The organism is Micromonospora sp. D93, assembly GCF_018070365.1.
In the GTDB taxonomy this organism is placed as follows: Bacteria; Actinomycetota; Actinomycetes; order Mycobacteriales; family Micromonosporaceae; genus Micromonospora; species Micromonospora ureilytica.
Genome location: NZ_JAGPXW010000020.1, coordinates 57672 through 114565, shown reverse-complemented (window position 1 = coordinate 114565; position 56894 = coordinate 57672). Strand labels below are relative to the sequence as shown.

Annotated in this window: 53 protein-coding genes and 2 pseudogenes (2 of these 55 cut by a window edge); 19 read left to right on the top strand and 36 right to left on the bottom strand. The window is 72.7% G+C overall.

Features of this window, described 5'->3' with window-relative positions; all coding sequences use genetic code 11:
* Nucleotides 1-507, bottom strand: the 5' portion of a protein-coding gene (locus KBX71_RS21905; protein ID WP_210819818.1) for a TetR/AcrR family transcriptional regulator. It extends 75 nt beyond the left edge of the window; 507 of the gene's 582 nt are visible here — the first part of the coding sequence; it begins with the start codon at nt 505-507; the stop codon falls past the left edge of the window.
* Between the two features lie 220 nt (nt 508-727).
* Here KBX71_RS21905 and KBX71_RS21900 point away from each other — a divergent pair, with 220 nt between their 5' ends.
* The 4 genes from KBX71_RS21900 to KBX71_RS21885 all read left to right on the top strand — a co-directional run bounded on the left by KBX71_RS21900 (nt 728) and on the right by KBX71_RS21885 (nt 4296).
* Nucleotides 728-2194 carry an MFS transporter gene (locus KBX71_RS21900; RefSeq protein WP_210819817.1) on the top strand — a complete coding sequence of 489 codons (1467 nt, stop codon included), beginning with the start codon at nt 728-730 and terminating at the stop codon, nt 2192-2194.
* A 105-nt stretch (nt 2195-2299) separates the two neighbouring features.
* Entirely contained in the window at nt 2300-3286 is a 987-nt protein-coding gene (locus tag KBX71_RS21895; protein ID WP_210819816.1) for an SEC-C domain-containing protein, read from the top strand.
* Between the two features lie 78 nt (nt 3287-3364).
* Nucleotides 3365-3820, top strand: a complete 456-nt coding sequence (locus tag KBX71_RS21890) for a nitroreductase family deazaflavin-dependent oxidoreductase (protein ID WP_307847229.1) — start codon at nt 3365-3367, stop codon at nt 3818-3820.
* A 68-nt stretch (nt 3821-3888) separates the two neighbouring features.
* On the top strand, nt 3889-4296 hold the full coding sequence (locus KBX71_RS21885; RefSeq protein ID WP_210819814.1) for a hypothetical protein: 408 nt from the start codon (nt 3889-3891) through the stop codon (nt 4294-4296).
* Nucleotides 4297-4458: 162 nt separating this feature from the next.
* On the opposite strand, the gene KBX71_RS21880 is transcribed toward KBX71_RS21885, so the two are convergent.
* The gene (locus tag KBX71_RS21880) at nt 4459-4722 is read right to left on the bottom strand and encodes a DUF6244 family protein (protein ID WP_030489032.1); all 264 of its coding nucleotides are present in this window, start codon (nt 4720-4722) and stop codon (nt 4459-4461) included.
* Nucleotides 4723-4963: 241 nt separating this feature from the next.
* On the bottom strand, nt 4964-5209 hold the full coding sequence (locus tag KBX71_RS21875) for a winged helix-turn-helix domain-containing protein (RefSeq protein WP_210819813.1): 246 nt from the start codon (nt 5207-5209) through the stop codon (nt 4964-4966).
* Nucleotides 5210-5473: 264 nt separating this feature from the next.
* Here KBX71_RS21875 and KBX71_RS21870 point away from each other — a divergent pair, with 264 nt between their 5' ends.
* Both KBX71_RS21870 and KBX71_RS21865 read left to right on the top strand, forming a co-directional pair.
* Complete coding sequence (locus KBX71_RS21870; RefSeq protein ID WP_210819812.1) at nt 5474-5839, top strand: hypothetical protein; 366 nt, start codon at nt 5474-5476, stop codon at nt 5837-5839.
* Nucleotides 5833-6306, top strand: a complete 474-nt coding sequence (locus KBX71_RS21865; protein ID WP_210819811.1) for a hypothetical protein — start codon at nt 5833-5835, stop codon at nt 6304-6306. Before KBX71_RS21870 ends, KBX71_RS21865 begins: the two co-directional genes overlap by 7 nt.
* 40 nt (nt 6307-6346) lie before the next feature.
* On the opposite strand, the gene KBX71_RS33890 is transcribed toward KBX71_RS21865, so the two are convergent.
* The 3 genes from KBX71_RS33890 to KBX71_RS21850 all read right to left on the bottom strand — a co-directional run bounded on the left by KBX71_RS33890 (nt 6347) and on the right by KBX71_RS21850 (nt 12644).
* Nucleotides 6347-7315: a hypothetical protein gene (locus KBX71_RS33890; protein ID WP_247683878.1), complete on the bottom strand. Its 969-nt coding sequence runs from the start codon at nt 7313-7315 to the stop codon at nt 6347-6349.
* A 2-nt stretch (nt 7316-7317) separates the two neighbouring features.
* Nucleotides 7318-9852: an FtsK/SpoIIIE domain-containing protein gene (locus KBX71_RS21855; protein ID WP_210819810.1), complete on the bottom strand. Its 2535-nt coding sequence runs from the start codon at nt 9850-9852 to the stop codon at nt 7318-7320.
* Nucleotides 9853-9950: 98 nt separating this feature from the next.
* Nucleotides 9951-12644: a hypothetical protein gene (locus KBX71_RS21850; protein WP_307847227.1), complete on the bottom strand. Its 2694-nt coding sequence runs from the start codon at nt 12642-12644 to the stop codon at nt 9951-9953.
* A gap of 145 nt (nt 12645-12789) precedes the next feature.
* On the opposite strand from KBX71_RS21850, the gene KBX71_RS21845 reads away from it, so the two are divergent.
* Nucleotides 12790-14322 (top strand): M1 family metallopeptidase, encoded by a 1533-nt coding sequence (locus KBX71_RS21845; RefSeq protein WP_210819809.1) that lies wholly within the window; start codon nt 12790-12792, stop codon nt 14320-14322.
* A 134-nt stretch (nt 14323-14456) separates the two neighbouring features.
* On the opposite strand, the pseudogene KBX71_RS33885 reads toward KBX71_RS21845, so the two are convergent.
* The 4 genes and pseudogenes from KBX71_RS33885 to gltB form a co-directional block, all read right to left on the bottom strand.
* A pseudogene (locus tag KBX71_RS33885) lies at nt 14457-14638 on the bottom strand (hypothetical protein); the annotation flags it as partial.
* Between the two features lie 281 nt (nt 14639-14919).
* Complete coding sequence (locus KBX71_RS21840; protein ID WP_210819808.1) at nt 14920-16317, bottom strand: MFS transporter; 1398 nt, start codon at nt 16315-16317, stop codon at nt 14920-14922.
* A gap of 174 nt (nt 16318-16491) precedes the next feature.
* On the bottom strand, nt 16492-18027 hold the full coding sequence (locus KBX71_RS21835; protein ID WP_210819807.1) for a glutamate synthase subunit beta: 1536 nt from the start codon (nt 18025-18027) through the stop codon (nt 16492-16494).
* A complete protein-coding gene (gene gltB, locus KBX71_RS21830) occupies nt 18020-22723 on the bottom strand; it encodes a glutamate synthase large subunit (protein ID WP_210819806.1) in 4704 nt (1567 codons plus the stop codon). Before gltB ends, KBX71_RS21835 begins: the two co-directional genes overlap by 8 nt.
* Nucleotides 22724-22868: 145 nt before the next feature.
* Here gltB and KBX71_RS21825 point away from each other — a divergent pair, with 145 nt between their 5' ends.
* Nucleotides 22869-23714, top strand: a complete 846-nt coding sequence (locus KBX71_RS21825; RefSeq protein ID WP_210819805.1) for a GNAT family N-acetyltransferase — start codon at nt 22869-22871, stop codon at nt 23712-23714.
* A gap of 18 nt (nt 23715-23732) precedes the next feature.
* Here the strand turns inward: KBX71_RS21825 and KBX71_RS21820 are convergent, their stop codons facing one another.
* Together KBX71_RS21820 and lgt are read right to left on the bottom strand one after the other, a co-directional pair.
* Complete coding sequence (locus KBX71_RS21820) at nt 23733-24920, bottom strand: NAD(P)/FAD-dependent oxidoreductase (protein ID WP_210819804.1); 1188 nt, start codon at nt 24918-24920, stop codon at nt 23733-23735.
* A gap of 15 nt (nt 24921-24935) precedes the next feature.
* Entirely contained in the window at nt 24936-26117 is a 1182-nt protein-coding gene (gene lgt / locus KBX71_RS21815) for a prolipoprotein diacylglyceryl transferase (protein WP_210819803.1), read from the bottom strand.
* Between the two features lie 102 nt (nt 26118-26219).
* Here lgt and KBX71_RS21810 point away from each other — a divergent pair, with 102 nt between their 5' ends.
* Nucleotides 26220-26789, top strand: a complete 570-nt coding sequence (locus KBX71_RS21810) for an NUDIX hydrolase (protein WP_210819802.1) — start codon at nt 26220-26222, stop codon at nt 26787-26789.
* Nucleotides 26790-26849: 60 nt separating this feature from the next.
* On the opposite strand, the gene trpA is transcribed toward KBX71_RS21810, so the two are convergent.
* The 3 genes from trpA to trpC are packed head-to-tail and all read right to left on the bottom strand — an operon-like array spanning nt 26850 to nt 29735.
* Nucleotides 26850-27653 carry a tryptophan synthase subunit alpha gene (trpA, locus tag KBX71_RS21805; protein WP_196925418.1) on the bottom strand — a complete coding sequence of 268 codons (804 nt, stop codon included), beginning with the start codon at nt 27651-27653 and terminating at the stop codon, nt 26850-26852.
* A gap of 1 nt (nt 27654) precedes the next feature.
* Nucleotides 27655-28893: a tryptophan synthase subunit beta gene (gene trpB / locus KBX71_RS21800; protein ID WP_196925417.1), complete on the bottom strand. Its 1239-nt coding sequence runs from the start codon at nt 28891-28893 to the stop codon at nt 27655-27657.
* 38 nt (nt 28894-28931) lie between these two features.
* Entirely contained in the window at nt 28932-29735 is an 804-nt protein-coding gene (trpC, locus tag KBX71_RS21795) for an indole-3-glycerol phosphate synthase TrpC (RefSeq protein WP_210819828.1), read from the bottom strand.
* 488 nt (nt 29736-30223) lie between these two features.
* Here trpC and KBX71_RS21790 point away from each other — a divergent pair, with 488 nt between their 5' ends.
* Complete coding sequence (locus KBX71_RS21790; protein WP_210819827.1) at nt 30224-30493, top strand: hypothetical protein; 270 nt, start codon at nt 30224-30226, stop codon at nt 30491-30493.
* A gap of 44 nt (nt 30494-30537) precedes the next feature.
* Here KBX71_RS21790 and KBX71_RS21785 read toward each other — a convergent pair whose 3' ends face one another.
* The 4 genes and pseudogenes from KBX71_RS21785 to KBX71_RS33875 all read right to left on the bottom strand — a co-directional run.
* A complete protein-coding gene (locus tag KBX71_RS21785) occupies nt 30538-31128 on the bottom strand; it encodes a Trp biosynthesis-associated membrane protein (protein ID WP_210819801.1) in 591 nt (196 codons plus the stop codon).
* On the bottom strand, nt 31125-32678 hold the full coding sequence (locus KBX71_RS21780) for an anthranilate synthase component I (protein WP_210819800.1): 1554 nt from the start codon (nt 32676-32678) through the stop codon (nt 31125-31127). Before KBX71_RS21780 ends, KBX71_RS21785 begins: the two co-directional genes overlap by 4 nt.
* The gene (gene hisI / locus KBX71_RS33880) at nt 32675-33109 is read right to left on the bottom strand and encodes a phosphoribosyl-AMP cyclohydrolase (protein ID WP_307847231.1); all 435 of its coding nucleotides are present in this window, start codon (nt 33107-33109) and stop codon (nt 32675-32677) included. The genes KBX71_RS21780 and hisI overlap by 4 nt, the downstream gene beginning before the upstream one ends.
* 207 nt (nt 33110-33316) lie before the next feature.
* Nucleotides 33317-33601 (bottom strand): annotated as a pseudogene (locus KBX71_RS33875) (phosphoribosyl-AMP cyclohydrolase); the annotation flags it as partial.
* A 596-nt stretch (nt 33602-34197) separates the two neighbouring features.
* On the opposite strand from KBX71_RS33875, the gene KBX71_RS21770 reads away from it, so the two are divergent.
* The 3 genes from KBX71_RS21770 to KBX71_RS21760 all read left to right on the top strand — a co-directional run bounded on the left by KBX71_RS21770 (nt 34198) and on the right by KBX71_RS21760 (nt 36398).
* Complete coding sequence (locus KBX71_RS21770; protein ID WP_210819798.1) at nt 34198-34953, top strand: ABC transporter ATP-binding protein; 756 nt, start codon at nt 34198-34200, stop codon at nt 34951-34953.
* Complete coding sequence (locus KBX71_RS21765) at nt 34950-35705, top strand: ABC transporter permease (RefSeq protein ID WP_124820402.1); 756 nt, start codon at nt 34950-34952, stop codon at nt 35703-35705. Before KBX71_RS21770 ends, KBX71_RS21765 begins: the two co-directional genes overlap by 4 nt.
* 96 nt (nt 35706-35801) lie before the next feature.
* Nucleotides 35802-36398 carry a TetR family transcriptional regulator gene (locus KBX71_RS21760; protein WP_124820401.1) on the top strand — a complete coding sequence of 199 codons (597 nt, stop codon included), beginning with the start codon at nt 35802-35804 and terminating at the stop codon, nt 36396-36398.
* 133 nt (nt 36399-36531) lie between these two features.
* On the opposite strand, the gene KBX71_RS21755 is transcribed toward KBX71_RS21760, so the two are convergent.
* From KBX71_RS21755 to KBX71_RS21745, 3 genes are all read right to left on the bottom strand, one after another.
* Nucleotides 36532-37281 (bottom strand): DUF2470 domain-containing protein, encoded by a 750-nt coding sequence (locus tag KBX71_RS21755; protein WP_210819797.1) that lies wholly within the window; start codon nt 37279-37281, stop codon nt 36532-36534.
* Between the two features lie 84 nt (nt 37282-37365).
* Nucleotides 37366-39153 (bottom strand): ABC transporter ATP-binding protein, encoded by a 1788-nt coding sequence (locus KBX71_RS21750; RefSeq protein WP_374102623.1) that lies wholly within the window; start codon nt 39151-39153, stop codon nt 37366-37368.
* Between the two features lie 55 nt (nt 39154-39208).
* Complete coding sequence (locus KBX71_RS21745; RefSeq protein ID WP_210819796.1) at nt 39209-41092, bottom strand: ABC transporter ATP-binding protein; 1884 nt, start codon at nt 41090-41092, stop codon at nt 39209-39211.
* Nucleotides 41093-41264: 172 nt separating this feature from the next.
* Between KBX71_RS21745 and KBX71_RS21740 the strand changes: the two genes are divergently transcribed.
* From KBX71_RS21740 to KBX71_RS21730, 3 genes are all read left to right on the top strand, one after another.
* Entirely contained in the window at nt 41265-41894 is a 630-nt protein-coding gene (locus KBX71_RS21740) for a TIGR03085 family metal-binding protein (protein ID WP_210819795.1), read from the top strand.
* A 198-nt stretch (nt 41895-42092) separates the two neighbouring features.
* On the top strand, nt 42093-42968 hold the full coding sequence (locus tag KBX71_RS21735) for a terpene synthase (protein WP_307847225.1): 876 nt from the start codon (nt 42093-42095) through the stop codon (nt 42966-42968).
* 137 nt (nt 42969-43105) lie between these two features.
* Complete coding sequence (locus tag KBX71_RS21730; protein ID WP_210819793.1) at nt 43106-44932, top strand: long-chain fatty acid--CoA ligase; 1827 nt, start codon at nt 43106-43108, stop codon at nt 44930-44932.
* A gap of 63 nt (nt 44933-44995) precedes the next feature.
* Here KBX71_RS21730 and KBX71_RS21725 read toward each other — a convergent pair whose 3' ends face one another.
* The gene (locus tag KBX71_RS21725) at nt 44996-46453 is read right to left on the bottom strand and encodes a PLP-dependent aminotransferase family protein (protein ID WP_210819792.1); all 1458 of its coding nucleotides are present in this window, start codon (nt 46451-46453) and stop codon (nt 44996-44998) included.
* A 59-nt stretch (nt 46454-46512) separates the two neighbouring features.
* Here KBX71_RS21725 and KBX71_RS21720 point away from each other — a divergent pair, with 59 nt between their 5' ends.
* Nucleotides 46513-47184 (top strand): YitT family protein, encoded by a 672-nt coding sequence (locus tag KBX71_RS21720; RefSeq protein WP_210819791.1) that lies wholly within the window; start codon nt 46513-46515, stop codon nt 47182-47184.
* A 101-nt stretch (nt 47185-47285) separates the two neighbouring features.
* A complete protein-coding gene (locus KBX71_RS21715; protein WP_210819790.1) occupies nt 47286-47747 on the top strand; it encodes a hypothetical protein in 462 nt (153 codons plus the stop codon).
* Nucleotides 47748-47752: 5 nt separating this feature from the next.
* Here KBX71_RS21715 and hisF read toward each other — a convergent pair whose 3' ends face one another.
* The 12 genes from hisF to hisD all read right to left on the bottom strand — a co-directional run bounded on the left by hisF (nt 47753) and on the right by hisD (nt 55905).
* On the bottom strand, nt 47753-48520 hold the full coding sequence (hisF, locus tag KBX71_RS21710; protein ID WP_124823221.1) for an imidazole glycerol phosphate synthase subunit HisF: 768 nt from the start codon (nt 48518-48520) through the stop codon (nt 47753-47755).
* Nucleotides 48521-48593: 73 nt separating this feature from the next.
* A complete protein-coding gene (locus tag KBX71_RS21705) occupies nt 48594-49589 on the bottom strand; it encodes an NADP-dependent oxidoreductase (RefSeq protein WP_210819789.1) in 996 nt (331 codons plus the stop codon).
* A gap of 46 nt (nt 49590-49635) precedes the next feature.
* Nucleotides 49636-50067 (bottom strand): organic hydroperoxide resistance protein, encoded by a 432-nt coding sequence (locus KBX71_RS21700; protein WP_247683874.1) that lies wholly within the window; start codon nt 50065-50067, stop codon nt 49636-49638.
* A 5-nt stretch (nt 50068-50072) separates the two neighbouring features.
* Nucleotides 50073-50519 carry a MarR family winged helix-turn-helix transcriptional regulator gene (locus KBX71_RS21695; protein ID WP_124823223.1) on the bottom strand — a complete coding sequence of 149 codons (447 nt, stop codon included), beginning with the start codon at nt 50517-50519 and terminating at the stop codon, nt 50073-50075.
* Between the two features lie 80 nt (nt 50520-50599).
* Complete coding sequence (locus KBX71_RS21690) at nt 50600-50989, bottom strand: RidA family protein (RefSeq protein WP_210819787.1); 390 nt, start codon at nt 50987-50989, stop codon at nt 50600-50602.
* Nucleotides 50986-51711, bottom strand: coding sequence for a bifunctional 1-(5-phosphoribosyl)-5-((5-phosphoribosylamino)methylideneamino)imidazole-4-carboxamide isomerase/phosphoribosylanthranilate isomerase PriA (gene priA / locus KBX71_RS21685; RefSeq protein ID WP_091407754.1), 726 nt, complete (start codon nt 51709-51711; stop codon nt 50986-50988). The genes KBX71_RS21690 and priA overlap by 4 nt, the downstream gene beginning before the upstream one ends.
* Before the next feature lie 14 nt (nt 51712-51725).
* The gene (locus KBX71_RS21680) at nt 51726-52049 is read right to left on the bottom strand and encodes a hypothetical protein (protein ID WP_124823225.1); all 324 of its coding nucleotides are present in this window, start codon (nt 52047-52049) and stop codon (nt 51726-51728) included.
* 36 nt (nt 52050-52085) lie between these two features.
* Complete coding sequence (hisH, locus tag KBX71_RS21675; RefSeq protein ID WP_124823226.1) at nt 52086-52718, bottom strand: imidazole glycerol phosphate synthase subunit HisH; 633 nt, start codon at nt 52716-52718, stop codon at nt 52086-52088.
* Between the two features lie 13 nt (nt 52719-52731).
* On the bottom strand, nt 52732-52890 hold the full coding sequence (locus KBX71_RS21670; RefSeq protein ID WP_167493179.1) for a hypothetical protein: 159 nt from the start codon (nt 52888-52890) through the stop codon (nt 52732-52734).
* 11 nt (nt 52891-52901) lie between these two features.
* Nucleotides 52902-53513 carry an imidazoleglycerol-phosphate dehydratase HisB gene (hisB, locus tag KBX71_RS21665; RefSeq protein ID WP_030334475.1) on the bottom strand — a complete coding sequence of 204 codons (612 nt, stop codon included), beginning with the start codon at nt 53511-53513 and terminating at the stop codon, nt 52902-52904.
* Complete coding sequence (locus KBX71_RS21660; RefSeq protein ID WP_210819786.1) at nt 53510-54583, bottom strand: histidinol-phosphate transaminase; 1074 nt, start codon at nt 54581-54583, stop codon at nt 53510-53512. Before KBX71_RS21660 ends, hisB begins: the two co-directional genes overlap by 4 nt.
* On the bottom strand, nt 54580-55905 hold the full coding sequence (gene hisD / locus KBX71_RS21655; protein ID WP_210819785.1) for a histidinol dehydrogenase: 1326 nt from the start codon (nt 55903-55905) through the stop codon (nt 54580-54582). Before hisD ends, KBX71_RS21660 begins: the two co-directional genes overlap by 4 nt.
* A 106-nt stretch (nt 55906-56011) precedes the next feature.
* Here hisD and KBX71_RS21650 point away from each other — a divergent pair, with 106 nt between their 5' ends.
* Nucleotides 56012-56716, top strand: a complete 705-nt coding sequence (locus tag KBX71_RS21650; protein WP_210819784.1) for an LON peptidase substrate-binding domain-containing protein — start codon at nt 56012-56014, stop codon at nt 56714-56716.
* Here the strand turns inward: KBX71_RS21650 and KBX71_RS21645 are convergent.
* On the bottom strand, nt 56631-56894 hold the 3' end of the coding sequence (locus tag KBX71_RS21645; protein ID WP_210819783.1) for a DUF2567 domain-containing protein. The gene runs 567 nt beyond the window's last position; the window shows 264 of its 831 coding nt (coding positions 568-831); the start codon falls outside the window, past its right edge; its stop codon occupies nt 56631-56633. The two genes, KBX71_RS21650 and KBX71_RS21645, sit on opposite strands and share 86 nt — an antisense overlap.

The following is a 56894-nucleotide window of genomic DNA, read 5'->3' as shown; positions in this document are numbered from 1 at the left end:
GAACTGGGCCATGGTGAGGCCACTGATCAGCCGCACCACGTCGTCGAAGCCGATGTCGTCACGGACCACACCGGCGCCCTGTGCGCGACGCATCAGCGGCTCACCGGCGGAGAAGATCTCCGTGCGGCAGCTGGCGAAGATCTCGGAGTCGTGCAGCAACTGCTCGGCGAGCGCCCGCTTGGTGGCGACGTACGCGACGAAGCGGTGCAGCCAGGCGACGAACGCGTCCCAGGGTGGCAGCTCGGCCAGCCCCTCGGCGGAGTGGCAGAGAGCCCGGACCTCCTCGACGTACACGGCCTCGAACAGGTGCCGGCGGTTCGGGAAGTTGCGGTAGAGCGTGCCGATGCCGACTCCGGCCCGGCGAGCCACGTCCTCCAGGGAGGCGGCAGCGCCGTGCTCGGCGAACGCCTCGCGGGCCGCCGCGATCAGGGCGTCGTAGTTACGCCGCGCGTCGGCCCGCTTGGGCCGCTGGGCGAAGACCTCGGGCGCCTGCCCCGCACCGGTCATGACGTGCGTCACCTCACCCTGGTTGCATCCGGAGGGAACCCTCCGCTAGCTTAGTGGAGGCACCCCTCCGGAATCCCGGAGGCCTGCCTCCGGTTACCTTACCTCGGGACCCGCCCGATCGCCGCCTGGCCACCCCGATCGCCCGGACCCCGACAGACCACCCCGTTCCAGACGACGGGTGCAAGCCTCATTCCCGTACGTACTCAGGGAGTTTTCTCTCGTGGCAGTGACCTCCCGACGCAGCTCGCGTCGGCTCACCTTCACCGTGCTCGCGGCCGGCGCCGGGTTCTTCGCGATGCTCCAGTCGCTGATCACCCCGGTGCTGCCGACCATCCAGCAGGACCTGCACACCTCCCAGAACACAGTGACCTGGGTCCTGACCGCCTACCTGCTCAGCGCGTCGATCTTCACGCCGATCCTCGGACGCGTCGGCGACATGATCGGCAAGGAGCGGATGCTCGTCGTCTCGCTCGCCGCCCTCGCCCTCGGCTGCCTGCTGGCCGCCATCGCGCCGAACATCGGAGTCCTCATCCTCGCCCGGGTCGTCCAGGGCATCGGCGGAGCGGTCTTCCCGCTGTCGTTCGGCATCATCCGCGACGAGTTCCCGGCCGCGCGGGTCTCCACCGCCGTGGCCGCCATCTCGGCGATCGTCGCCGTCGGCGGCGGCCTGGGCATCGTGCTGGCCGGCCCGATCGTCAGCACGCTGGACTACCGCTGGCTGTTCTGGATCCCCATGGTCGTGGTCGGGCTGACCGCCGTGGCCGCGCACCTGTTCGTGCCCGAGTCGCCGGTCCGTACCCCCGGTCGCATCGACTGGCGCGCCACACTGCTGCTCTCCGGCTGGCTCGTCGCGTTGCTGCTGCCGATCAGCCAGGGCGCGGCGTGGGGCTGGACCTCCGCCCGGGTGCTCGGGCTGCTGGCGCTCGCCGTGGTGCTGCTGGTCGGCTGGCTGGTCACCGAGGTGCGCTCGCCCAACCCGCTCATCGACATGCGGATGATGCGCCTGCCCGGCGTCTGGACCACCAACCTGGTCGCCCTGCTCTACGGCGCATCGATGTTCTCCGTGTACGCGTTCCTCCCCCAGTTCCTGCAGACCCCGACTGCCGCCGGATACGGCTTCGGGGCGAGCATCAGTCAGGCCGGTCTGCTCATGCTGCCGATGCTCGTCGCGATGTTCGTCGCCGGCATCGTCGCCGGGCGGCTCCAGGCCGTCTTCAGCGCCAAGGCGCAGCTCACCACCGGTGCCACCCTCAACGTGGCCGCCGCCGCCATGCTCGCCACCGCGCACGACACCCGCTGGGAGGTCGCCATCGCCGGCGGCGTGGTCGGCCTCGGCATCGGCCTGGCCTTCGCGTCGATGGCCAACCTGATCGTCGGCAGCGTGCCGGCCAGCCAGACCGGCGTGGCGACCGGCATGAACGCCAACATCCGCACCATCGGCGGCGCGATCGGCGCGGCCGTGGTCAGCGGCGTGATCACTGCGCACCCGCAGGCCAACGGCCTACCCCGGGAGGCCGGCTTCACGATGGGGTTTCTCGTCCTCACCGCGATCGCCCTGGCCGCCGCGCTCGCGGCCCTCGCCGTCCCGTCCGCCCGGCGGGCGTCGGCCGGTCGCCGGCCGTCCGCCACGACGATCGTCGAGTCGGAGCTAGCCGGCGAGTTCGCCACCATGCCAGCGACCCGCTGAGGGAACGTGTCGAAGCCCGGGCGGTTCGCCGCTCGGGCTTCGGCATATCCAGGAGTACGCTGGCCGCTCCCCCACCCACCGTCCGTCGTCTTTCAGGATGCGCCCATGTCCGAGTTGCTGACCGCCGACCGCATCGAAGAGATCGGCGCCCTGGGCGCCGAGAGCCCCGACCCGGCCGCGCTCGTCGCCGAACTGGTGGGCGCCGTCGACGAGGGGCGGGTCGCGGACCCCGACGACATCGGGTACGCCCTACTGGTCGCCGTGGACATCCTGGAACAGGCCGGCGACCTGGCCGACGCGCTCGCCCTGGCCACCCGCGCCGTCGCCGAGCAGCCGGACGACAACGCGTACCCGCGAGCGGTGCGCGGCGGCCTGCTGCTGCGCCTCGGGCGTACCGACGAGGGCATGGCCGAGCTGACCGCCCTGCGTCCGCTGCTGGAGACCGACCACAGGGCCACGTACCTGATCGACGAGCTGGCCGAATCCGGCCACCCCGAGATGGCGCTGGAATGGCTCACCGGGGCACTCGACGCGATCCTGGAACGCACCCGCAGCCAGCAGCACGAATCCGAGGACGCCCAGGACGAGGCCGCGGCCATGATCTACGGCCTGGCCCAGCAGCGGCACGACCTGCGCGAAGAGCAGGGCCTACAGCACGACGAGTACGACACCCTCGCCGACCGGCTGCGCGCCGCGAGCACCCACGCGCTCGACGCCCTCGACGACGGCCCCGCGACGGTGCTGTTCTGGCCGCAGGCGGAGTTCACCGCGCTGCTGCTGCGCTGGCCCACCCTCGTCGACAGGTACCCCGCCACCTGGGACGAACACCGCGCCCAGATCGAACGCGCCCTCGTCGAGGCATCTGGGCTGGGCGGCGCCGACCTGGGCGTGGTCGTCGGCACGGTCGCCGGGCTGGCGGCCTTCGCCGAACCCACCGGAAGCGACCCCACCAGCGAGGAAACCCTCGACGAGTACGCCGACAGCCTCGACGAGGCCGGCGTGACCGCCTGGCCACCCGGCCGCAACGACACCTGCTGGTGCGCGTCCGGCGCCAAGTACAAGAAGTGCTGCCTCCCGCGCTCGCGCGGCTGATTGTTCCGGGCGCTCTGACCCCGACGTATGGTCGACGCGTCCGTTCGACCGTCCGGGCTCGACGATGGAGGCGATGGCGTGACCACACACGAGCGGAACGAGACGGTCGAGGACAGCCCGGTCGGCTGGGTCGCCAGCCACATCCGGCGCTACGTGCGGACCGACGGCGCCGACGGTGGCACCTTCCACGGCGTACCCTCGCTGCTGCTCACCACCCGCGGACGCCGATCGGGCCAACTGCGCCGCACGGCCCTGATGTACGGACGCGACGGCGACAACCATCTGCTGGTGGCGTCCAACGGCGGCGCGGCCACGCACCCCGCCTGGTACCTGAACCTCACCGCCGACCCGACGGTTGAGATCCAGGTCGGCGCCGAGCGGATCGTCGGCCGGGCCCGGACCGCGACCGGCGAGGAGCGCGCTCGGCTGTGGCCGGTGATGACGAAGGTCTTCCCGACGTACGCGCGCTACGCGAAGGAAACCGAGCGCGAGATCCCGGTCGTCGTCATCGAACGCGAACCCGCCGTCGATTGATATCCCTCAGTGCCGGGGAGGGCTATGGTGACGCCAGGTAAGCACCCACTCCGGCAAGGAGAACCGTCGTGCGCCGCATCACCACCACCATCGCACTACTCGGCCTGTCACTCTCCATCGTGCTGGCGCCGACGCCGGCCAGCGCGGCAAGCAGCGTCGAAGTCACCGCCGCGACCCTTGTCGCGCGCGGCGTCGCCGTCGACCTGACCCTCACCGTGGTCTGTCAGGCCGGCATGTCCGGCACCTCGAACCTCACCCTTCGGCAGCGGTCGGGCGACCGGGTTGCGCACGGAACGGGCTGGGCGCCGCTCCGCTGTTCGGGTGAGACCCAGGTCGTGACGGGGCGGGTGTTCGCGGATGCGGGCGGCTTCGCGTTCAACAAGGGCGTGGCGCTCGCCAGCGGACACTTCGAACTGTGCGAGCAGGAGAATTGCGATTTCCTGGACTTCAACAACACGGTCCGCGTCACCCGCTGAACCGATCGAGGGCGCTAGTCAGGAAAGCGGATGACCGGAAGGTCACCGCCATCGACGTACGCCCTGACCTCGCTGGTCAGCACCGAGGCATCGTGCTCCAGCACAGCCATCACGGCGGCGGCGAGGTCAACCCGACCGGTAACGAGGCGCCAGTACCAGTGGTCAGTTTCCCAGCGCTCGGACCTTGGCGATCGTCTCCTGCACGTGCTGCTTGGCCGGGTCGCCACCCTGGGACGCCTGCGCGAGCGCCTGGCGGTACGAATCGATCATGCCGACCAGCGGACCGGCGGCTACGCCTTCCAACGCACCGGCGACGAGTGCTCGCGCCTCGGCTGCGTCCTGTGCTGCCGCCGCGGTCTTGGCTTTCGCCTCGTCCAGCTTCTGCGACGCCGCCGCCAACCTCGCGATGATCTGTGCAGCGCTCACGCGCACCTCCCCGTGATGGACCATCGCCCCCACCACCGCACCGGCGGAGACCACATGGGAGCGTACGAGATCCGCGCACCCAGCACGACCGGTCGCTCGCTCCCGCGTCACCTCCGGGGGGTCGCCCCACGCGAGCGGACCCCGACTGGATCCGGATGGCGACCTAGATCTTGGACAGTTTCCGTTACGAGCTAACGGAAACTGTCCAAGATCTAGGTTGTTCTATGGGATCAGGGGCCGTTCAGCGTTCGGCGACGAACACACCGACGCCACCGACCCCTTCTACCAAACCCTCGATCTTCAGCGCGTTGATGGCCTGGCGAACAACGATGGCCGAGACGTCATGCTGACGGCACAGCTCGGAGGTCGAGGGCAGCTTGTCGCCCGGCGCGAGTTCGCCGGACCTGATCTGAGCGCGGATGCCGTCGGCGATCAGCGCCCACTTCGCTTTGGCGGGCATTGGTGTCTCCCAGGTCTGCCCTGCCATTCGATCACGAGGAACTTTGTATAGCAAGCAATGTGTGGTCGATGCTTGCGCTTACATGACCTGTTATATACGCTCTCCCCTGGCCGGCTCCCAGGTCTGCAACCCGGAGCTGGTTCGTTCCCACCGCGAAGGAAGCGCCCGGTCGGGGACCTGCTCGCCGGCCTGCACGCTGCGCGGCTCGACGCGCACCGGGCCGCCGCGCTGGCCGCTCGTGTCCGCTGGCGGTTGGGGGCGACCGAGGATCGGCTGCGACGTACCCGGGAAGTGGCAGACGTGGTCGCGGCCCGGCAGCTCGCGGCGGCGATCACCCGGTTGGACCTGGTCGTCGCCCGGCTCGCGGTCGGGGGATGCCGGATCGATCGTTCGGTGGCGGCACTGACCGGAGAGCCGCCGGCCCAGCCCTCGCCGGCCCAGCCCACCAGCGACGACAACGACGCCGACCACCACAGCCGGGCCAGCCACGACAACGAGGCCGACCACGACAGCGACAGGGTCGGCGACGCCGGCAGCGCCGAGGTGATCGCTCGCGGTTCCCGGGCGGCGAGTGCTCTGGTCACCAGGCGGCATCGACTGACCGGGCCACGCACGCACCGGAGGGCACTCACGATGATCAGGGAGCGACGATGGTGACGGACCCGCAGGCGGCGCTGCGCGGCCTGCTGACCGGGCGGCTGCGTGGCCACGAACGGCGGCTGGGCCGGTTCGCCGAGTCGGACTGGCTGCGGTACGCGGACCTGCTCGCCGGTGCGCTGTTGGTGGCGGTACGGCGGCGGTTCGTCGCGGGGCAGGATCGCGCGCCGGTGATCCGCTTCGTGGCGTCCGCTCGGGAACGCTACGACACGACCGGGCACGACGTCGACCCGGTGCTGGCCGAGGCGCTGGTGTGGGCGGCGCTCGGTGAGCGTCCGCCCGTGCCCCACGACGCGGCGGCGATCGTCGCGCGGACGGTGTTGCTGCTCGGCCTGCTCGAAGACGAGGGTCTCACCGACCGCGAACTCGACGAAATCCTCGTGGTCGCCGCAGGCGCTGCCGACGACTCTGCGCACGACGCGGATCGGCAACCGGCAGGCGCACCGGCCGAATCCGACCGGCGGTGAGCGCGACAGAGCGGAAGATCGAGCCAGCCACCCCGAACTGTCAGCGCAGGCCGCGGACCAGCAGCAGGTAGGCGCAGTAGGCCATCGGCACCAGCAGGAAGCAGATCAGGAACCCGAGCGGCAGGTACCGCGGCGGGGTGCCGGCGACCATCGCGGGCCGCCCCCACCGGCCCAGCACCAGGTACCCGCCGAAGAACGCCACCGCCGGCAACCCCGCGCAGATCCACGCGCCGAGGGTGAAGCCGTCGACCAGACCGACCCCGGAGGCGAGCACCAGGATCAGCACGAGCACCCCGGCGGCAGCCCCGCACGCTGCGTAGACGGCGACCGCGCGGGCCAGCGGCGACAACGTCGGCAGCAGCACCGGCCGCTGGGCCAGCAGCTCCGCCTGCTGCCCGTGCCGGTCGGCCTCGTCGGCCATCCGCCGGGCCAGCTCCAGCTCCACCACCGGGTCGGCCGCCGCCACGCGCTGCGCGGGCACCCCGCCGCCCGCCGGGCTCACCGCCGTCGGCAGCGCCAGCCGCGCCTCCCCTACCGGCAACTGGGGGTACGCCCCGACCCCCGCCCGCCCCGGCACGCCGGCTGCGCCGGCGGATCCTCCGTCCCCGGTTCCGGGCGCGGTGGGAGCGCCGGGAGCGAAGGGCGGGCCAAAGCCGGCACCGGAGGACGACCCGGAGCCGGCAGCGGGAGACGTGCCGGTGCCAGGAGCGGACGGCGAGCCAGCGCCGGACGGCGGGCCGGGCCAGGCAGCTGTCTCACCCGGCGTCCCCGCCCTCTGCCCCGCGCCTGGATCAGGGGCAGGGGCAGGGGCGGCGGATGGCTGGTCGATGCCGATGGCTCGGCCGAGCTGGTCGAGGCGCTGCCCCTGGGCGGTCAGCCGCTGCTGGAGGTAGTCGACGGCGGCGTGCAGGTCGCGGCGGCGCGCGGATTCGGCGGCGGCGTGTTGTTCCCCGGCGCGGTGCTGGTCGGAGAGTTGTCGGGCCAGCGCCGCGTACTCCTCGAAGGACACTGTCACCGCTCCCCGTCCGGGTCGTGCCCGTCGCCGACGAACGGGACGATCAGCCGGGTGCGCTGGTCGTGCCGGTCGATCAGCAGCGCCCGGTCGGGGCGGGGCGTGTAGGCCAGGTCGTGCACGCCTAGGTGCAGGGCCAGCTCGGCGCCGGGCACGTTGAGCGCGACCAGGCAGGCGACGTCGTCGCGGTTCTGGGTGCCGCCGAGGTCGTCGGCGAGTCGGCGGAGCCCTCGCCACCAGCCGAGCAGGTGCACCCCCTGCGCGGGCCCTTGGCGCAGGACGGTCCGCAGGTCGTCCAGGCCGGAGCGGAACGTGCCGGGGTCGGTGGCCCCGAGGACGGGCGCGGCGGCGTCCATGCCGAACACCACGAGGTATTCGCGGCCGGCGGGCTCGGCGGCCAGTGCGACGATCCGGTCGCGCAGCCCGGCCGCGTCGAGGCGTTGCACCGGGTGGCCGGCGGCCCGCAGCAGCGTTTCGGTGTCGTCGGCGACCGGGTCGGCGACGGTGACCAGGCAGGCCAGGTGGAACCGCGCGTCGCCGGGAGTGTGCTGGCGGGCCAGGCTGAGCGTCGCGGCGCGCAGCACGTCCGCGCCGGTCGGTGCGGTGCCCACCACGGCGAGGTGCCGGCCGGGGGTGGTGTCCATCAGGAACAGTGCTGTGGTGCCGTGCACGTCGACGGTTCGGCCGACCAGGGCCATCGGGCGTCGACCACCGGGGCGCAGGCCGCCGAAGGTGCTGTCGTCCTCGATCCGCGCCGCTTCGTACCCCTTGAAGACCGCTGGTGCCCGCGAGCCCGGCGGGCGGGCCTGCCACAGGTCGTGGCGCAACGCGGCGAGGTCCGCCGCGGCGGCGTGGGCGTCGGGGAAGCGCAGCACGGTGTCGGCGCCGACAGCGCCGGCCGCGGTGTTGACCACGGCGGAACCGATCGGCAGGGCCGCTGCGGCGTCGTTGAGCTGGTCGAGCACCCCACCACCGCCGGGCAGCGCCACCCGCAACGCGAACTGCCCGAAGATCGCCTCGGCCCGCCCGTAGAGGGCTTCGATGCCTGTCATGCTCTGGCTGGCGAGCACCAGGTGGATGCCGTACGAGCGGCCCTTGCGGGCCAACTCCTCCAGCAGGTCGACGGACTCGCGGGCCAACGCGTCGTTGCCGGCGAGCAGCACGTGGAACTCGTCGATGACCGTCACGATGCGCGGCAGCGAATTGTCAGGGGGCAGGTCGGCGAGCTTGGTGACGCCGTGCCGTTTGAGCGCTGTGGCCCGGCGCTGCGCCTCCCGGCGCAGTTCGCGCAGCACCGCGAGACCGTACTCACGGTCGGACTCGATGCCGACGGCACGGGCGTGCGGCAGCCAGGACGGGTCCCGACCGGTGGGCACGAACTCGGTGAAGCTCACGCCCTCCTTGAAGTCGAGCAGGTAGAGCTGCAACTCGGCCGGCGAGTAGCGGGCGGCCAGCCCGTAGAGGACGTCGAGGAGGAAGACGGTCTTGCCGGCGCCGGTGCGCCCGCCGACCAGCCAGTGCGGGGTGGCGTCGTCGAAGGCGAGCGTCAGCGCGGCACCGCTACCGGCCCGGCCGATCACCGTCCGCAGACCGTTGCCGGCGGACTCGGCCCAACGGCGTTCGGGCAGCAGGTCGGTGAAGGGCAGGGCGTCGGCGCGACGGGTGGCGGCGCCGAGGTGCTCGGCGAGCGCGCGTACCGAGGCGGGCGGCGGGTCGCCATCGAGCAGGACGGGCGCGGCGAGCCCGCTGCCGTCGGGGCTGAACGGGGCGCCGGGCGGGTCACCGACGTGCGCGTACCCCTGGTTGAGCCGCACCGCTGTGGTGCCGCCCAGCGGTGGCGGGGTCTCGCCGGGCAGCCGGGACGGGTGGCCGGCGAGCAGCACGCACACGGCGGCGGCCGGGCCGGCGTGGGTGAGCGCGGCGAGCCGGGCCAGCTCGCGTGGCGGCGGCGCGGCGGTGGCGACCACCACCAGCAGGCGTCGGGCGGCCGGCTGACCGTGCTGTGCGGCGCGGGCGTGCTGCTCGGCGGCGTCCAGCAGCGCGGCCACCTCGGCCTCGCCGGTGGCCGGCGGGTCGAGCACCCCGGCGTCGAGCAGTGGGCGCAGCGGGCCGAAGGTCGCGCCGAGCGCGGCGGTGTCGATGCCGGCGACGCGGACCTGACCGGGTGGCGCGGTGGCGACCAGCCGCAGCACGAGCGCCCGCAACAGCCCGGCGACCTGCGGGTCCCGGGCGTCGGTGTCCAGTGCCAGGTGGTGGCCGCCGCCGAGCGGGACCAGCACCGGAAAGCCGCCGTCCGCTGTGGACGCCTCGCCGATCCGCACCGCGGCCGGCGCGTCGGTCAGCGGCGTGACGCCCGGGGCGGGGGCGGCCAGGGTGCCGCCGAGGCGGGCGAGGCGGGCCACGAGGTCGTTGGCGCCGACCGGCGCGGCGGCGGTCGGCGCCGCACCCAGAACGCTGCGGGCATTGTCCAGATGCGCCCGGGCCGCCCGGTGGGAGTTGACCGCCTGCCCGTACGCCGACGCGAGCCTGCCCACCCTCTGCCCCCAACGCCGACGACCGCCTGGTCCCAGGAACCCTAACGGACACCTGTGGCACCCGGACAGTCCCGCGAGGACGTGTCACGCCGGACCGGTCAGGCGGGGCCGCACGCCGCCGGGCCGGGCACGTCCGCCACCCCGCAGCGGAACACCTCCACCGGCGCCCTCGCCACGTCGGGCACCTGCTCCACCCGCATCAGGGCCAGCCGCTTGTCGACCGGCTCCCCCGAGTCGGGCGTGAACCGGATCAGCCCGGACACCCCCGGGTAGCCCTGACCGGCGTTCTGCCGGAGCACCTCCGCGTGCACGCCCACCGGGTTGACCGAGTCCGGCTCCCAGCGTTGCCGGGGGTCGGCGTGGTGCAGCCGGGCGGCGAGGCTCTCCACCGCCCGGACCAGCATCATCGCCGCGTCGTAGGCGAGGCTGACCCGTTCGCCGACCTGCTCCTCGGAACCCGGCCGGCAGCGCGGCTGGTCGAGCAGGTCGTCGGCCTGGATCCAGGACAGGAAGCTGGCCCGGGCGGCGTCGCGCCGGTCCTCGGCGGCCCGCAGCGCCACGCAGGTGGCCAGGGCCGCCTTCGAGACGTACGTGACGGGCAGGTTGCCGGGCGCGGCGGCGCGCAGCCCCGGATTCGCCATGTAGCGGTTGGCCGAGTCGTCGGCGACGAGGTGTCGGGGCGGGTTGCCGCCGCACTCGCGCAGCGCCCGCAGGAAACCGTCGAACTCCGTCCATCGACCGGCGTAGAAGAGCAGCCCGGCGTAGCCGCACTCGTCGGTCAGCCGCTGCCCGGTGCGCCACTCGTCGAGGCGGGTGATCCGGGGGCCGAACTGTCGTCGGAGCCCGTCGACGAGGGTCCCCACGTAGAGGTCCTCGGTGAGCGAACTGCCCTCCAGCGTCGTGTAGAAGACGTGCGCCTCGTTGACCTTCAGCACCTGCTTGGCGTACGCGTCGACCAACTTCACCTGATCCTTGTTCGGGGCGGAGATCTGGAGGTAGAGGCGGGAGTTGGCGTCCATCTTGTCGGCGGAGAGGGTGGGCGCCAGCACCGGCAGCCCGACCTGGTTCAGCTCGCGCAGCGCGCGGGCGGTGCTGGTGCGGCTCTCCACCAGCCCGACCACCCCGAGCACCGTGGGGTCGTCCCGGGCCAACTCGGCAAGCATCGCCACGGCCTGGTCGGCGTAGACCATCTGCCGGCCGCCGTTGGCCACCACGATCCGCAGCAGCGCGGCGCCGTCGGCGCCAGCCGACTCCTTCAGCAACGCGTACTGGGCGGTGGCCATGCCTTCGAGCTCCTCGCGCTCGGAGACGTACGACTCCTCGTCCGCACGGGTGCGGTTGCCGGTGAGGGTGCCGAGGTAGACCAGGGTGAGGAAGGGCCGTCGTCGGTCGCTGCGCTGCCAGACCTCCTCGGCGGCGCGGTTCTGCGCGAAGATGCGCTGTTGGACGGTGCGCAGCCGGTCCTGGCCGGGGTCGTTGTTGAACACCTGGGCGGCGCTGTCGCTGTAGCCGACGCACTCGCCGCTGGCGGCCACCTCCACCGACACCTGACCGGTGAGCGAGGGGTGACAGCCCGGCCCCCACCGACTGGTCACCCAGAGGCCGAGCGACGCCACCAGCACCAGGCAGAGCGCCGCCGGCAGGAAGCGCCGCGACCACCACGGCGGGTCGGGCGCGGCGAACGGCCGCAGTCCGCCACGTGACGGCGGGCCGGTGTCGGTCTCGTCGGGACGCAGCGCCACCAGCCAGGTGGCCGGGCGGCGCAGCCGGCGCATCTCCGGCAGCGCCCCGGCCCACTCGTCGTACGCCTCGTCGGCCTCGGTCAACGGGTGCGGTTCGGGCAGGTCCGGTGGGGGTTGCCCGCCGGACGCGACGATCAGCAGCGGGTCGTTGCGGCCGGTCTCGGTGCGGACGTCGCCGATCAGGCGGACCAGTTCCCCGCCGACGTTGCCGGGGGCTACGTGATCGAGCAGCAGCGCCGGGTACGCGGTGCGCCGCCAGTCCGACGGACGCCACGGCCGACGCCGGTACGCCTGCCGAAGGTCCTCCAGGAACGCGTGCAGCAGCAGTTTGTTGACCTGGTCGGGTTGCTCCCCGTCGCGCCAGCCCGCGGTGAGGCGCTCGGCGAAGCCGAGGAAGGTGACCGACTGCCGGGGCGCCAGGTACTGCTGGCGCATGAACCAGTTGTAGTGCCGCCCGAGCACCGGCACCCGACCGGAGACGGCAGCCCGGAAGACGACCCCCGGCACGGCGCGACGGACCACCCAGAGCAGCACCTGCGAGACGATGCTGACGGCGTCACCGCCGGAGGGCGCCGCCTCCGGCGTACGCGGGCCCTTGCGGTCGCGCAACCGGCGGACCAGGGCAGCCCGGCTGTCGTCGGCGTCGACGCTCAGGCTGAGGCTCTGCTGCATCAGCCAGTCGGCGAGCGGATAGTGCCGGAAGCGCAGTCTGGCGGCGCCGAATGCCTCCAGGGAGAGCTGCCGGTGCAGCTCGCGCAGCAGCGCCGGCACGTCCCCGGCACCGGGCGGCACGTCGGCGTCCAGCACGGCGTGCGGGACGCGCCGTCGGGGGCCCTGGCCGAGGAACCGGCGCAGCGGCACCATCAGATCCGCGGTGTCGGAGCGGACCAGCCACAGCAGCGGCAGCCGGCGGTCACCGCGGCGGGGTCGCCGCAGCAGCCGGGCGAGCAGCGCGAACAACTCCAACCCGCCGGCCGGCAGCCGCTCCCTGCCTGCGGTTGACTGCCGTTGGCCGCTCAACTCCCGCCTGGGCAACTCCGATCGCCGCACGTGTCACCTCCGATCCACTCAGTGTGACCTTGCGGTGCAAGGCACGCCAGAGGCCGGCGGCCGGCCATGGGTGTGGCGGGCCAACGACGTTCACAGTTGTCGATTAGGTTGGCGTGGCGAACACCCGATGGAGGGAGTCCACCCCGTGCGACGAGTCCTCACGGCGGCCACCACCGCCCTGACCCTCACCACCGCCGGCACCATGCTCGCCGGCACCCCCGGCCAGGCCGCCCCGACGGCCTGGGGCCGTCCGGTCGTCTCCGCAGCGCCGCAACCCGGCGCGCCCGGACTGGGCGACAGTTACTTCCCCGACTACGGCAACGGCGGCTACGACGTCGAGCACTACGACGTCCGGCTGCGCTACGAACCGGCCACCGACCTGCTCACCGGCACCACCACCATCCTCGCCACCGCCACACAGGACCTCTCGACGTTCAATCTGGACTTCCTGCTCGACGTCGAGTCGGTCCGGGTCAACGGCTGGGCGGCGAGCACCAGCACCGCGGGGGTGCACGAGGTGGTGGTCACCCCGGCCCGCACGGTGACCCGGGGTCAGCAGCTCACCATCGTGGTGCGCTACTCCGGCGTCCCGTCGGAGGCCCTGGTCGACGGTTACACCGGCTGGACGCGTACCGACGACGGCGCGCTCGCCGTCAACGAGCCCGAGTCGGCGTGGTGGTGGTTCCCGAGCAACGACCACCCGCTGGACAAGGCCACCTACGACATCTCGGTGTCGGTGCCCACCGGCGTCGAGGTGATCAGCAACGGGGTGCAGCCACGGCCGCCGCTGGCCGAGGCCGGCAACCGCACCCGGTGGATCTGGCGGACCACCTCGCCCACGGCCACCTACCTGGCCTTCATGGCCATCGGCCAGTACGACATCGTCACCGACACCACCCCGAGCGGTCAGCCGGTGATCAACGCGTACAGCACCTCGCTTGGCGCGCTCGGGCCGGCCGCCCGGGCCAGCATCGAGCGGACCGCCGAGATCGTCGACTGGGAGAGCGGGATCTTCGGCCCGTACCCGTTCGAGGCGCAGGGTGGCGTGGCCGGGCCGGTGGACGGCATCAGCTTCGCCCTGGAGACGCAGACCCGACCGGTGTACGGGCCGGGCTTCTGGCGACGCGGCGCCAACACCTACGTGGTGACGCACGAGTTGGCCCACCAGTGGTTCGGCGACTCGGTCTCGGTGGCCGACTGGCGCAACATCTGGCTCAACGAGGGCTTCGCCTCGTACGCGGAGTGGCTCTGGTCGGAGGAGCAGGGCGAGGGCACCGCCCAGGAGGTCTTTGACTTCACCTACGCCAGCTACCCGGCCGACGACGGGTTCTGGCAGGTGCTGCCCGGCGACCCGGGTGCCGCTCGGGTCTTCGACAACGCCGTCTACGACCGGGGCGCGATGACCCTGCACCAGTTGCGGCTGGCCGTCGGCGACGACGCGTTCTTCGAGATCCTGCCGGCCTGGACGGCCGAGCGCCGGTACGGCAACGGCACCATCGAGCAGTTCCAGGCCCTGGCCGAGCGGATCTCCGGGCTGGACCTGGACGACCTGTTCACCACCTGGCTGTTCACCGCCGGCCGACCCGACGTGGCGACCACCGCCCGTAAGGCCGCCCCGCCGACCGAGCCGAAGTCCTGGGCGAAGATTCGCGAGGCCCACCACCTGATGTCGCACTGACCCGACGCCCGCGTCGATCATGGAGTTGTGGTGCCTCACAGATCGGGCACCGGTGAGCATTTCGCCCACCATAACTCCATGGTCGACGCGGCAGGGGTGTAGGAGCCCCGTCCGACGAGGCGGGCGGGTGGGGTTTACGGGGTCAGGGCCGGCTGGGCGTTTGTCGCCCCGGCCGTGCTCGCCTCGACGGCGCGGATGTGCCGGTAAGCGAACCAGAGCGGCTGGTAGGCCCCACCGCGAAGGACAGGTCGACGAGCGTCCAGAACCAGGGGATATCCCGTATCGGGCCGCAGATCAGCGCCAGCGGGATGATGCCCCGTCGGTCGGCAAGGCACCTTGATCAAGTGATGAAAAGTAGGTGTCAGGACCGTGTCTGACCTACTTTTCATCACTTGATCACTGCCCTGGCGGGTGTGCGTCCCGTCGTCCCGGTTGGCGAGGTGTGCTCGGGTCTCCCTTTCGGCGATGCGTAGGTGCAGGTGCCGGCACCTCGACCGACGCCCAGGTCAAGCGTCCGGCGTCCGGCATCCGGCATCCGGCGTCCGGCGTCCGGCATCCGGCATCCGGCATCCGGCATCCGGCATCCGGCACTGAACGTCAGCGGTTCGCCATCGGCCCGGCGGTGGCCAACTCCCTGAGCCGGACCCCGCCCGACCGGACCGCACCGGCTTCGGCGGGTGCGATGACACAGACCGCACCGGTGGGCCGAACGATGCGGGCGGCCCGGAACGCCGCTCGTCGTACCGGATGACGGGGTCGCGGAACGACGAGCGCGAGGGTCGCCACGCGGCCACGCTGCCGGTCCAGGGCGACGCCCGCCGCCGCCGTGGCGATCGCCGCCGCCGATCCGGCGAGGACGAGCGTCTGCCGGGGCCCGGCGTGTTCGGCGAGCCAGCCGAGCAGCGGGGCGCCGACCGCGGCGGACACCGAGCCGGTGACCGCCAGGGCGGCGAGCACCCGGCCCCGCATCGCGGCGTCGGTGTCGAGCTGGGCGCGGGTGCCGACGGTGGTGTCGATGACCACCGCGGCGGCGGCGATCGGCAGGATCACCGCGGCGAAGCTCCAGGCTCCCGGTGCGAGGCCGGCGACGATCTGCAACCCGCTGGCGAGCAGGCCCGCGACGACAAGCGTCCGGTAACCCAGGGATCGCCGCCGGGCCGCGACGAGCGCACCCACCACCGTCCCGACCGCGAACACTGTCGACAGCAGGCCGTACCCGGAGGCGCCGGCGTCCAGCGGCCCGTCGCTCATCGCGGCCATGGTCACCTGGTAGTTGCGGCCCAGGCTGCCGAGCACGAACGACAGGGCGAGGGCGAGGAGCAGCACCGGCTGCCCGCGCAGGTAGGCGAACCCGGCCCGGACGCCGCCCCGGGCCCGGCCGGCGTTCGACGCCGCGAGGCCGGGCACGGCTCCCGGGCGTACGGCGAACAACGCCACCACCACGGCGGCGAAGCTTGCCGCGTTGATGCCGAACAGCAGGGCGGGGCCGACGGCGGCGACCACCACGGCACCGAGGCTCATGCCGAGGATCCGGCCGGCGGAGTTGGTGAGCGAGCCGAGCGCCAGGGCGTTGCCCAGCGTCTCCCGGTCGACGAGGCTGGCGGCCCAGCGCCCCATCACCGGGCCTTCGATCGCCGAGACGGCACCGCTGGCCAGGGAAATCGCGAAGATCAGCGGCAGGCCGCCGACCCCGGTGAGGGCGACCGCCGCCAGTCCGGCGGCGAGCGCCGCGTGGGCGCCCTGGGCGGCGATCAGCAACGGGCGGGCCGGCAGCCGGTCGGCCAGCACACCGCCGAAGACGCTGAGCAGCAACGTGGGCGCCGCCTGGAGCAGCACGGCGAAGCCCATGGACGTCGCCGAGCCGGTCTCCTTCAGGACGTACCAGTTGACCCCGAGGACCTGCATCCAGGTGCCGATGACGGAGACGAAGCCGGCGAGCGCCCAGATCCGGTAGTTGCGGTGGCGCAGCGCGGCGAAGGTGGCACCTCTGGCCACGACGAACCTCCAGCGATCGGCAGCATGATCATTCACACCGATCGCGGGGCGGTTCGGCAGCCGACAAGTCTTGCCGGCTTAAACCTATTTGCCCACTTCTGTGAGCGGCTTCACCGGCGGGAATGTCCGGCCGGTGCGGCAGCAGACCTGCCACACCGGCCGGACGCCCGTGACTCAGCGAGCGGCGAGGGCCTGCGTGGCCGGGCCCACCGGTGCCGGCAACGCGCCGACACCGCCCAGATAGCCGTGGATGGCGGCGGCGGCCGCCCGCCCCTCGGCGATGGCCCAGACGATCAACGACGCGCCCCGGTGCATGTCACCTGCCACGAACACCCCGTCGGCGGCGGTCTGCCAGTCGTCGCGGGCGTCGATGGCGCCCCGAGGGTTGCGGGCCACACCGAACTGGGCCAACAGCGGCTGCTGCTCGGTGCCCTCGAAGCCGATCGCCAGCAGCACCAGGTCGGCCGGCAGCTCCCGCTCGGACCCCGGCACCACTGTGACGACCCGGCGACCGTCGCGCTTCTCCACTGTCACCTCGGCGATCCGCACCGCCCGCACCTGGCCGGTGCCGTCGTCAACGAACTCCTGCACCGCCACGGCGAAGACCCGCTCGCCACCCTCCTCGTGCGCCGGGTAGCTGCGCAGAACCCACGGCCAGGTCGGCCACGGGTCCCGTGCCTCGTCGCGCTCCTGCGGCGGCTGCGGGTACAGGTCGAGCTGGTGAACGCCCGCGGCGCCCTGCCGGTGCGCGACGCCGAGACAGTCGGCGGCCGTGTCACCGCCACCGATGATCAGCACGTGCTTGCCGGCCGCGTCGATCGGGGTGCCGTCCGGCAACACCGCCCGCGCCAACCGGCGCTCGTCGGTGGCCACGACGCCGGCCTGATCGGTGGCCGCGGTGGCGACCGCGCGATTCGCCGCGACCAGGTGCGCCATCGCCTGGTGTACGCCCCGAAGCGCCCGCCCGGGAGTCTCCGGGGTGTCCCGGCCCTGCAACGCCCCACCGGCCAACAGCACCGCGTCGTGCTCGGCGCGCAACTGCTCGGCGGTGACGTCCACCCCGACGTTCACTCCGGTGCGGAAGCGCACCCCCTCGGCGGTGAGCTGGGCCACCCGGGCATCGATGTGCCGCTTCTCCAACTTGAAGTCGGGGATGCCGTACCGGAGCAGGCCACCGATCGCGTCGTCGCGTTCGTACACCGTCACCGCGTGACCGGCGCGGGCCAACTGCTGGGCGGCGGCGAGACCGGCGGGCCCGGAGCCGACGACGGCGACCGACCGACCCGACGGCGCCGGCACCGGGCGGGGGGTGAACCCGCGCGCCGCGGCGAAGTCGGCGATCTCCACCTCGACCTGCTTGATGGTCACCGGCTGACCACCGGAGATGCCGAGCACGCAGGCCGCCTCGCAGGGCGCCGGGCAGAGCCGACCGGTGAACTCCGGGAAGTTGTTGGTGGCGTGCAGCGACTCCACCGCGGCGTCCCAGTTGCCGGTACGCACCAGGTCGTTCCAGTCCGGGATGCGGTTGCCCAGCGGGCAGCCGTCATGGCAGAACGGGATGCCGCAGTCCATGCATCGCGTGGCCTGCTCACGGACCAGTTCCTCGCCGGCCGGCGGGTACACCTCCCGCCAGTCGCTGATCCGCACCGGCACCGGGCGGCGGGCCGGCAGCCGCCGGTCGTAGCGCAGGAAACCGTTCGGGTCAGGCACGTGCCACCTCCTGGGCAGCCACCCGCGGGGCGGGCGGCACCGGCGCGCCGGGCGCGCTGAGCGCGCCCATCACCGCGTCGTCGACGTCGCGGCCGGCTGCTTCGGCGGCCCGCATGATCTCCAGCACCCGGCGGTAGTCCCGGGGTACCACAGCGGTGAACTCGGCCACCGCCTCCGGCCACCGCTTGAGCAGCTCCTCGGCGACCGCCGACCCGGTCTCGGCCACGTGCCGTTGAACCAGCTCGTGCAACAGCGACTGCTCCTGCTCACCCAGCGGCATCAGGTCGACCAGCTCCGCGTTGACCCGGGCCCGGTCCAGTTGGTGCACGAACGCCGTTCCGCCGGACATGCCGGCGGCGAAGTTCCGGCCGGTAGCGCCGAGCACCACCACCGTGCCGCCGGTCATGTACTCGCAGCCATGGTCACCGACGCCCTCGACCACGGCGACCGCGCCGGAGTTGCGCACCGCGAACCGCTCCCCCACCCGGCCACGCAGGAAGACCTCGCCCGCCGTGGCCCCGTACAGGATGGTGTTGCCGGCGATGATCTGATCCTCGGCCCGCCGCCCCGGCTCGGCGTCCGGGTCGAGGAACGGCGCGGCGGCGTCCGGACGGACGATGAGCCGGCCCCCGGATAGGCCCTTGCCCACGTAGTCGTTGGCGTCGCCGTGCAGGCGCAGGGTCACCCCGCGCGGCAGGAACGCGCCGAACGACTGCCCAGCCGTGCCGTGCAGCACGAACTCGATGGTGTCCTCGGGAAGGCCGGCGCCGCCGAAGCGACGGGTCACCTCACCGCCGAGCATCGCGCCGACGCTGCGGTGTTCGTTGCGCACCGCCACCTCGACCCGCACCGGCGCCCCATCCGTGAGAGCCGGACGGGCCAGCGCGATCAGCTCGTTGTCGAGTGCGTGCTCCAGGCCGTGATCCTGCGCGCGGACCCCGCGTCGGGCCGCACCGGCGGGCAGCTCCGGCAGGTGCAGGACGGGCGCCAGGTCCAACCCGTGCGCCTTCCAGTGCGTCAGCGCCGGGGCCACGTCGAGCAGCTCGGACTGCCCGATCGCCTCCTCGATCGACCGGAAGCCCAACTCGGCCAGGTAACCCCGGACCTCCTCGGCGAGGAAGAGGAAGAAGTTCTCCACGAACTCCGGCTTGCCGGTGAAGCGCTCCCGCAGCACCGGATTCTGGGTGGCGATGCCTACCGGGCAGGTGTCCAGGTGGCAGACCCGCATCATCACGCAGCCCTCGACGATCAGCGGCGCGGTCGCGAAACCGAACTCCTCCGCGCCGAGCAGCGCCGCGACCAGCACGTCCCGGCCAGTCTTGAGCTGACCGTCGACCTGCACGGTGACCCGGTCGCGCAGCTTGTTGAGCAACAGCGTCTGCTGCGCCTCGGCCAGCCCCAGCTCCCACGGCGTGCCGGCGTGCTTGAGCGAGTTCATCGGGGAGGCGCCCGTGCCGCCGTCGTGGCCGGAGATCAGGATGACGTCCGCCTTGAGCTTCGCCACCCCGGCGGCGACGGTGCCGACGCCGACCTCGCTGACCAGCTTGACGTGCACGCGGGCCGCCGGGTTGACGCACTTCAGGTCGTGCACCAGCTGGGCGAGGTCCTCGATGGAGTAGATGTCGTGGTGCGGCGGCGGGGAGATCAGACCCACGCCGGGAGTGGCGTGCCGGGTCCGGGCGATCCACGGCCAGACCTTGTTGCCGGGCAGCTGACCGCCCTCGCCCGGCTTGGCGCCCTGAGCCATCTTGATCTGGAGGTCGTCGGCGTTGACCAGGTATTCGCTTGTCACACCGAACCGGCCGCTGGCGATCTGCTTGACCGCCGACCGGCGGGCCGGGTCGTGCAGCCGCTCGACGTCCTCGCCACCCTCGCCGGTGTTGGACTTGCCGCCGAGACGGTTCATGGCGATGGCGAGCGTCTCGTGCGCCTCCGCGGAGATCGACCCGTACGACATGGCGCCGGTGGCGAACCGCTTGACGATCTCGGTGGCCGGCTCGACCTCCTCGATCGGCACCGCCGGGCGGACCCCGGTGCGCAGTGTGAACAGCCCCCGCAGGGAGCCGGCCTGCGCGGCGAGCGCGTCGACCTTGGCTGTGTACTGCCGGAAGACGTCGTACTGCCGGCTGCGGGTGGCGTGTTGCAGCAGGAAGACTGTCTCCGGGTTGAACAGGTGCAGCTCACCCTCGCGGCGCCACTGGTATTCCCCACCGACCTCCAAGCGGTCGGAGCTGGCGGTGCCGGCCGGCGGCCAGGCCAGCGCGTGCCGGGCGGCCACCTCGGTGTGCACGCCCGCGAGACTGACCCCGCCGATGCGGCTGGGGGTGCCCCGGAAGTAGCGATCGACCAGCCGGGTGTCCAGGCCGACCGCCTCGAAGACCTGCGCCCCGCAGTACGAGGAGACCGTCGAGATGCCCATCTTCGACATGATCTTCAGGACGCCCTTGCCGAGCGCCTTCGCGTAGTTGCGCACCGCCGCGGCCGGCTCCACCCCGGCCAGTGCGCCGGTGTGGATCATGTCCTCGACCGACTCGAACGCCAGGTACGGGTTGACCGCCGCCGCGCCGTAGCCGATCAGCACCGCCGCGTGGTGCACCTCCCGGCAGTCGCCGGACTCGACGATCAACGCCGCCTGCGTACGCGTCTGCTCGCGCACCAGGTGCTGGTGCACGGCGGCGGTGAGCAGCAGCGACGGGATCGGGGCCAGGTCGGCGTTGGAATCCCGGTCGGAGAGCACCAGGATGCGGACGCCGTCCTCGATCGCCTCGGAGACGTGCCGGCAGATCTCGGTCAGCCGTGCCTTGATCCCGGCGGCGCCCTCCCGGATCCGGTACAGCCCGGAGACCCGGACCGCCTTGAAGCCGGGCAGGTCGCCGTCCTCGTCGATGGAGAGGATCTTCGCCAGCTCGTCGTTGTCGAGGATCGGGTGCGGGAGCACGATCTGCCGGCAGCTCGCGGCGCCCGGGTCGAGCAGGTTGCCCTCCGGCCCGATGGTCGACGCCAGGCTGGTCACCAACTCCTCGCGGATGGCGTCCAGCGGCGGGTTGGTGACCTGGGCGAAGAGCTGGTGGAAGTAGTCGTAGAGCAGCCGCGGTCGGGTGGACAACGGCGAGATCGGGGTGTCCGTACCCATCGAGCCGAGCGGCTCAGCGCCGGTGCGGGCCATCGGCCCGAGCAGGATCTTCAGCTCCTCCACCGTGTAGCCGAAGGTCTGCTGCCGGCGACGCACCGAGTCGTGCGTGTAGACGGTGTGCTCGCGTGCCGGCAGGTCGTTCAGCTCGATCAGCCCGGCGTGCAGCCACTCCCCGTACGGCTGGGCGGCGGCCAACTCGGACTTGATCTCCTCGTCGTGCACGATCCGCCCGGCCACGGTGTCGACCAGGAACATCCGGCCCGGCTGGAGTCGCCCCTTCGCGACCACGTGGGCCGGGTCGAGGTCGAGCACGCCCGCCTCGGAGCCCAGCACCACGAGCCCGTCGTCGGTCTGCCACCAGCGCCCCGGGCGCAGCCCGTTGCGGTCCAGCACCGCGCCGACGATCTCGCCGTCGGTGAAGGCCACCGACGCCGGACCGTCCCACGGCTCCATCAGGCTGGCGTGGAAGCGGTAGAAGGCACGCTTGGCCGGGTCCATCCCCGGGTCGTTCTCCCAGGCCTCGGGGATCATCATGAGCACCGCGTGCGGCAGGCTCCGCCCGGCCAGGTGCAGCAGCTCCAGGACCTCGTCGAAGTTCGCCGAGTCCGAGGCGGCGGGGGTGCAGACCGGGAAGACCCGCCGGATGTTGCCCGAGACGTTCGGTGAGCGCAGCAACGCCTCGCGGGCCTGCATCCAGTTGCGGTTGCCCCGGATCGTGTTGATCTCGCCGTTGTGGGCGATGAACCGGTACGGGTGCGCCAGCGGCCAGGACGGGAAGGTGTTTGTGGAGAAACGGGAGTGCACAAGCGCGATCGCGCTGTCCACCCGCTCGTCGCGCAGGTCCGGGTAGAACGCCGGCAACTGGTCGGGCGTGAGCATGCCCTTGTAGACCATGGTGCGGCTGGACAGCGACGGGAAGTACGCCGGCACGCCCCGCTCGGCGGTCTCCCGTTCGGCCTGCTTACGCAGACAGAACGCCACCCGGTCCAGCTCGATGCCGCGCAACGGGGAGCCGGCCGGCCCGCCGGGGGCGTCGGTCAGGCGGTGCGCGGCCACGAAGAGCTGCCGGACCCGGGGCATCGCCGCCAGGGCGGTCTCGCCCAGGTCACTCGGGTCGATCGGCACGTCCCGCCAGCCGAGCAGGTCGGCACCCTCGACCAGCGCGTACTTCTCGACCACCCGGCGGGCACGCGCCTCGGCGGCGTCGTCGTCGGGAAGGAAGACCAGCCCCGTGGCGTACTCGCCCGCCGGGGGAAGCTCGACGTCGGCGACCGCGCGCAGGAACGCGTCGGGCACCTGGATCATGATGCCGGCACCGTCGCCGGTGTTCGGCTCCGCACCACGGGCGCCCCGGTGGTCCAGCCGACAGAGCGCGCCGAGCCCGTTGGCGACGACCGAGTGTGAACGCCGGCCGTGCAGGTCCGCCACGAAGGCCACGCCGCACGCATCGTGTTCCTGCGCTGGGTCGTACAGGCCCTGGGCGGACGGACGGGCGTGGGGCGTCGGGGACGCCTGCGGGCTGTGCGGGTGCCGCTGTTCTGTGTCCGCGTACGGCTGAGCCACCGGGCCTCCTGTCGTCACTCAGGTTGGATCAATGGTGGGGACGACGTCGGCCCATGGGTCTATTGAGTCTACGTTAGGGCCGGGGTCGCACGGCCACCCGAGATTGATCACACCGTCCACTGGCTGGGACGTGTAGTCTCGCGCGGTGGATCCGCTACACAAGCACGTCTTCGACCGGTTGGAACGCTTCTACGACGCGGTGCCCCGCGACGTCGCCGGTGCGGAGGAGCATGGCGGGCTGGTGCTGTTCGTCCGCGAAGGTGCCGGTTGGCCGTTCTACGCCCGCCCCCGCATCGACGCCACCGAGCCGCCGTCGCTTGCCGACGTGACCTCGGTCCGCGAGCGCCAGCGGAGGCTGGGCCTGCCGGAAGCCTTCGAGTGGGTGCACGAGACGAGCCCCGAGCTGCTGGCGGTGGCCCGCTCGGCGGGGCTCAACGTGCTGGAGGCGCCGCTGATGGTGCTCGACCCGAGCGCGCTGCCCGACCCGGCGACGCTGTCCGACGCGGCGGTGCGGGTGCTGGCAGCGGACTCCCCCGACTTCGCCGCCGACGTCGCCGCGCGGCGTGCGGTGGCAGCGGTGTCGTTCGCCGCTGCCGGCACCGCCCCCGGTGAGGCCGGCCCGGCCGAACGCGACGCCGCCGTCACCGAACTCGAACTGGCCGCGCTCGACGAGGAACGAGCCCGGATCGCCGATGGCCGCCGGATCTCCGCGCTGGCCGGCACGCCGACCGAGGGCGCGCTGGCCAGCGGCATGGCGATGCGGGTGGACGACGTCGCGGAGATCGCCGGGGTGGCCACCCTGCCGTCCGCCCGGCGACGCGGGCTGGGCGCCGCGCTCACCGCCACACTGGCCCGGGAACTGCTGGCCGCCGGCACCGAGCTGGTCTTCCTGTCCGCGGGCAGCGAGGAGATCGCGCGGGTCTACCTGCGGGTCGGCTTCCGCCGAATCGGCACCGCCTGCATCGCCGAACCCGCCGCCCTCATCGCCTGACCGGCCCGGCTACCGGGGTCAGGTCGGTGGACGCCACTGAGCGGCGGAGGCGACGGCACTGGAGAGCAGTCGCCCGTTGATCGTGCCCAGCGCGGCGTCCCGGGCGCGCAGCGCCAACCGGCCCCGGGTCTGGAGCACCGCCGACATCCGCCGAGTCTGCCGGACCACGGTCGCCGCCCGGGGGCGGCGCACCCGGTCGTACGCCTGAACGGCGTCGGGCAGCCGGGCCTCCCGCAGCAACGACGCGAGCGTGGCGGCGTCCTCGAATGCCAGGCAGGCGCCCTGCCCGAGGTGCGGCGGCATGGCGTGCGCCGCGTCGCCGAGCAGCACCACCCCACCGGGCCCGACCGGAAAGCCGTACGCCCGGGGCAACGGGCGCAGCTCGCGAACCTCCTGTTGGACCAGGTCGGCCGGGTCGGTGGCGTCGAGCAGCGCGCCGACCGGAGCGGGCCAGTCCGCGTACCAGCGGCGCAGCAGCGCCAGCTGGGTCTCCGGCGGTTCCGGGCGTGGCGCGCCGGCTGCGGTGGCCACCCAGTAGATGCCGCCGCGGGTGGACCCGCCCGAGGAGCCGCGCTCGCCCAGCGACGTGGCCACGAACCGGTAGCCCGCGCCGAGAATCTCGCCGGCCAACGGCTGATCGTCGGGGAGTCGAGGTGCCTGGTACCAGGGAATGACGGCCCGCCAGGCAGCGCAGCCGGAGCTGACCACCCGGGACTCGGGCGCGAGTTGGCGGCGGATGCCGCTGTCCGTGCCGTCGGCGGCGACCACCAGATCGGCCTCGATGGTGTGCCGACCGTCGCTGACTCCCGGTCGCTCGCCCGGGTCCACGCGGACGTGGCGCACGGTCACCCCGGTACGCAGTTCGACCCGGTCACCGAGGCCGGCGATCAGCGCGTCGTGCAGATCCTCCCGGTGCACCACGACCGGCATCCGGTCGGCCGGGATTGGCCGGGGCTGCACGAGCCAGTGCCCGTCCGGGCGACGGACCCCGCCGTCGGGCAACGGGGTGGCGATGGCGGCCAGGCCGGCGCCGAGGCCGAGGGCCTGCAGTGCGCGGACGCCGTTGGGCCAGAGCACCACGGCGGTCCGCTCGGGGCGAACCCGTTCGGCGCGTTCCAACACTGTGACCTGCCAGCCGGAACGGGCCAGCGCGCCGGCCACCGCGAGGCCACCGACCCCTGCGCCGACCACCACCGCGCTTCGCATCGGTGCCGCCCCCGCTCAGCTGTCCCGGTCGGCGGGACGCGCGCCCGTGGCGTCGGCCCGGTCGGTGCGAGCGGCGGACGGATCGTCCGCCGGCTCGTCGCCGCTCGCCGCGAGGTCGGCCGCCGAGGTGTCCCCGGACAGTTCGCCGTCATCCGGCCGGGAGTCGTCGTCGGTCGCCGGCGGTACGACACCGGTGTCCTGCCAGGCGGCGTACTGCTCCTCGCTCACCACCCGGTAGCCCTCCGGCGCGGCCGCCCGCGCGGGGGTCTCCCGCTCGGAGAGGTCGACCTGGGACAGGTCGGAAGTGGGAGGCGGGGTCGTCGCCGCCGCCGCGCCGAGCGGGATCAGGTAGTCCCGAGGGCCACGCACCCGTACGAAATAGATCAGGGCGCCGAGGAAGACCAGGGCGGCGGTCCAGACGTTGAGCCGGACACCGAGGATCTGGTTGGCCTCGTCGGTGCGCATCAGCTCGATCCAGAACCGGCCGACGGTGTAACCCATCACGTAGAGCGCGAACGCCCGGCCCCGGCCCAACTTGAGCCGGCGGTCGAGGAGCAGGACCAGGGCCACGACGCCGAGGTTCCACAGCGCCTCGTAGAGGAAGGTGGGCTGGTAGAGACCCGGTTCGAGGATCGGCTGCCCGGCGTCGTCCCGGAGCGCGTGCCCGGGGTTGTCCGGGTCCATCCGATGGATCTGCAGACCCCACGGCAGGGTGGTCCGGCCACCGAAGAGCTCGTTGTTGAACCAGTTGCCGATCCGGCCGACCGCCTGGGCCAGCGGCAGCCCGGGGGCCAGCGCGTCGGCCACCACACCCAACGGGATGCCGAGCTGCCGGGCCGCGATCCAGGCACCGATCGCGCCACCGGCGACCGCGCCCCAGATGCCGAGACCGCCCTCCCAGATGGCGAACGCCTTGATCGGGTCCCCACCGGCGCCGAAGTACTTCTCCGGTGAGGTGACCACGTGGTAGATCCGGGCGCCGATGATGCCCGCGGGAACCGCCCAGACGGCGATGTCGAGCGTCGCGCCGGGCGCGACGCCGCGCTGCCGCAGCCGGCGCTCCGTCACCCAACAGGCCAGCACGATGCCGGCGATGATGCAGAGCGCGTAAGCCCGGATCGGCACCGGCCCGAGCTGCCAGACCGCGGTGCTGGGACTGGGCAGGGCCGCCTGGGGGGAGAGCGAGGCGAGGGTCACGGGTGCACACGCTACCGCTGCACACCCCCGCAGCGGCACCCCGGGCCGCAGGAGCGCGCATCCCGGTGACTTCTGGTTTGCACCGCCGTACGCTCTTTGTCCATGAGCGCGCTCACCTGGGCGGTCGCCGCGGTCGTCACCGACGACACCGGTCGGGTGCTGCTCTGCCAGCAGGGCCGGGGCGCGCGTCGCTACGCGTTGCCCGGCGGGCGGCTGCGCCCGGCCGAGGGCCCGGTGCGGGCGGCCCTACGGGACATCCGCGCGGAGACCGGCTGGGACATCGAGCTGGTCGACCTGGTCGGCGTCTACCACCTGACCGGCCCTCCGGGGGAGGCCGCGGCCGGGCGCGCCGGGCCGCTGCCAGACGTCCTCGTGCACGTGTTCCGGGCCCGTGCGGCCGGGGCCCTACCCGCCACGGACCCACCACCGGGCTGCCGATTGTCCTGGCACTCCCCCGACGCGCTGCCCGACGTGGTCACCCCGCTCACCCGGGCCGCCGTCACCGACGCGACCGCAGGCCGCTCCGGCGTGCTCCGCGACGTCCCCTGCGTACCCGGCACCGTGCAGCCACCAGAGCAACGCGGCGAGGCAGCGACGGGCCCGCCGCCGTCCTGGAGCCGAGGGCCCGGTGGCCGTCACGCGATCGAGTCTGATGTCGGTGAGTCATCGTGATGACTCACCGACATCACGCTCATCAGGGAAGAGCTACCCGACCCGACGACTCGACAGCGATCAGCGGGTGGGGTTACGGACGCCCTCGGCGAGTTCGGCACTGAGGGTCCGCAGAGCGGCCAGCCCCTCGGCCTCGGTGGGCGCGTCGAGCACACACCGGACCAGCGCGCTGCCCACGATCACCCCGTCGGCGTAACCGGCGACGGTGCCGGCCTGCGCGCCGGTGCCCACACCCAGGCCGACACCGATCGGCAGGTCGGTGACCGCGCGAGCGCGGGAGACAAGCGTCGGGGCGGCGTCCGAGGTACGCGCCCGGGCACCGGTCACCCCCATCACGGCTGTCGCGTAGACGAAGCCACGACAGTGCCCCACAGTCATCGCCAGCCGGGCGTCGGTGGACGACGGCGAGACCAGGAACGTGCGGTCCAACCCGTGCGCGTCCGAGGCGGCCAGCCACTCGTCGGCCTCGTCGGGGATGAGGTCCGGGGTGATCAGGCCGGTGCCGCCGGCGGAGGCGAGGTCACGGGCGAAGACGTCCACGCCGTAACGCTCGACCGGGTTCCAGTAGGTCATGGTGACCACGGGAGCGCCGGTGGCCGCCACCGCCTCGATGATGCGCATCGTGTCCGCGGTGCGTACGCCCCCGGCCAGCGCGATGTCACTGGCCCGCTGGATCACCGGCCCGTCCATCACCGGGTCGGAGTAGGGGATCTCCACCTCGATGACGTCGACGCCGGCGTCGACCATGGCGGTCATCGCGGCGATGCTGCCCTCGACGGTGGGGAACCCGGCCGGCATGCAGCCGACCAGCAGTGCCCGTCCGTCGGCACGGGCCTTGTCGAAGGCCACCCCGATCCGGCTCATCTCACCGCTCCTTGTCGAGGATGCCGAAGTAGTCGCCTGCGGTGTGCACGTCCTTGTCGCCGCGCCCGGACAGGTTGACCACGATGGTGGGCTCCCGGCCCAGCTCCGCGGCGAGCTTCGGGGCCAGCGCGACGGTGCCGGCGAGCGCGTGTGCGCTCTCGATCGCCGGGATGATGCCCTCGGTGCGGCAGAGCAGCTCGAACGCGGCCATCGCCTCGTCGTCGGTGACCGGCAGGTAGCTCGCCCGGCCGGTGTCGTGCAGCCACGCGTGCTCCGGCCCGACGCCGGGGTAGTCCAGGCCGGCGGAGATCGAGTGCGACTCCAGGGTCTGCCCGTCGGCGTCCTGGAGCACGAAGGTGCGGGTGCCGTGCAGCACCCCGGCGGACCCGCCGGTGATGCTCGCGGCGTGCCGGCCGGTGTCCACCCCGTCGCCTCCGGCTTCGAAGCCGTACAGCCGCACGGCCTCGTCGCCCACGAACGCGTGGAAGATGCCGAGCGCGTTGGAGCCGCCGCCGACGCAGGCGGTGACGGCGTCCGGCAGCCCGCCGGTGAGGTCCAGGCACTGCTGTCGGGCCTCGTCACCGATGCCCCGGACGAAGTCGCGCACCATCGCCGGGAACGGGTGCGGGCCCGCGGCGGTGCCGATCAGGTAGTGCGTCTCGTCGACGTTGGCCACCCAGTCGCGCATCGCCTCGTTCATCGCGTCCTTGAGGGTGCGCGAACCGTTGGTGACCGGGACGACCGTCGCGCCGAGCATCCGCATCCGGGCCACGTTGAGGGCCTGCCGCTCGGTGTCGACCTGGCCCATGTAGACCACGCACTCCAGGTCGAACAGGGCGGCGGCGGTAGCGGTGGCGACACCGTGCTGCCCGGCGCCGGTCTCCGCGATCACCCGGGTCTTGCCCATCCGTTTGGTGAGCAGCGCCTGGCCGAGCACGTTGCGCACCTTGTGCGCACCCGTGTGGTTGAGGTCCTCCCGCTTGAGCAGCACCCGCGCGCCGACCTTCGCCGAGAACCGCCGGGCCTCGTAGAGCAACGACGGCGTGCCGGCGTAGTCGCGCAGCAGCGCGCCGAACTCGGCCCGGAAGGACTCGTCCGCGATCGCCGTACGCCATGCCCCGTCGAGCTCGTCCAGCGCTGCCACCAGGGCCTCGGGAACGAACCGACCGCCGAAGCGGCCGAAGTGGCCGGCGGAGTCGGGCTGCGGGCCGGCCACCGGAGCCAGCGCGTCGGCGCTCATCGGGAATCCTCTCGTTGGGACGTCGGACCGGCGCGGGGTCAGCGCACCGGCCGGGGCGTTGCCGGGTGGTTGCCGGCGTTGACCAACTCGGCGACCGCCTCGCGGGGGCTCTTCTGCGTGACCAGACCCTCGCCCACGAGGACCGCGTCGGCGCCCGCGGAGGCGTACCGGATCAGGTCGTGCGGGCCACGAACGCCGGATTCGGCGATCTTGACGACGCTGCTCGGAAGGCCGGGCGCGATCCGCTCGAACACCGACCGGTCAACCTCAAGGGTACGCAGGTCACGGGCGTTGACCCCGATCACCTGCGCGCCGGCCTCCAGCGCGCGGTCGGCCTCCTCCTCGTCGTGCACCTCGACCAGAGCGGTCATGCCGAGCGACTCGATCCGCTCCAGCAGACCCATCAGGACGTTCTGCTCGAGTGCGGCGACGATCAGCAGGACCAGGTCGGCACCGTGCGCGCGGGCCTCGTGGATCTGGTAGCTGGAGACCACGAAGTCCTTGCGCAGCACCGGCACTGTGACCGCGGCACGGACGGCCGCCAGATCGTCCAGCGAACCGCCGAACCAGCGCCCCTCGGTCAGCACGCTGATCACCCGGGCTCCACCGGCCGCGTAGTCGACAGCGAGGTCGGCCGGATCGGCGATCTCGGCCAGCCGACCCTTGGACGGTGACGAGCGCTTCACCTCGGCGATCACAGCCACGCCGGGCTTACGCAGCGCCGCGTACGCGTCCATCGGCGGCGGCGCCGCCGCTGCCAGTTCACGGATCCGCTCCAGCGGAACCTGCTCCTGGCGTCGGGCGACGTCTTCACGTACGCCAGCCAGGATCTCGTCGAGCACGCTTACGGACGCTGCCTGGCCGGCCTCGTCCCCCTCCGCGTGCGCATGCTCAGCAGTCACGAACGGACTCCCCTCTCCGGGCGTCATGGGCCGATGCTAGGGGCAGCCGACCGACGCCGAATGCCCGGGGGTATGGCGCTGCTCACGAAAAGGGCTGCGGCATAATGGCCGACTTGCCGTGAACGGGTTGTCACGCAGCGCCACCTCCGGCATCGGCCAGCGTCACGCGGTATGGAGCCTGACGGCCGCGGTCGGACCGGGCCGATCCATCGATCATGCCACCAGTTTCCGTTCGGCGCCCGACGGCAACGATGCCGGTCGATGCTGTGAGCAAGCTCAAGGCCGAACGGACGGCCCCTGGTCACGGCCGAGGCGGGACAGTTGACCGGGCGGTCACCGCGGCGAAACGTCGACGGGTGAGCATCGTCCTCGGGCAGACTCGATGGCGGGCCTGCCCCGACCGCCGCAACTCCTCGTGCGAGGTGACCATGAGCATTTCCGAGCCGTACCCGACCATCGGACTGACCACCATCTCGCGGACGGTGGCCTCACTCGCCGTCGGTGTGGTGCACACCGTGGAACGGGCCGTGGTGGGCGAGGGACGGATGCGGACGGCACGAGGCAACGCCTGGGAGGCCGTCTGCGCCGACCGGGCCCGCGCCGACCAACGCGCCGAGCTGAACCGCCTGGTCGCCGAACTGACCGCCGCCCGCGCCGCCAGTAGCCGCGCCGAATGGGAACGCCAGCCGGTCGGCTGACCGCCCGCCGGCCACCGGCCACCGCCGCCACGGCGGCCACCGCGTCAGTCGGCCGTCGGGTCCTCGCCCCGGTCCAGCGCGTCCCACGCCTCGGTGGTCCGCCGCCCCGCCAACGGCGTCGGCGGCCCGCCCGGGTCGCTCTGCGCCGACGCAGCCTCTGGAGCGGTCCGCGCCGCCCGTTCGTAGCGTGCCCCCATCGCCGGCCAGTCACCGCCACGCACGGCCGTCCACCAGCCCCCAACAGCGGCCAGCAGGCCGCCGAGCAGGCAGAGCGCCGGCCACTGCCGGCTCACCACGCCGCCCACGTCGGCGACCAGCCCATACCCGCCGCCGGCAGCCACGGCCAGACCGAGCACGCCGAGCAGCACACCGAGCACCCGACGCAGGCGGCCCCGGGTGGCCAGCACCGCGCCACCCCCGGCCAGGGTCACCAGGGCCAACGCCGGCAGCCACGGCAGCAGGCTCGCACCGCTGCGGGCGTCGCGCACCGGCGGCAGCGGCGCCGGACGTACCGTCAGCTCCACCGACCAACTGCGCGTCGCGGCCCACAACGCCAGGCCCGCGCCGGCCAGGCAGAGCAGCACGGCGTACGTCAACGCCCGCCGACCCACGACGGACCGCGCCCCGCCGCTCAACGGGCCGGCCGGAGCGTTTCGGCGGCGGCGATCGCGGCCAGCACGGCCGCGGCCTTGTTCCGCGTCTCCTGGTCCTCGGCGGCCGGGTCCGAATCGGCGACCACCCCCGCCCCGGCCTGCACGTAGGCGCGGCCGTCGCGGATCAGCGCGGTCCGGATGGCGATCGCCATGTCCAGGTCACCGCCGAAGCCGAAGTAGCCGACGGTGCCGCCGTAGAGACCACGACGGACCGGCTCCAGCTCCTCGATGATCTCCATGGCGCGCACCTTGGGCGCTCCGGAGAGCGTGCCGGCCGGGAAGGTCGCGGCCAGCGCGTCGAAGGCGGTCTGGTCGTCACGCAGCGTGCCGGTGACGGTGGAGACGATGTGCATGACGTGGCTGTACCGCTCGATGGTCGCGAACTCGGGCACCTCCACGCTGCCGGGCTGACAGACCCGACCCAGGTCGTTGCGGCCGAGGTCGACAAGCATCACGTGCTCGGCCCGTTCCTTCGGGTCGGCGAGCAGCTCGGCGGCGAGCGCGGCGTCGGCGGCGGCGGTGCCGCCCCGCGGCCGGGTGCCGGCGATCGGATGCAGCAACGCCCGGCGGCGCCCGTCCGCGGCCCCGGTGACCTTCAGGTGCGCCTCCGGGGACGAGCCGACGATGTCGAACCCGTCGAAGCGCAGCAGGTACATGTACGGGCTGGGGTTGCTGGTGCGCAGCACCCGGTAGACGTCCAGCGGGTCGGCGTGAGTGGCCCGCTCGAAGCGCTGGGAGAGCACGATCTGGAAGCACTCACCGGCCCGGATCGCCTCCTTGGCCGCCTCCACCGCCTTCGGGTAGCCCCCGTCGGGCGTACGGCAGAGCACCTCGCCGGCCGGCGGACGCTCGACGGTGGAGATCATCGGCGGGATGGGCCGGGACAACGCCGTGGTCATCGCGTCCAACCGGCCCACCGCCTGGTGGTAGGCGGCGGCGACCTGCGGGGCGCGGTCCGGGGCGTCCAACGGCGGCAGCACCGCGTTGGCGACCAGGATCGCCGAGCCGTCGTAGTGGTCGAGCACCACCAGGTCGGTGGCGAGCATCATGCCCAGCTCCGGGACGCCCAGGTCGTCCTCGGTCAGCTCCGGCAACCGCTCGAAGCGCCGGATCAGGTCGTAGCCGAGATAACCGACCATGCCCCCGGTCAGCGGCGGCAGGCCGTCGGACGGGTCCCCGACCGGGCCGGCCAGCGCCGCCACCGTCTCCCGCAGCATCCGCACCGGGTCGCCCTCGGTGGTCAGCCCGGTCGGCGGCTGGCCCAGCCAGGTCGCCACGCCGTCGCGTTCGATGAGCGTCGCGCTGCTGCGTACGCCGATGAACGAGTATCGCGACCAGGCCATGCCGGCCGAACCGACGCCCTGCTCGGCCGATTCCAGCAGGAACGTGCCCGGTCCGCCGGCCAGCTTCCGGTAGACCCCCACCGGGGTCTCCGCGTCGGCGAGCAGCCGCCGGGTGACCGGCACGACCCGCCAGTCGGCGGCCAGCGCGGTGAAGGTGGCCAGGTCGGGGCTGAGGGCGCCGTCGGTCATTGGGGGGCCTCCGTCCTCGTGGCGGGCAGCTCGGTGAAGAAGCAGGTCCGGTGCCCGGTGTGGCAGGCCGCGCCGACCTGGTCCACGCTCACCAGCAGCGCGTCCCCGTCGCAGTCCAGGGCGACCGACCGGACGTACTGGTGGTGCCCGGAGGTGGCGCCCTTGACCCAGTATTCGCGTCGGCTGCGCGACCAGTAGGTGGCCCGGCCGGTGGTGAGGGTGCGGTGCAACGCCTCGTCGTCCATCCAGGCGACCATCAGCACCTCACCGGAGTCGTGCGCGCGCACCACGGCGGCGACCAGACCGTCGGCGGTGCGGCGCAGCTGGGCCGCGATGGCCGGGTCGAGCCGGGACGGGCGCGCCGGCGCGGGCGCGGCCAGCTCGTTCGGATCGCTGGGGACGCCGGTCACCGGCGGGTCAGGTACGGGCACAGTCACCAATTCTCCCGCACGCGGCGCGGGCACCGCCGACCGCTCCCGCCAGGGCGACGGCGGAGGCCCCGCGGGGCCGGGCTGTGACGAGGGCCCGGCCGGCCGGGCCAGCTGGGCGACATAGCGGTCCAGCCGGCCGTCGACCAGGGCTGCGGCCAGGTCCGCGCCGGCCGTGTCGGCGATCTCCTCGGCGTACGGCCGGATCAACGGCAGCGTGCCGGCGACCAGTCGTACGGCGGCGGCCCAGAGTTGCCCGGTGGCGCCGGGGCGCAGCCCGAGGCAGAGCAGCATGTCCGCGCGGTAGCCGGGTGGGGCCACCGGCAGTTCCAGGGCCGCCGCGAAGGCCGCCCGGCGGGAGTGGACCCGCACGAACGGGTTGGCCGGGCGCAGCACCGAGGGGCAGAGTCGCGCCAGGTCGGCGACGGCGAGCCGGACCCCGAGGCGGTCGCTGGCCGCGCGGGCGGCGGCAGCCTTACCCAGAGTGGCGATCATCTCTTCCAGTCGGGGTGGCTCGGCGGGCTGACAGAGCACCGGCAGGTCGATCCGGGGCCGCCAGTGCGGGTCGGCCCAGAGCAGCCGCGCGGGCGCGGTGACCGGCAGTCCGAACGCCCAGTCGGCCGGTTCGCCGAGGCGGTGCACCCAGGACCGGACGTCCCGGGCGGCCACCGAGACGTGGGTGACCTGGCCTGCGGACTCGGCCAGGTAGGCCCGCCGGGCCGCGTACGGGGCACCGCCGACCAGCACGTCGAGGTCGACGTCGCTGTGCGCGGTGGCGGCGCGCCGGGCGTGGCTGCCGCGCAACAGGATGCCGACGACCGGCCGCTCGGCGGCCTGCCGCAACCGCGCGGCCCAATCCTCGAGAAAACCGCTATCCGGTAACGGAGCGTGACCCACCGCGCCATCGTGCCGTACGTCCGATCGGGGCGCAATGCCCGTTGGCGGACTTCGTGTCCGGTCCGGAGCCTACTGCCCGTTCTCGCGTACCGCGCGACGGCCGACAGTCGGCCACCGATCCGGGCGTTGCGCCCGGCGCAGTATTTCATCTAGCGTTGAGTTCAACAGGTGTTGAGTTTCTCTGGAGGTGCATGATGGACGATGCGATAGCCGTCCGAGACCTGGTCGTCGACCGGGGTGGGCGGCGGGTGCTGGACGGCATCAGCTGCCATGTCCGGCGCGGCGCGGTCACCGGGCTGCTCGGTCCCAGCGGCAGCGGCAAGACCACGTTCATGCGCGCGGTGGTCGGGGTGCAGCTGCTCAGTGGCGGGACGGTCACCGTGCTCGGCCAACCGGCGGGCACCCCCGCGCTGCGGCACCGGGTGGGCTACCTGACCCAGGCGCCGAGCGTCTACGCCGACCTGACCGTCCGGGAGAACGCCCGCTACTTCGCGGCCCTGTACGGGCGTGGGCGCGCCGAGGCCGACCGGGCGATCAGCGATGTCGGGCTGGCCGAGGCGGCCGGCCAACTGGTCAGCACCCTCTCCGGCGGTCAACGCAGCCGAGCATCGCTGGCATGCGCCCTGGTCGGGGAGCCGGAGCTGGTCATCCTCGACGAGCCGACCGTCGGTCAGGACCCGGTGCTGCGGGCCGACCTGTGGGCCCGGTTCCACGCGATGGCCGCCGCCGGCACCACACTGCTGGTGTCCAGCCACGTGATGGACGAGGCGGCGCGCTGCGACCGCCTGCTGCTGATCCGCCAGGGGCGGTTGATCGCCGACGACACCCCGGCCGCGATCCGCGCCACCGCCGGTGTGGATGACCTCGACGAGGCGTTCCTGCGGCTCATCCGGGCCAGCGAGGCCGCCCCCACCAGCACCGACGCGACAGCCGCACGGGAGACAGCATGAACGCGCGAATCCTCGCCGCCACCACCGGCCGCATCCTGCGTCAGCTCCGGCACGACCGGCGGACCATCGCGCTGCTCGTGGTGGTGCCGGCCGCCCTGCTCACCCTGGTCAACTACATGTACGCCGACCAGCCGACCCCGCCCGGCCAGCCGACGGCCTTCGACCGGATCGCGCTTGTGGTGCTCGGCATCTTCCCCTTCGTGATCATGTTCCTGGTGACCAGCGTCGCCATGCTGCGGGAACGCACCTCGGGCACGTTGGAACGGTTGCTCACCACACCGCTGAGCAAGCTCGACCTGCTCTTCGGGTACGGCATCGCGTTCGGGCTGGCCGCCGCCGTGCAAGCCGCCATCGCCGCCGCCGTGGCGTACTGGATCTTCGATCTGAACACCGCCGGCAGCATCGGACTGGTGATCGGGATCGCCGTGCTCGACGCCGTGCTCGGCGTCGCCCTCGGGCTGCTGTGCAGTGCCTTCGCCCGCACCGAGTTCCAGGCAGTACAGTTCCTGCCAGTCGTGGTGATCCCCCAACTGCTGCTCTGCGGGCTGTTCGTGGCCCGCGACCAGATGGCCGGCTGGCTCCAGGCGCTCAGTGACGCCTTCCCCCTGTCGTACGCCATCGAGGCGTTGCAGGAGGTCGGCGCCCACGCCGAGCCGACCGGCCGGATGTGGCGGGACGTGGTGGTGATGCTCGGCGCGGTGGTTCTGGCGCTGGTGCTCGCGGCGGCCACCCTGCGCCGACGCAGCGGCTGACCGTCAGCGACGGGGGCAGCGGCCAGCGCGGCCGCCGACCCCGTCGTGGGTCGGCCCGGCCCGCGATGTGCCCAGGCGGACGAACGAAGGGCGGCGATGACGCGGCGAACCGGCCGGCGACCCGGCAAACCAGGCACCCGGGAGGCGATTCTCGACGCGGCGCGGTCGGCGTTCGCCGAACGCGGCTTCGACGCCGCCTCGATCCGGGGCATCGCCGGCACGGCGGAGGTCGACCCGGCGCTGGTGCACCACTACTTCGGCAGCAAGGACCAGCTGTTCCTGGCCGCGATGAACTTCCCGTTCGACCCCGGTCAGCTGGTGCCGAAGGTGCTCGCCGGTGACCGGGACGCCATCGGCGAACGGTTGGTGCGCACCTTCCTCGGCATCTGGGACTCCCCGGTCGGCAGCGCCGCGCAGGCGCTGCTGCGCTCCGCGGTGAGCAACGAGTGGACCGCTCGACTGCTGCGTGAGTTCGTCACCACCCAGGTGCTGCGCCGGGTGCTCGAAAACCTCGACGTCGACCCGGCCGAGCTGCCGCTGCGGGGCTCCCTGGTGGCCACCCAGATGATCGGCCTGGCCATGATGCGGCATGTGGTACGCCTCGAGCCGGTCGCCTCGGCGGACCCGGAGACCCTGGTGGCCGCGATCGGTCCCACGATCCAGCGTTACCTCATCGACCCGCTGCCCACCTGACCCGACGACCCGCCGCCCCACACACTCTCGCGATCTTGCACTTTCTGTCCCGACCAAAGGGACACGCCACCCATATCGACGACCGAAAGTGCAAGATCGACGCAGGGTGGGGCGGCGCGCGGCGTGGGGCGGGCTAGCGGGGTGGGCGGGCGTCGGCTGTTGGGCGCAGGGGCGGTAGCAGCCGGGGCAGCTCGGCCGGGTCCGCCACCGGGCCCGGGAAGGCGAGCCGAACCCGACGCCTCGCACCGGTTTGGCCGAGGGCCACCACCAGCCCGTAGCGGTCGATGCGCACGACCCGGGGTGGCCCGTCCGGGGTCTGCTCGGTCAACCCGAGCTGCCGGCGCAGGTACTCCGTCACCTGGGCGCCGTGACACTCGGCAAGGTCGGCGAGCAGGCGGGCTTCGACCGGGTGCACCGGGTCCGGCTCGGCCTCGGCGTACTCCACCGGGTCGATCCGGTGCACGACGCCGGCCCGCTCCCAGCGGACCTCGACCACCTCGAAGCGGAACAACCGGAACCGGGTGCCCAGGTCGAGCAGGTCGCCGGTCGGCTCCACCGCGGCGAAGTCGACGGCCGCGTGGCGGGCCTCGTCGCCGCGCAGCTCGGCCGCCCAGCCGGACACCCAGGCACGACCCAGGCCGGGCGCACCGGCGGCGGGCGGCAGATCGAGCACGTCGAGGACCACCGCGACGTCACTGCCCCCGGCGGCCGGTTGCAGGGCGGCGGCCAGGTGGCTGGCCACCGGCACCAGCAGCAGCACCCGCCCGTCCACGTCGGTGACGTGCCGGGCGTGGTGCGGGCCGGGCCGGTGGGCCAGGTGCACGAGACCGGGCAGGCGGCCGGCGACGAGGGTACGGACGATCTCGGCGGAGTTGGGCCGCATGGGCGCGACCTCCTTCAGAGGTTAGGCTTACCTAAGCCGGAGCCTAGAGCACCCGCCCGCCGACGTCCACCACTCCGCCGCACCTCATCGGGTCTGCTCCAGCCACGAGGCGTAGAGCAGGCCGTACACCGAGTCGGCGTCGCGGACCAACTCGTCGTGCGGGCCACGCTGGACCACCCGACCCCGGTCCACCACGATCACCTCGTCGGCGGCCTGCGCGGTGGAGAGCCGGTGCGCGATCGCAAGGGTCGTCCGACCTCGGGTGACCGCGTCCAGCGTGCGTTGCAACCGCACCTCCGTCGCCGGGTCCACCGCGCTTGTCGCCTCGTCGAGCACCAGCAGGTCCGGGTCAGCCACGTACGCGCGGGCCAACGCGACAAGCTGGCGCTCCCCGACACTGAGCGCCTCGCCGCGCTCCCCGACCGGAGTGTCCAGGCCCGCCGGCAGACCCTCCAGCCAGTCCGACAGGCCCAGCTCGGTGAAGGCGGCGCTCAGCTGCTCGTCGGTCAGCTCCGGCCGGGCGAACCGGACGTTGTCCCCCACCGTCGCGTCGAAGAGGAACCCGTCCTGCGGCACCATCACCACGCGGGAGCGCAGCGAGTCGAACCGGACGTCCGTCAACGGCACCCCGGACAGCAGCACCGCCCCGGCCGACGGGTCCATCAGACGGGTCAGCAACTTGGCGAACGTGGTCTTGCCGCTGCCGGTCTCACCGACCACCGCCACCCGGCTCTTCGCCGGGATCTCCAGGTCGATGTCGTGCAGCACCGACGGACCACCCGGATAGGCGAACCGCACACCGTCGAAGCGGATGTCCAGCGGCCCGCCCGGCAGCTTCCGCCCCTGCTCCCCCGGGTCGGCCACGTCCGGGGCGACGTCCAGCACGTCCAGCACCCGACGCCAGCCGGCGATCGCGTTCTGCGCCTCGTTGAGCACCTCGGTGGCGATCTGCACCGGCTGGATGAAGAGCGTCACCAGGAAGAGGAACGCGGTCAGCTGGCCGATCGACAACGTGCCGTCCACCCCCAACAACACGCCGAGCACCACCACCCCGGCCAGCGCCAGCCCCGCCGCCAACTCCCCGACCGAGCTGCCCACGATGCTGATCCGGATCGCCCGCTGCTGCGCCAGACGCTGCCTGTCGATCGCCTCGTCCAGCCGCCGCTCGGTACGCCCGGCGATGCCGTACGCCCGGATCACCGGGGCGCCCACCACGCTCTCGCCGATCGCGCCCAGCAGCGTCCCGGTGCGTTGGCGCACCGTCGCGTACGCGCTGCCGAGGCGGCGTTGCAACTGCCGGATGACGAACACCGCCGGCAGGAACGCGGCAAGCACCACAAGTGTCAACTGCCAGGAGTACGCCAGCATGACGGCCGTGGTGACAACCAGCTGACCGAGGTTGACCAGCAGGATCACCCCGCCCCACTGGAGGAACTGGGTGATCTGGTCGACGTCGCTCGTCACCCGCGAGACCAGCGAACCCCGCCGCTCCGACTGCTGGTGCAACATCGACAGGTCGTGCACGTGTCGGAACGCCCGCGTCCGGACGTTGGCCAGCGCCGTCTCGCTGACCGTGAACAGCCGGCGCATCATCAGGTAGCCGCAGATCGTGGTGATCGTCAGGATCGCCGTGGTGATCGCCACCACCGACCAGACCACGTTCAGATTCAGACCACCGACGAGACCCCTGTCGATGCCCTGCTGCACGGCGACCGGCACGGCGACCCGACCGATCATGTAGACCAACGCCAGGCCCAACGTGCCGGCCAGACCGATCCGTAGCTCCGGCGAGAGCGCCAGACCCCGACGCAGGGTCTGCCAGGTCGTCTCCTCCCGCGCCTCCTGCTCGTCGCTGCTCACCGCAGACGTCACCGGGCTTGCCTTTCGTTCGCGACTGCGGGGCTCCGCTTCGCTGCACTCCTCGCGCTCACCGGTCCACCTCGATTTCCAGGCCCGAGGGCAGCGGCGCCACGTCGTCGCCGTACGAACTCTCCTGCGCGCGCTCGACCTCGGCCTGCTCGTAGGCGGTGACCAGGTCGACGTACCCGGGCACGGTCGCCAACAACTCGCTGTGGGTGCCCCGGGCGATCACCCGTCCCTGCTCCACGTAGATGACCTCGTCGGCGAGCGCGATGGTGGCCCGGCGGTACGCCACCACCAGGATCGACGCGGCCGGAACCCCCGCCTCCGCGGTCGACGACCGTAGTCCCGCCAGGATGGCCGCCTCCACTCGAGGATCGACAGCGCTTGTCGCGTCGTCGAGCACCAGCAGGCGCGGTCGACCGGCCAGTGCGCGGGCCAGGGTGAGCCGCTGCCGCTGACCGCCGGAGAGCGAGGTGCCCCGCTCGCCGACCATGGTGTCCAGACCCTCGGGCAGCGCGGCGACGAAACCGTCCGCCTCGGCCAGCCGCAGCGCCGCCCAGACCACCTCGTCATCGACACCGGGCCGGTCGAGGGCGATGTTGGCGCGGACCGTGTCGTCGAAGATGAAGGGCACCTGGGCGACCAGGGCGACCGCGCCGGCCAGCGACGCGGAGGTCAGCTCGCGCACGTCCACGCCGTCCAGGATCACCGTGCCGGAGTCCGGGTCGACGAGGCGCACCGCCAGCGAAGCGATTGTGGACTTGCCGGCGCCGGTGGGCCCTACCAGGGCCACCGTCCGACCGGACGGCACCGTGAAGCCGACCTCGCCGAGGACCTGCGCGCCGGGCGGGTGCGCTTCGGCAGGTGGGTAGGAGTAGTGCACGTCGCTGAAGGTGAGGGTGGCCGGGCCGGAGCCGGTCGGGTCGAGCACCCGCTGCCCGTACGGCATCTCGCCGGTGGCGTCGAGCACCCGGCGGACCCGGTCCCAGCCGGCGACGCTGCGCGGCAGCTCGGCCAGCACCCAACCGATGGCCCGCACCGGAAAGGCCAGCACGGTGAAGAGGAAGGCCACGCTGACCAGCTCGGTCACGCTGATCGCGCCCTGGCGCAGCCGGAACGCCCCGACCACCAGTACGGCGAGGGTGCCGAGGCTGGGCAGTGTCTCCAGCAGCGGGTCGAAGATGCCGCGCAGCCGGCCGACCGCGATCAGCGAGTCGCGCAACTCGCCGGCGCGGCCCGCGAACCGGGCGGTCTCCTGGGCTTCGCGGCCCATCGTCTTGACCACAAGGGCGCCGTCGAAGCTCTCGTGGGCGATCCCGCTGACCTCGGCGCGCAGGCGCTGCGCACGGGCCTGCCGGGGGGCCATCCGGCGGGAGTAGACGACGTTGAGCGCGAACAGCGCGGGGAAGACCGCGAGGCCGACCAGGGCGAGCGCCCAGTCGGTGGCGAACAGCGACACGATCGCGCCGACCAGCATCACCAACGTGCCGACGGCGAACGGCAGCGGCGCGATCGGGTACCAGGCCGCCTCCACGTCGGAGTTGGCGTTGGACAGCAGGGTGCCTGTGGAGTTGCGGTGGTGCCAGGACAGCGGCAGCTCCAGGTACCGACGGGTGACCCTGCGACGGTAGGAGGCCTGGAGGCGGTACTGCATGTAGCCGGCGCCGAGGCGGCGGCCGAAGATGCCCGCCACCCGCAGCACGCTGATCCCGAACAACGCGGCCGCGGCCAGCGCCAGGGTGCTTGCGCCCACCTCGCCGCGTTCGATGGCCGGAAGCGCCACCTCACCGATGACCGACCCGACGACCCGGGCGCTGACGATGATCATCCCGCCGAAGAGCACGCTGCCGACGACCGCCACCGCGAAGATCCGCGGCTGCTCACGGATCGCCTGCCGCAGGACCCCCAGCCCTCGGCTGAGAACGTCCCGACTTGCCTTGCTCGCCACACTCTCCCCCGCCGTAAGCCACAATTATCTCCCTCATCCTTACCGGTCGGGGCCAGTGCCGCCGACCCTGAGCGGATATGTCGACCATCACGTACCGCGCGTCGGCGTGCCGCTGCCGCCGACCGGCGTCCGCTGTCGCGCGTCGGCGGGCCACCGGGCCTACGATCGGGCCATGCCGCGGTACGCCCGAGCCGAGCGCGAGGCGCTGGCCGATCTTCTGCTGGCCCTCGGGCCGGCCGCCCCGACGATCAACGAGGGCTGGGCGACCCGTGACCTCGCCGCCCATCTGGTGCTGCGGGAACGCCGTCCGGACGCGGCGGGTGGGATCCTGCTGCCGCCGCTGCGCGGCTACGCCGAGCGGGTCCGCCGGCGACTCGCCGCACGGCCCTACCCCGAGTTGGTGGCGCAGGTCCGGCGACCGCCGCTGTGGAGCCCGGTCAGCAACCCGGTGATCGACGAGTTGGCCAACACGATGGAGTTCTTCATCCATCACGAGGACGTCCGGCGGGCCGGCTCCGGGTGGCAGCCGCGCGATCTGTCCACCGGTCTGCAGAGCGCGCTGTGGAAACGTGCGGCACCGATGGCCCGGCTGGCACTGCGCCGCTTCCCGGCGGACCTCTACGTGCAGGCGCCCGGCCACGGTGAGGTCTCCGTCGGTCGCGGTGGCGATCCGCTGCGCCTGGTCGGCGCCCCGGCCGAGCTGGTGCTGTTCTTCTCCGGCCGGCAACGGGTGGCCCGGGTCCAACTGAACGGTTCGGCGGAGGCCGCTCGGCGACTGCGCGCCGCCAACCTGGGCATGTGACGGTGTGTGCGTAAACGGTCACAAATAACTGTGGAATTTCCCACACCCAGCGAAACACGCTGATACCTCCTCCCGTACGCTTCACCGCGCCGCTCCGCGCCGGGCGGCACGAAGTGGGGGCACATTGTGCGGGACTTCGCGATTTCGGCGCTGCGGGAACCCCCGTTCCCCACGGGGCGCCATGGGGCCACGGACCAGGTGGCGGGTGAGAGCCTTGAGTGGGCGCGCGCGTTCGGGCTGGTCGATTCCAGCCAACGTGTGCACCGCTTGGAACGGGCCGACGCCGCCGGCCTGGCCGGCCGTGCCTGCCCGGACGGCTCGGTGGAGGGGCTGCGGCTGCTCACCGACCTGATCAGCTGGCTCTTCGTGATGGACGACGCCTGCGACGAGGACGGCCTCGGTGCCGACCCGGTCCGGCTGGGCCTGGCGATCAGCACCCTCCTCGACGTGCTGGACCGGTGCGGTGACCCGGACGTCGTACCGCCCGCCGTCGGTCCGCTGGGTGACGCGCTGCACGACCTCTGCCGCCGGACCCGGCTGCGCGATCAGGCTGGACTGCTGCTGCGATTCGTCAGCCAGATGCGGGAGTACCTGTTGGCGCTGCTCTGGGAGGCGGGCAACCGGGAACGTCGGCGCGTCCCCGAGGTGGCGGAGTACGTGCAGCTGCGCCGGCACATCGGAGGCGTGCACCCCTGCCTCACCCTGACCGACCTGGCGTCGACGCGGCCCTCCGGGCCGACCCAGCGCGCCGACCCGGGGCTGGTGGCCCTGGACCTGCTGGCGGTGGACCTGGTCTGCTGGTGCAACGACCTGTTCTCCTACGGCAAGGAGAGCCAGACCGACCCGGACGCGCACAACCTGGTCACGGTGATCGCTCAGGACAGCGACGCGGACGAGGTGACCTCGCTCCGGAGTGCGGCACACCGGTTCAACCAGGGGCTGGCGACGTACCTGGACGCGGAGGAGGCGCTCCGAGCCGCCGGTGGCGACGCGATCCGCGACGCGCTGGCCGCTCGACGCAACTGGGTCCGGGCCACCTACGACTGGTCGGTGGTGGCCGCCCGGTACGCGTAATCGACCGTACCGGTCGGTGGGTTGGGACGGCCGGACGATCAACAGGGCTAGCCGATGCACGGCGACAGGCAATACTCTTCGGTAACCATCATGACGTGACGACCGTCACGCCACCACCCCCGAAGGCGGCTACAGCGATGGCTCTCGATGTACCGTACCGCTCCATCCCGGACATGTTCCTCAAGCGTGTGGCGGCCACCCCCGACCGAAACGCGTTCGCGTCCCCGAACTCCGACGACTCGGGGCCTGCCTGGGTGACCTGGGCGCAGGCCGGGCAGCGTGCCAAGGCGGTCGCCGCCGGCCTGCACGGCCTGGGCGTCGGCCAGGAGGATCCGGTCGCGATCCTCGCCAACACACGGCTGGAGTGGGTGATCGCCGACCTCGGCATCATGTGCGCCGGCGGCGCGACCACCACCGTCTACCCGACCACCGAACCGGCGGACGCGACGTACATCATCGCCGACTCCGGGTCGAAGGTGCTGTTCGCGGAGAACCCGGCCCAGGCGGCGAAGATCGCCGGTGCGACCCTGCCCGCGCTCACCCACGTGGTGCTCCTCGACGGCGCCGTCGACCCGACCGCCGCGATCGCCCAGTTGACGCTGGCCGATTTGGAGGAGCGCGGCACCCAGGCGCTGGCCGCGGAGCCGGATCTGATCGACATGCTCGTGGCCGGCATCGGCCCGGACCACCTGGCCACCCTGATCTACACCTCCGGCACCACCGGCCAACCCAAGGGCGTCGAGCTGCTGCACGGCGGCTGGTGCTGGGAGGCCGTGGCGCAGGCGGAGGTCGGGCTGCTGCGCGACGACGACCTGCAGTACCTGTGGCTGCCGCTGGCCCACTCGTTCGGCAAGACCCTGCTCTGCGGCGCCATCCACGTCGGCCTGCCCACCTACGTCGACGGACGGGTGGATCGGCTGGTCGACCTCCTCTCGGTCATCCGTCCGACGCTGATGTGCGGCGCCCCCCGTGTGTTCGAGAAGGTCTACAACAAGGCCGTCACCACCGCGCAGGGCGCCGGGGGCGCGAAGGCGAAGATCTTCGGGTGGGCCGTCGGCGTCGGCAAGGAGAAAGTCGCCCTGGAGCAGGCCGGCAAGCCGGTGCCGGCCGGGCTGAAGCTGCGCTACGGGGTGGCCGAGAAGCTGGTGTTCAGCAAGCTCCAGGCCCGCCTGGGCGGCCGGATGCGGGTGCTGGTGTCCGGCGCCGCACCGCTCAGCCCGGAGATCGCCACCTTCTTCGCCGCCGCGAACCTGCCGATCTCCGAGGGCTACGGCCTGACCGAGACCAGCGCCGGCAACTTCGTCAACCCGCCGGCCGGGCTGCGGATCGGCACCGTGGGCCTGGCCATGGGCGACCTGGAGTGCAAGATCGACACCGACGGCGAGATCCTGCTGCGTGGTCGGCCGGTGATGCGCGGCTACCACAACCTGCCGCAGGAGACCGCCGCCGCGTTCACCGAGGACGGCTTCTTCCGTACCGGTGACATCGGCACCCTCGACGAGCAGGGCTACCTACGCATCACCGACCGCAAGAAGGACCTGGTCAAGACCTCGGGCGGCAAGTACATCGCGCCGTCGCACATCGAGGGGATGTTCAAGGCCATCTGCCCGTACACCTCCCAGGCGGTCGTCGTCGGTCAGGCCCGCAACTTCTGCACGATGCTTGTCACCCTGGACCCGGACGCGATCCGGGGCTGGGTCGCCGGCGGCCCCCTCGAAGGGCGCGGCTACACCGAGATCGTCGCCTCGGCCGAGGCCCAGACGATGGTCGAGGAGTACGTCGCCCAGCTCAACGCCAAGCTCAACCGCTGGGAGACGATCAAGAAGGTGGCCATCCTGCCGCGTGACCTGACGATCGAGGACGGCGAGATCACCCCGTCGTTGAAGATCAAGCGGCGTGGCGTGGAGAACAACTTCGCCACCGAGATCGACAAGATGTACGCCGGCACCCTCGCCGAGCTCTGACGCGGCGCCGGTGGCCCCGTACCCGCTGGGGTACGGGGCCACCGGCGTTCGTGGCACCGGCGCTCAGGCGATGACGGCCGGCTCGCGCCACCGCTGGCGGCCGGCCCGGTCCAGGTCGTAGCGGATCGCCGCGATCCGCCCGACGGCCTCCACGAGATCCGCCGCGGGCAGGGTGAACGGCAGCCGCAGGAAGCGCTCCAGGGTGCCGTCCAGACCGAACCGGGGGCCGGGCGCCAGCCGTACGCCGACCTCCTCCGCGGCCCGGGCCAGCGCGCTCGAGATCGGGCCGTCCAACTCGGCCCAGAGCGTCACGCCACCCCGTGGCACGGTGACCCGCCACTCCGGCAGTCGGTCCGCCAGCGCGCCGAGCAGGGCGTCCCGCTGGACGGCCAACTGAACGCGGCGGTCGGCGACGATGGCCTCGGCGTCGGCGAGCAAATGCACCGCGACCAGTTGGTCCAGCACCGGGCTGGCCATGTCGACCCCGACCCGCACGGCGGCCAGCCGCTGCACCTGCGGCGCGGACGCGCGCACCCAGCCGATCCGCAGGCCACCCCAGTAGGGCTTGCTCATTCCGCCGATGCTGATCACCCGGCTGTGCCGGTCGTAGGTGGCGACCGGGGGTGGCGGCTCGGTGCCGTCCATCGACAGGTCCACGAAGGACTCGTCGATGATCAGGTCGGTGCCGACCGCGTGCGCGGTGGCCACCACGCGCTCGCGCAGCGAGGCGGGCATCAGGTGCCCGGTCGGGTTCTGGAACTCCGGGATCAGGTAGGCCAGCTTGGGCCGGGTCTGCCGGAGGCTGCCCAGCAGCAGGTCGGGTTCCCAACCGCCGGCGTCGGCGGCCAGGCCGTGGGTGGTGATCCGGGCGCGTCGGCCGGCCAGCGCGGCGAGCGCGTTGGGATAGGTCGGGGACTCGACCAGGACGCTGCCGCCGGGGACGAGAGCGAGTCGCAACACCAGGTCCAGCGCGTGCTGGGTGCCGCTGGTGACCATGATCTGGTCGGCCGAGGTGGGCAGACCCCGGGCGGTGTACGCGTCGGCCACGGCCTCGCGCAGCTCGATGATGCCGGTCGGGTGGTAGCCGGCCCCGGTCAGGTAGCGGGGCAGGTCCTCGGTGGCGGCCCGGGCGGCCGACAGCAGTTGCGGCGGGGCAGCCAGTGCCGCGACGCCGAGGTCGAGCATCTCCCGGTCGTCCAGCGGGGTCCACAGGCCGGTGCTGGCCACCCGGTGGTTGCCGGGCAGCATGGTCCAGCTGCCGGCACCCCGTCGGCTGGCCAGGTGCCCGGTCTCGCGCAGCTGCCGGTAGGCGGCGGTGACAGTGGTCCGGCTGATCCGGAGCGCTTCGGCCAACTCCCGTTCGGCCGGGAGGCGGACGCCCAGCGGTAGCCGGCCGTCGGCGAGCAGCCCGCGCACCGATCCGGCCAGAGCGGCGTAGTCCGGGCTGCGGCGGCGGCCCGGTAGGGAATGCCACTGCCCGAGCAGACGGGCCAATTGGACTCCGCGCACCTGCCCGGTCATAGCCACTCCTCGGATATTGGCTTCTTCCTCGATGAGGATTGGCACCTAGGGTGGCATGCATGGCACTGCTTGGCAATCTGCGGCACCGGCCGGTTCGACGGTTGGTCCAGCTCTACCTCGGTCTCGCGCTCTACGGCGTCAGCATGGCCCTGATGATCCGCTCTGACCTGGGCCTCGACCCGTGGGACGTGTTCCACCAGGGGCTCTCCAAGCTGACCGGGCTCTCCTTCGGCACGGTCACCATCGGCGTCGGCGCTCTGGTCCTGCTGCTCTGGATCCCGCTGCGGCAGCGGCCCGGCCTCGGCACGGTCAGCAACGTCGTGGTGATCGGCCTGGTGGTGGATGCCACAGTGGCCCTGCTGCCCGCAGGTGGCCCGCTCGGCGTCCGGATCGCCATGCTGATCAGCGGGATCGTCGCCAACGGCGCCGCCACGGCCCTCTATCTCGGTGCCCGGTTGGGGCCCGGCCCCCGCGACGGCCTGATGACCGGGTACGTGGCCCGTCGACCCGGCCGGTCGGTCCGACTGGTGCGCACCGTCATCGAGGTCACAGTGCTGGCGCTGGGCTGGCTGCTCGGCGGCACGGTCGGCCTGGGCACCGTCGCGTACGCGCTGGCCATCGGCCCGTTGGCCCAGTTCTTCATCCCGCTGTTCGCCGTGCCGGAGGAAACCGAGCCCGACAGCGCCGCGCTCCCGCCCGCCAGTGCCGCGCCGGCCGCCCCCGCCGGCTGAACCCTCACCGACCGTCCGCGAACCGGTACGTCGTGGTGGTGCTGGGTACCGGTTGGAGGGTGGGTGTTCCCTTCCGCGACGCGCGCCGTCATCATCTCTGCATGGGGGAGAACGGTTGGCGCTGGACGGACGCCTGGATCTTCGTGTCGCTCGTCATCGCGAGCGGGGCCGGACGGCACCGCCGTTCGGCGACAAGCCGACGGCCGGAGGGCGTCCGCCTGACCGACGTGCTCTCCACCGCCGACCACCTCAACCACGCGATCCCGCAGCGACACGAGGTGGAGGCCGCGGTCCAGCGGCTGGTCGGCGCCGGGCTGATCAGCGTCGCCGACGGCTGGTTCCGGATCACCGCCGAGGGTGAGCAGCTGTGGCGTACCCGCCCGCGCGCAGGTGTGGCGACCATGGTGGACACCGTGCAGGGTGTGTTGACCCGCCGGCACGCGCCCGGCAGCGCCGACTGGATCCTGGACGAGGCCGACCACGCGGCCGCCGTCCAGGAGTACGCGGTCCGTTCGATCCCCACCCCACGTCGGTCACCGGAGGGGCACTCCGGCGAGCGCTGATCGGCTCAGCGCACCGGATGGCCGCCGAGGCGCAGCGCGTCCTTGACCTGGGCGACGGTCAGCTCGCCGAAGTGGAAGACGCTGGCGGCGAGCACCGCGTCCGCGCCGGCGCCGATCGCGGGCGGAAAGTGGGCCACCTCGCCGGCGCCCCCACTGGCCACCACCGGTACGTCCACGACCGCTCGCACCGCGGCGATCAACTCCAGGTCGAAGCCGGCCTTGGTGCCGTCGGCGTCCATCGAGTTGAGCAGGATCTCCCCCGCGCCCAACTCGGCGCCCCGGTGTGCCCACCACACGGCGTCGATGCCGGTGCCGCGCCGACCGCCGTGCGTGGTGACCTCGAAGCCACTGGGCGTGCCGCCGTTCGACGACCGACGCACGTCGAGGGAGAGCACGAGCACCTGCCGGCCGAACCGGTCGGCGATCTCGGCGATCAGCTCCGGACGGGCGATGGCGGCGGTGTTGACGCCGACCTTGTCCGCCCCGGCGCGCAGCAGCGTGTCGACGTCGGCGACCTGCCGGACCCCGCCGCCGACGGTCAGCGGGATGAACACCGACTCGGCGGTGCGGCGCACCACGTCGAGCATGGTGCCCCGGTCGCTGGAGGACGCGGTGACGTCGAGGAAGGTCAACTCGTCCGCGCCGGCCCGGTCGTACGCGGCGGCCAGCTCCACCGGGTCGCCGGCGTCACGTAGGTCGAGGAAGTTGACCCCCTTGACCACCCGCCCGGCGTCCACGTCCAGACAGGGGATCACCCGTACCGCCACCGTCATGCCGCGAGCCTATCCTCCGCACCCGCGACGGCGGCCGACCCGATCGGGTCGGCCGCCGCGCACGAGGTCTACGTCACACCTTGACGAGCATCTTGCCGAGGTTGTCGCCGCGCAGCAGGCCGAGGAACGCGGCCGGGGCGTTCTCGACGCCGTCCACGATTGTCTCGTCGTAGGACAGCGTGCCGTCGCGCAGCCAGCCCGCGACGTCGCGCACGAACGCCGCCCGCACGTCGTTGTGATCGTTGACCAGGAAGCCGCGCAGGGTGAGCCGCTTGCCGATGACCAGCGCCAGGTTGCGCGGCGCTGCCGATGGTTCGGTGGCGTTGTACTGGGCGATCATGCCGCAGATGGCGACCCGGCCGTGCAGGTTCATGGCCGAGATCGCCGCCTCCAGGTGGTCGCCGCCGACGTTGTCGAAGTAGACGTCGACGCCGTCCGGGGCGGCCGCCCGCAGCGACTCGCGGACCCCGTCGTGGTAGTCGAAGGCGGCGTCGAAGCCCAGCGCCCGCAGCCGTTCGACCTTGGCCGGCGAGCCGGCGCTGCCGACCACCCGGCCGGCGCCCTTGAGTTTGGCGATCTGGCCGACCAGGCTGCCCACCGCGCCGGCCGCGGCGGAGACGAAGACCGTCTCGCCGGGCTTCATCGCGGCCACCTCCAGCAGCCCGGCGTACGCGGTCAACCCGGTCATGCCGAGCACGCTCAGGTATGCGCTGACCGGGGCGATGCTCGGGTCGACCGGGCGGGCGGCGGTGGCGTCGAGCAGCGCGTACTCCCGCCAGCCCAGCCCGTGCAGGACGGTGGCCCCGACGGCGATGTCCGCCGCCTCGCTGGCCACCACCTCGCCGATCGCGGCGCCGTCGAGCGACGCGTCGAGCGCGAACGGCGCCACGTACGACTTGACGTCGTTCATCCGTCCGCGCATGTACGGGTCGACGGACAGGTACTGGTTGCGGACCACGATCTGGCCCGGCCCGGGCGTCGGAACGTCGGTTTCGACGAGCCGGAAGTCGTCCTCGGTGGGCCAGCCGACGGGGCGGCTGGCCAGGTGGATCTCGCGGTTGCTGGTCACGGGGTGGTCGTCCTCTCGTCCGGGGTGGGGGCCTGGGGAGGCGACGTCAGGCGGGCAGGGTCTCGCGGACGGTCAGCGTGACGTCGACGTTGCCACGGGTGGCGTTGGAGTACGGGCAGACCTGGTGGGCCTGCTCGACCAGCTGCTCGGCGACCTCGCGGGGCACGGCGGGCAGGTCGACGACGAGCTGCGCGGTGAGCCCGAAGCCGCCGCTGCCGTTCGGGCCGATGCCCACCTCGGCGTTGACCACGGAACCTGTCACGTCGGCCTTGGCCCGGCGGGCCACCACCCGCAGGGCGCTGTGGAAGCAGGCCGCGTAGCCGGCGGCGAAGAGCTGCTCCGGGTTGGCCGCGCTGCCGGCGCCGCCCATCTCCTTCGGCACGGCCAGGTCGAGCGCGAGCGTGCCGTCGGAGGTCTCGACGTGACCGTCCCGGCCGTCGCCGGTGGCGGTCGCTGACGCGGTGTAGAGAACCTGCATGATGGTCACTGCTCCTTCTGTCGGTGGATGGTGTCGGTGACCCGGGTGAGGGTGTCGCGCAGCGCGACGAGCTCACCGAGGCCCAGCCCGGTGGCCTGCGCGATCCGCAGTGGGACGTCGCAGAGCTGCTCGCGGAGCGCCCGACCCTGCTCGGTGAGGCCCACCTCGACCCGCCGCTCGTCGCGGACGGACCGCCGCCGCACCACCAGACCCGCCCCCTCCAGCCGCTTGAGCAGCGGGGAGAGCGTGCCGGAGTCCAGCCGCAGCTCGGCGCCCAGCTCGGACACCGTGGGGGCGTCGTCGGGGCGTTCCCAGAGCACGAGCAGCACCAGGTACTGCGGGTAGGTCAACCCGACCTCGTCGAGGATCGGCCGGTAGACGTCGGTAAGTGCGCGCGACGCGGCGTAGAGCGCGAAGCACACCTGCCGGCGCAGCACCAGGTCATCGGTCACCGCTGAACCGTAGCCCACAATTAAGTTGTGCACAACTTATCGAGCCGCAGGCCGACCGGCAGGCCGTCCGCCGGCGTACCTCAGCGATCGCCGAGGTACGCCTCCAACTCCACCTCGACCAGGTGCTCCGGGTCCAGCAGACCGGCCACCACCACCAGGGTCGCCGCCGGCCGGACCGCACCGAAGACCACGTTGTGCGCCCGGCCCACCTCGTCGGCGTGCAGCCGGTCCGTCACGTACATCCTGGTCCGGACCACGTCACCCGGCTCCGCGCCCACCTCGGCGAGCGCCGCCAGCCCGATCCGCAGAGCCTGCGCGGTCTGCGCCGCCGCGTCACCGACGTGCACCACCCGGCCGTCGACCGTCGCCGTGCAACCGGCCGTCCAGGCCCGCTCACCGGCCCGGACCACCCGGGAGTACCCGTAACGCTGCTCCCACGGGCCACCCGACCCCAGCCGGGTCGTCGTCACGCCTCGGCCAGCGTCCGCAACGCCTCGGCCACCGTGAAAGCACCCGCGTAGAGCGCCTTGCCGGCGATGACACCCTCCACACCGGCCGACTCCAGGGTCGCCAACGCCCGCAGGTCGTCCAGGGTGGACACCCCACCCGAGGCGATCACCGGCCGGTCGGTACGGGCGCACACCTCCCGCAACAGATCCAGGTTCGGCCCGCGCATCGTGCCGTCCTTGGTGATGTCGGTGACCACGTACCGGCTCGCGCCCGCCTTGTCCAGCCGCTCCAACACCTCGTACAGGTCACCGCCGTCCCGGGTCCAACCCCGCGCCGACAGCGTGTGACCCCGCACGTCCAGCCCGATGGCCACCCGGTCGCCGTACTCCGCGACCACCCGGTCACACCAGACCGGGTCCTCCAGGGCGGCGGTCCCGATGTTCACCCGGGCCGCCCCGGTGCCCAGCGCCGCGCGCAGCGACTCGTCATCACGGATGCCCCCGGAGAGCTCCACCTTCACGTCCAACTGACGCACCACCTCGGCGAGCAGGTGCGCGTTGGTGCCCCTACCGAACGCCGCGTCCAGGTCGACCAGGTGGATCCACTCGGCGCCGTCCTGCTGCCAGGCCAGCGCCGCGTCCAACGGGTCACCGTAGATGCTCTCGCTTCCGACGGCGCCCTGCACGAGCCGGACGGCCCGGCCGTCAGCGACATCCACGGCGGGTAACAGGGTGAGGCTCAAGGTCTTCTCCTCGATCAGGTACGACGGTCCAGGGCGATCACGACGATCGCCGGCAGTACGAGCAGCAAGAGCACGATCAGCGCGATACGCAACGCCAGGTTGTCGACGAACGTCCAGATCAGGATCAACGCCGCGCCGGTGAGCAGCACGATCGCGGCCCGCTCACCCCGAGTGTGCCGGGCCAGCCGCCCGGAGCGACCCCGCCGCAGCCGCGGCGTCAACCCGCGGACCACCGCACGACGACGCTGCCGGCGAGCGACCTGGCGCTGCCGGACCGCACGCTCCCGGGCCTGCTCCGCCTCCCGCACCGCCCGTCGGCGGGCGCGCTCCCGGCTCACCGCGACGCCCGCCGATCGGACGCCGCGCGACGACGCTCAGCCACCGCTGGGCAACGTGGCGAGCCAGTTGCGCAGCAGCGCGGCACCGGTGTCGGCGGACTTCTCCGGATGGAACTGGGCCGCCGACAACGAGCCACGCTCCACCGCCGCGACGAAGTCCGTGTCGTGGTGGGCGGTGGTCACCGTGGCACCGGCAGCGGCAAGCGCCGCCGGGTCACCCATGGCGTACGAGTGGACGAAATAGAACCGACTCTGCTGCGTCAACCCGGCGAACAGCACCGACTCCCGGGGCGCCCGGACCGTGTTCCAACCCATGTGCGGCAACCGGGCCGCGGCCAGCCGGGTCACCCCGCCGGGCAGCAACCCCAGCCCCTTGGTCACCACGCCGTGCTCGTCGCCGTGCTCGAAGAGCACCTGCATGCCCACACAGATGCCGAGCACCGGCCGGCCGGCAGCCACCCGTTCGGCGATCACCGGGCCGGCGCCCAGCGCCTCGATCCCCGCCATGCACGCCGCGTACGCCCCCACACCCGGCACCACCAGCCCATCGGCGGCAGCCGCCGCGGCCAGGTCGTCGGTCACCCGGACGTCCGCCCCGGCGGCGGCCAGCGCCCGCTCCGCCGACCGCAGGTTGCCCGAGCCGTAGTCGAGCACCACCACGTCACTCACGTCGTCACCCCGATCACCCGTTCTCCGGCAGCAGCCGCAGAACCCCGGCGACCGTGGCGAGCACCGCGAGCGCCGCGGTGACCAGGACGGCGGCCTTCGGCGCACCCTGCCGGTAGAGCGACCAGGTGCCACCCACCAGCACCCCGGCCAGGATCAGCAACAACGTCGGCAACGCGCCACCCATTAGAGAGCGCCCTTCGTGCTCGGGATCGCCCCGGCCGAACGCGGATCGATCGAGGTGGCCTCGCGCAACGCGCGGGAGACCGCCTTGAACTGCGCCTCCACCACGTGGTGCGCGTCCGGGTGACCGCCCGGCCGAGCCGCCCGCAGCACGTCGACGTGCAGCGTGACCCGGGCCGCCTGGCCGAAGGACTCCCAGATGTGCCGGGTCATGCTTGTCGCGTACACCGGCCCGATGTAGGGGGCGAGCACCGGCTCGTCGTGCACCACGTACGGCCGACCGGAGAGGTCCACCGCCGCCCGGACCAGCACCTCGTCCATCGGCACGGTCGCCGAGCCGTACCGCCGGATGCCGGCCTTGTCGCCAAGCGCCTGGTCGAACGCCGCGCCCAGGGCGAGCGCGGTGTCCTCGATCGTGTGGTGCGCGTCGATCTCCAGGTCACCCACGGTGCGCACGGTCAGGTCGAAGCCGCCGTGCCGGGCGATCTGGTGCAGCATGTGGTCGTAGAAGCCGACGCCGGTGCTGATCTCGGCGGCGCCGGTGCCGTCGAGATCGATCTCGACGAGGACCTTGGTCTCCTTGGTGATCCGCTCCACCCGGGCGGTCCGACTCATTGCGAGGTCTCCATTGCAGAAAGGAAGGCGTCGGTCTCGGCGGCGGTGCCAGCTGTCACCCGCAGCCAGCCGGGCAGGCCGACGTCACGGACCAGCACCCCCTGCGCCAGCAGGGCGTTCCAGACGACGGTCTGGTCGCCGCCCACCTCGAAGAGCACGAAGTTGGCGTCGCTGTCGGCGACCCGCAACCCCCGCTCGCGCAGCGTCGCCACGATCCGGTCCCGCTGCGCCATGATCGCGCTCACCGTACCGAGAAGGGCATCGCGGTGGGCCACCGCCGCGCGTGCGGCGGCCTGGGTGAGCGCGGAGAGATGGTACGGCAAACGGACCAGCTGCACCGCCCGCACCACCGCCGGGTCGGCGGCCAGGTAACCCAGCCGGCCGCCGGCGAAGCCGAACGCCTTGCTCATCGTCCGGGTGACCACCAGCCGTGGGTGGCCGGGCAACACCGCGAGGGCGCTGACCGTCCCGGGCCGGGCGAACTCGGCGTACGCCTCGTCGACGACCACCATGCCGGGCGCGACGTCGAGCACCGCGGCGATCACCGCCGGGTCCAGTGCCGTGCCGGTGGGGTTGTTCGGCGAGCAGAGGAAGACCACGTCCGGCTGGTGCTCGCGGACCTGGGCGACAGCCTCCTCGGCGGTCAGCCCGAAGTCCACGCCGCGCTCGGCGGGCACCCACCGGGTGCTGGTGCCGAGGGCCAGCAGCGGGTGCATCGAGTACGCCGGAACGAAACCGAGCGCGCTGCGCCCCGGCCCGCCGAACGCCTGCAGCAGTTGCTGCTGGATCTCGTTGGAGCCGTTGGCCGCCCACACGTGCTCGACGGTGAGCCCGTGCCCGAGATAGTCGGCCAGGTCGGCGCGGAGCGCCGCCGCGTCCCGGTCCGGGTAGCGGTTCAACTCGCGCAGCTCGGCCGCGAGCGCCTTGCCGATCGCCTCGACCACCGGCTCCGGCACCGGGTGGGAGTTCTCGTTGGTGTTGAGCCGCACCGGCACGTCCAGTTGCGGCGCACCGTACGGCGACAGCCCCCGCAGGTCGGCACGGATCGGCAGATCATCCAGGCTGGTCACGCCGGGCCTCCTCCGGGGAAACGGGCCTGGACCGCCTGGCCGTGCGCGGGCAGGTCCTCCACGTTGGCCAGGGTGACCACGTGCGGGGCCACGTCGCGCAGCGCCGCCTCGGTGTATTCGATCAGGTGCACGCCGCGCAGGAAGGACTGCACGGACAGGCCGGAGGAGTGCCGGGAACAGCCGCCGGTGGGCAGCACGTGGTTGGACCCGGCGCAGTAGTCGCCGAGCGACACCGGCGACCAGGCACCCACGAAGATCGCCCCGGCGTTGCGGACCCGCAGCGCCCACTCCCGGGCGTCGACCGTCTGGATCTCCAGGTGCTCGGCCGCGTACGCGTCGACCACCCGCAGCCCCGCCTCAAGGTCGTCGACAAGCACCACGCCGCTCTGCTCACCGGTCAGCGCCGTGGTGACCCGCTCGGTGTGCTTGGTCGCCGGCACCTGCCGGGCCAACTCCGCCTCGACCGCCTCGACCAACGCCACCGACGGGGTGACCAGCACGCTCGCGGCGAGCGGGTCGTGCTCGGCCTGACTGATCAGGTCGGCGGCCACGTGCGCCGGGTCCGCGGTGTCGTCGGCCAGGATGGCGATCTCGGTCGGCCCGGCCTCGGCGTCGATGCCGACCACGCCCCGCAGCAGCCGCTTGGCGGCGGTCACCCAGATGTTGCCGGGGCCGGTGATCAGGTCGACGGGGTCGCACCGCAGCTCACCCGCCGGGTCCACCGCCGCGCCGTACGCCAGCATCGCCACCGCCTGGGCCCCGCCCACGGCGTACACCTCGTCCACACCGAGCAGCGCGCACGCGGCGAGCACCCGGGGGTCGGGCAGGCCGTCGTTGTCCTTCTGCGGGGGGCTGACCACCACCAGCGAGCGCACCCCGGCCGCCTGGGCGGGCACCACGTTCATCACCACTGTCGACGGGTACATCGCCAGGCCACCGGGCACGTAGAGGCCGACACGGTCGACCGGCAGCCACCGCTCGGTGACCGTGCCGCCGGGCACCACCTGGGTGGTGTGGTCGGTGCGCCGCTGGTCGGCGTGCACCCGACGGGCCCGGGCGATGGACTCCAGCAGCGCGGCACGCACCGCCGGGTCGAGCACCCCCTCCGCCTCGGTGATCGCCTCGACCGGCACCCGCAGCACCTCCGGGGAGACGCCGTCGAACCGTTCGCTTGCCTCCCGGATCGCCGGGTACCCATGCTCGCGGACCGCCTCCACCAGGGGCCGGATCCGCTCGACGGCGACGGACACGTCGAGCTGGGCACGGGGCAGCAGGCGGCGAGGGTCACCGAGACCGTCGCGCAGGTCGATCCGATTCAGCACCCTTGCGAGTCTAGGCGGCCGGCCCGACGGCCACCCGAGCCGCCCGCCCGCCGGGACGGTGAGCCGGGCCACGCCCCCGGGGGCGAGATTGGTTAGGCTCGACCATGTGACCGCACGGCTGCCGGTGTTCCCGCTCGCAACGGTGCTCTTCCCCGGGTTGGTGCTGCCGCTGCACATCTTCGAGGAGCGCTACCGGGCGCTGGTCCGACACCTTGTCGACCTGCCCGAGGGTGCCCCGCGTGAGTTCGGCGTGGTGGCCATCCAGGCCGGCTGGGAGGTCGCGCCCGCCGGTCCCGGCGGCCGGGCGACGCCGAGCGCCGGCGAGGTCACCCTGCACGAGGTGGGCTGCACCGCCGAGCTGCGCCAGGTGACGGAGCTGGCCGATGGTGGTTTCGACATCGTCACTGTCGGCCGCCGTCGTTTCCGGATCGCCGAGGTCGACGACAGCGCCGAGCCCTACCTGACCGCCGACGTCGAGTGGCTGCCCGACCCGGGCGGCCCGGACGAGGTGGCCGATCTGCTGGCCGCCCGGGTGATCGCGGTGTTCCGGCAGTACCTCGGCCTGATCCGTTCCGACCCGGAGGAGATCTCCGAGCAGCTGCCGGAGGACCCGACGGTGCTCTCGCACCTGGTTGCGGCCACCGCGGCGCTCACCGTCGACGACCGGCAACGGCTGCTGGCGATCGACGACACCGCCTCCCGGCTCCGCGCAGAGCTGCGGTTGCTCAACCGCGAGGCGGCTCTGCTGCGTCAGGTGCGGGCGGTTCCGGTGCCGCTGTCGGAGCTGGCGTCCCCGCCGACACCCAACTGAACTCCCCCGGCTCGGGCTCCGGGCGTAGCCCCGGCCACCGCGACCAGCCGGCCAGCAGGGTGTACATGACCGCGGCCCCGAACGCCGGCAGCAGCAGGTTGCCGTGCGGCACCGGCAGCACGCCGAGCAGCCAGTCCACCCCACCGGCGCGCAGGTCGGCGGGTTTGCTGAAGGCCTG

Excerpts from the sequence above, each read along its gene's own strand:
- KBX71_RS21895 (WP_210819816.1), top strand. The coding sequence starts at position 2,300 with ATGTCCGAGTTGCTGACCGCCGACCGCATCGAAGAGATCGGCGCCCTG.
- KBX71_RS21875 (WP_210819813.1), bottom strand. The coding sequence starts at position 5,209 with ATGGCAGGGCAGACCTGGGAGACACCAATGCCCGCCAAAGCGAAGTGG.
- KBX71_RS21865 (WP_210819811.1), top strand. The coding sequence starts at position 5,833 with ATGGTGACGGACCCGCAGGCGGCGCTGCGCGGCCTGCTGACCGGGCGG.
- KBX71_RS21820 (WP_210819804.1), bottom strand. The coding sequence starts at position 24,920 with ATGCGAAGCGCGGTGGTGGTCGGCGCAGGGGTCGGTGGCCTCGCGGTG.
- KBX71_RS21810 (WP_210819802.1), top strand. The coding sequence starts at position 26,220 with ATGAGCGCGCTCACCTGGGCGGTCGCCGCGGTCGTCACCGACGACACC.
- trpA (WP_196925418.1), bottom strand. The coding sequence starts at position 27,653 with ATGAGCCGGATCGGGGTGGCCTTCGACAAGGCCCGTGCCGACGGACGG.
- trpB (WP_196925417.1), bottom strand. The coding sequence starts at position 28,893 with ATGAGCGCCGACGCGCTGGCTCCGGTGGCCGGCCCGCAGCCCGACTCC.
- KBX71_RS21790 (WP_210819827.1), top strand. The coding sequence starts at position 30,224 with ATGAGCATTTCCGAGCCGTACCCGACCATCGGACTGACCACCATCTCG.
- KBX71_RS21780 (WP_210819800.1), bottom strand. The coding sequence starts at position 32,678 with ATGACCGACGGCGCCCTCAGCCCCGACCTGGCCACCTTCACCGCGCTG.
- KBX71_RS21770 (WP_210819798.1), top strand. The coding sequence starts at position 34,198 with ATGGACGATGCGATAGCCGTCCGAGACCTGGTCGTCGACCGGGGTGGG.
- KBX71_RS21765 (WP_124820402.1), top strand. The coding sequence starts at position 34,950 with ATGAACGCGCGAATCCTCGCCGCCACCACCGGCCGCATCCTGCGTCAG.
- KBX71_RS21760 (WP_124820401.1), top strand. The coding sequence starts at position 35,802 with ATGACGCGGCGAACCGGCCGGCGACCCGGCAAACCAGGCACCCGGGAG.
- KBX71_RS21755 (WP_210819797.1), bottom strand. The coding sequence starts at position 37,281 with ATGCGGCCCAACTCCGCCGAGATCGTCCGTACCCTCGTCGCCGGCCGC.
- KBX71_RS21740 (WP_210819795.1), top strand. The coding sequence starts at position 41,265 with ATGCCGCGGTACGCCCGAGCCGAGCGCGAGGCGCTGGCCGATCTTCTG.
- KBX71_RS21730 (WP_210819793.1), top strand. The coding sequence starts at position 43,106 with ATGGCTCTCGATGTACCGTACCGCTCCATCCCGGACATGTTCCTCAAG.
- KBX71_RS21725 (WP_210819792.1), bottom strand. The coding sequence starts at position 46,453 with ATGACCGGGCAGGTGCGCGGAGTCCAATTGGCCCGTCTGCTCGGGCAG.
- KBX71_RS21720 (WP_210819791.1), top strand. The coding sequence starts at position 46,513 with ATGGCACTGCTTGGCAATCTGCGGCACCGGCCGGTTCGACGGTTGGTC.
- KBX71_RS21715 (WP_210819790.1), top strand. The coding sequence starts at position 47,286 with ATGGGGGAGAACGGTTGGCGCTGGACGGACGCCTGGATCTTCGTGTCG.
- hisF (WP_124823221.1), bottom strand. The coding sequence starts at position 48,520 with ATGACGGTGGCGGTACGGGTGATCCCCTGTCTGGACGTGGACGCCGGG.
- KBX71_RS21700 (WP_247683874.1), bottom strand. The coding sequence starts at position 50,067 with ATGCAGGTTCTCTACACCGCGTCAGCGACCGCCACCGGCGACGGCCGG.
- hisB (WP_030334475.1), bottom strand. The coding sequence starts at position 53,513 with ATGAGTCGGACCGCCCGGGTGGAGCGGATCACCAAGGAGACCAAGGTC.